This window comes from Aquibacillus rhizosphaerae, assembly GCF_030282825.1.
GTDB lineage: Bacteria > Bacillota > Bacilli > Bacillales > Amphibacillaceae > Aquibacillus_C > Aquibacillus_C rhizosphaerae.
This window is the reverse complement of the sequence record NZ_JASTZU010000037.1, coordinates 115,343-173,013: the sequence shown is the minus strand read 5'-3', so window position 1 is coordinate 173,013 and position 57,671 is coordinate 115,343. Positions and strand designations below refer to the sequence as shown.

The 57,671-nt window shown below is 35.4% G+C and carries 54 protein-coding genes and 1 pseudogene; 39 read left to right on the top strand and 16 right to left on the bottom strand.

The features are described 5' to 3' along the window. Positions 1-496: 496 nt before the first annotated feature. Positions 497-1,546 carry an NAD(P)/FAD-dependent oxidoreductase gene (locus QQS35_RS12265; RefSeq protein ID WP_285932447.1) on the bottom strand — a complete coding sequence of 350 codons (1,050 nt, stop codon included), beginning with the start codon at positions 1,544-1,546 and terminating at the stop codon, positions 497-499. 401 nt (positions 1,547-1,947) lie between these two features. Between QQS35_RS12265 and QQS35_RS12260 the strand changes: the two genes are divergently transcribed. After that, on the top strand, positions 1,948-2,574 hold the full coding sequence (locus QQS35_RS12260; protein ID WP_285932446.1) for a hypothetical protein: 627 nt from the start codon (positions 1,948-1,950) through the stop codon (positions 2,572-2,574). Positions 2,575-2,822: 248 nt separating this feature from the next. On the opposite strand, the gene QQS35_RS12255 is transcribed toward QQS35_RS12260, so the two are convergent. Continuing rightward, positions 2,823-3,458, bottom strand: a complete 636-nt coding sequence (locus QQS35_RS12255; protein WP_285932445.1) for an FMN-dependent NADH-azoreductase — start codon at positions 3,456-3,458, stop codon at positions 2,823-2,825. Between the two features lie 230 nt (positions 3,459-3,688). Here QQS35_RS12255 and arsA point away from each other — a divergent pair, with 230 nt between their 5' ends. From arsA to QQS35_RS12175, 16 genes are all read left to right on the top strand, one after another. After that, positions 3,689-5,455: an arsenical pump-driving ATPase gene (arsA, locus tag QQS35_RS12250; RefSeq protein ID WP_285932444.1), complete on the top strand. Its 1,767-nt coding sequence runs from the start codon at positions 3,689-3,691 to the stop codon at positions 5,453-5,455. 36 nt (positions 5,456-5,491) lie between these two features. After that, a complete protein-coding gene (locus QQS35_RS12245; protein ID WP_285932443.1) occupies positions 5,492-5,839 on the top strand; it encodes an ArsR/SmtB family transcription factor in 348 nt (115 codons plus the stop codon). Between the two features lie 111 nt (positions 5,840-5,950). Further along, entirely contained in the window at positions 5,951-6,370 is a 420-nt protein-coding gene (gene arsC / locus QQS35_RS12240) for an arsenate reductase (thioredoxin) (RefSeq protein WP_285932442.1), read from the top strand. Between the two features lie 35 nt (positions 6,371-6,405). Further along, entirely contained in the window at positions 6,406-6,762 is a 357-nt protein-coding gene (gene arsD, locus QQS35_RS12235) for an arsenite efflux transporter metallochaperone ArsD (protein ID WP_285932441.1), read from the top strand. Positions 6,763-6,921: 159 nt separating this feature from the next. Next, positions 6,922-7,089 (top strand): iron-sulfur cluster assembly accessory protein, encoded by a 168-nt coding sequence (locus tag QQS35_RS12230; RefSeq protein ID WP_285932440.1) that lies wholly within the window; start codon positions 6,922-6,924, stop codon positions 7,087-7,089. 135 nt (positions 7,090-7,224) lie between these two features. Then, complete coding sequence (locus QQS35_RS12225; RefSeq protein ID WP_285932439.1) at positions 7,225-7,950, top strand: GntR family transcriptional regulator; 726 nt, start codon at positions 7,225-7,227, stop codon at positions 7,948-7,950. Positions 7,951-8,274: 324 nt separating this feature from the next. After that, entirely contained in the window at positions 8,275-9,471 is a 1,197-nt protein-coding gene (locus tag QQS35_RS12220; RefSeq protein ID WP_285932438.1) for a NupC/NupG family nucleoside CNT transporter, read from the top strand. Between the two features lie 29 nt (positions 9,472-9,500). After that, positions 9,501-10,805 carry a pyrimidine-nucleoside phosphorylase gene (locus QQS35_RS12215; protein WP_285932437.1) on the top strand — a complete coding sequence of 435 codons (1,305 nt, stop codon included), beginning with the start codon at positions 9,501-9,503 and terminating at the stop codon, positions 10,803-10,805. Positions 10,806-10,918: 113 nt separating this feature from the next. Next, positions 10,919-11,092 (top strand): DUF1427 family protein, encoded by a 174-nt coding sequence (locus QQS35_RS12210; protein WP_285932436.1) that lies wholly within the window; start codon positions 10,919-10,921, stop codon positions 11,090-11,092. Between the two features lie 30 nt (positions 11,093-11,122). Further along, positions 11,123-12,307, top strand: a complete 1,185-nt coding sequence (gene deoB / locus QQS35_RS12205) for a phosphopentomutase (RefSeq protein WP_285932435.1) — start codon at positions 11,123-11,125, stop codon at positions 12,305-12,307. 11 nt (positions 12,308-12,318) lie between these two features. Beyond that, a complete protein-coding gene (locus QQS35_RS12200) occupies positions 12,319-13,137 on the top strand; it encodes a purine-nucleoside phosphorylase (protein WP_285932433.1) in 819 nt (272 codons plus the stop codon). A gap of 40 nt (positions 13,138-13,177) precedes the next feature. Further along, positions 13,178-13,579: a cytidine deaminase gene (locus tag QQS35_RS12195; protein ID WP_285932431.1), complete on the top strand. Its 402-nt coding sequence runs from the start codon at positions 13,178-13,180 to the stop codon at positions 13,577-13,579. A 36-nt stretch (positions 13,580-13,615) separates the two neighbouring features. Continuing rightward, positions 13,616-14,287 (top strand): deoxyribose-phosphate aldolase, encoded by a 672-nt coding sequence (gene deoC, locus QQS35_RS12190; RefSeq protein ID WP_285932429.1) that lies wholly within the window; start codon positions 13,616-13,618, stop codon positions 14,285-14,287. A 325-nt stretch (positions 14,288-14,612) separates the two neighbouring features. Continuing rightward, positions 14,613-15,665: a fatty acid desaturase gene (locus tag QQS35_RS12185; RefSeq protein WP_285932427.1), complete on the top strand. Its 1,053-nt coding sequence runs from the start codon at positions 14,613-14,615 to the stop codon at positions 15,663-15,665. A 731-nt stretch (positions 15,666-16,396) separates the two neighbouring features. Beyond that, a complete protein-coding gene (locus tag QQS35_RS12180; RefSeq protein WP_285932426.1) occupies positions 16,397-17,512 on the top strand; it encodes a sensor histidine kinase in 1,116 nt (371 codons plus the stop codon). A 12-nt stretch (positions 17,513-17,524) separates the two neighbouring features. Continuing rightward, positions 17,525-18,124 carry a response regulator transcription factor gene (locus tag QQS35_RS12175; RefSeq protein ID WP_285932425.1) on the top strand — a complete coding sequence of 200 codons (600 nt, stop codon included), beginning with the start codon at positions 17,525-17,527 and terminating at the stop codon, positions 18,122-18,124. Between the two features lie 71 nt (positions 18,125-18,195). Here QQS35_RS12175 and QQS35_RS12170 read toward each other — a convergent pair whose 3' ends face one another. After that, positions 18,196-19,530, bottom strand: coding sequence for a 6-phospho-beta-glucosidase (locus tag QQS35_RS12170; protein ID WP_285932424.1), 1,335 nt, complete (start codon positions 19,528-19,530; stop codon positions 18,196-18,198). Positions 19,531-19,808: 278 nt separating this feature from the next. Between QQS35_RS12170 and QQS35_RS12165 the strand changes: the two genes are divergently transcribed. Then, positions 19,809-20,549 (top strand): MurR/RpiR family transcriptional regulator, encoded by a 741-nt coding sequence (locus tag QQS35_RS12165; protein ID WP_285932423.1) that lies wholly within the window; start codon positions 19,809-19,811, stop codon positions 20,547-20,549. Between the two features lie 67 nt (positions 20,550-20,616). On the opposite strand, the gene QQS35_RS12160 is transcribed toward QQS35_RS12165, so the two are convergent. Then, complete coding sequence (locus QQS35_RS12160) at positions 20,617-21,678, bottom strand: NAD(P)/FAD-dependent oxidoreductase (RefSeq protein ID WP_285932422.1); 1,062 nt, start codon at positions 21,676-21,678, stop codon at positions 20,617-20,619. A 256-nt stretch (positions 21,679-21,934) separates the two neighbouring features. Here QQS35_RS12160 and QQS35_RS12155 point away from each other — a divergent pair, with 256 nt between their 5' ends. Both QQS35_RS12155 and QQS35_RS12150 read left to right on the top strand, forming a co-directional pair. Further along, the gene (locus QQS35_RS12155) at positions 21,935-22,624 is read left to right on the top strand and encodes an AIM24 family protein (RefSeq protein WP_285932421.1); all 690 of its coding nucleotides are present in this window, start codon (positions 21,935-21,937) and stop codon (positions 22,622-22,624) included. 176 nt (positions 22,625-22,800) lie between these two features. Continuing rightward, complete coding sequence (locus QQS35_RS12150; protein WP_285932420.1) at positions 22,801-24,231, top strand: DHA2 family efflux MFS transporter permease subunit; 1,431 nt, start codon at positions 22,801-22,803, stop codon at positions 24,229-24,231. A gap of 115 nt (positions 24,232-24,346) precedes the next feature. On the opposite strand, the gene QQS35_RS12145 is transcribed toward QQS35_RS12150, so the two are convergent. Beyond that, a complete protein-coding gene (locus QQS35_RS12145) occupies positions 24,347-25,165 on the bottom strand; it encodes an MBL fold metallo-hydrolase (RefSeq protein ID WP_285932419.1) in 819 nt (272 codons plus the stop codon). A gap of 353 nt (positions 25,166-25,518) precedes the next feature. Here QQS35_RS12145 and QQS35_RS12140 point away from each other — a divergent pair, with 353 nt between their 5' ends. After that, entirely contained in the window at positions 25,519-25,980 is a 462-nt protein-coding gene (locus QQS35_RS12140) for a hemerythrin domain-containing protein (protein ID WP_285932418.1), read from the top strand. A gap of 316 nt (positions 25,981-26,296) precedes the next feature. Continuing rightward, positions 26,297-27,733, top strand: coding sequence for a carbon starvation CstA family protein (locus QQS35_RS12135; protein ID WP_285932479.1), 1,437 nt, complete (start codon positions 26,297-26,299; stop codon positions 27,731-27,733). A 63-nt stretch (positions 27,734-27,796) separates the two neighbouring features. Here the strand turns inward: QQS35_RS12135 and QQS35_RS12130 are convergent, their stop codons facing one another. Both QQS35_RS12130 and QQS35_RS12125 read right to left on the bottom strand, forming a co-directional pair. Beyond that, positions 27,797-30,682, bottom strand: a complete 2,886-nt coding sequence (locus QQS35_RS12130; protein ID WP_285932417.1) for a transglycosylase domain-containing protein — start codon at positions 30,680-30,682, stop codon at positions 27,797-27,799. A gap of 213 nt (positions 30,683-30,895) precedes the next feature. Continuing rightward, positions 30,896-31,726 carry a MurR/RpiR family transcriptional regulator gene (locus tag QQS35_RS12125; protein WP_285932416.1) on the bottom strand — a complete coding sequence of 277 codons (831 nt, stop codon included), beginning with the start codon at positions 31,724-31,726 and terminating at the stop codon, positions 30,896-30,898. Between the two features lie 189 nt (positions 31,727-31,915). Here QQS35_RS12125 and QQS35_RS12120 point away from each other — a divergent pair, with 189 nt between their 5' ends. The 10 genes from QQS35_RS12120 to QQS35_RS12075 all read left to right on the top strand — a co-directional run bounded on the left by QQS35_RS12120 (position 31,916) and on the right by QQS35_RS12075 (position 41,273). After that, positions 31,916-32,806 carry a cell division protein FtsQ gene (locus tag QQS35_RS12120; protein WP_285932415.1) on the top strand — a complete coding sequence of 297 codons (891 nt, stop codon included), beginning with the start codon at positions 31,916-31,918 and terminating at the stop codon, positions 32,804-32,806. Next, a complete protein-coding gene (locus QQS35_RS12115) occupies positions 32,803-34,527 on the top strand; it encodes an ABC transporter ATP-binding protein (protein ID WP_285932414.1) in 1,725 nt (574 codons plus the stop codon). Before QQS35_RS12120 ends, QQS35_RS12115 begins: the two co-directional genes overlap by 4 nt. Further along, entirely contained in the window at positions 34,502-35,320 is an 819-nt protein-coding gene (locus QQS35_RS12110; RefSeq protein WP_285932413.1) for an energy-coupling factor transporter transmembrane component T family protein, read from the top strand. The genes QQS35_RS12115 and QQS35_RS12110 overlap by 26 nt, the downstream gene beginning before the upstream one ends. Before the next feature lie 22 nt (positions 35,321-35,342). Beyond that, entirely contained in the window at positions 35,343-36,119 is a 777-nt protein-coding gene (locus QQS35_RS12105) for a PHP domain-containing protein (RefSeq protein ID WP_285932412.1), read from the top strand. 243 nt (positions 36,120-36,362) lie between these two features. Continuing rightward, a complete protein-coding gene (metA, locus tag QQS35_RS12100; RefSeq protein ID WP_285932411.1) occupies positions 36,363-37,271 on the top strand; it encodes a homoserine O-acetyltransferase MetA in 909 nt (302 codons plus the stop codon). A 113-nt stretch (positions 37,272-37,384) separates the two neighbouring features. Continuing rightward, the gene (locus QQS35_RS12095) at positions 37,385-37,594 is read left to right on the top strand and encodes a CDGSH iron-sulfur domain-containing protein (protein ID WP_285932410.1); all 210 of its coding nucleotides are present in this window, start codon (positions 37,385-37,387) and stop codon (positions 37,592-37,594) included. 397 nt (positions 37,595-37,991) lie between these two features. Continuing rightward, positions 37,992-39,251 carry an ammonium transporter gene (locus QQS35_RS12090; RefSeq protein ID WP_285932409.1) on the top strand — a complete coding sequence of 420 codons (1,260 nt, stop codon included), beginning with the start codon at positions 37,992-37,994 and terminating at the stop codon, positions 39,249-39,251. A gap of 39 nt (positions 39,252-39,290) precedes the next feature. Next, positions 39,291-40,262, top strand: coding sequence for a DUF294 nucleotidyltransferase-like domain-containing protein (locus QQS35_RS12085; RefSeq protein WP_285932408.1), 972 nt, complete (start codon positions 39,291-39,293; stop codon positions 40,260-40,262). Further along, on the top strand, positions 40,253-40,987 hold the full coding sequence (locus tag QQS35_RS12080) for an exonuclease domain-containing protein (protein ID WP_285932407.1): 735 nt from the start codon (positions 40,253-40,255) through the stop codon (positions 40,985-40,987). The genes QQS35_RS12085 and QQS35_RS12080 overlap by 10 nt, the downstream gene beginning before the upstream one ends. 34 nt (positions 40,988-41,021) lie before the next feature. Continuing rightward, positions 41,022-41,273, top strand: a complete 252-nt coding sequence (locus QQS35_RS12075; protein WP_285932406.1) for a MerR family transcriptional regulator — start codon at positions 41,022-41,024, stop codon at positions 41,271-41,273. Between the two features lie 346 nt (positions 41,274-41,619). Here the strand turns inward: QQS35_RS12075 and QQS35_RS12070 are convergent, their stop codons facing one another. Beyond that, positions 41,620-42,888, bottom strand: coding sequence for a helix-turn-helix domain-containing protein (locus tag QQS35_RS12070; RefSeq protein ID WP_285932405.1), 1,269 nt, complete (start codon positions 42,886-42,888; stop codon positions 41,620-41,622). Positions 42,889-43,252: 364 nt separating this feature from the next. Further along, on the bottom strand, positions 43,253-43,789 hold the full coding sequence (locus QQS35_RS12065) for an HD domain-containing protein (protein ID WP_285932404.1): 537 nt from the start codon (positions 43,787-43,789) through the stop codon (positions 43,253-43,255). A 642-nt stretch (positions 43,790-44,431) separates the two neighbouring features. On the opposite strand from QQS35_RS12065, the gene QQS35_RS12060 reads away from it, so the two are divergent. Further along, positions 44,432-44,587 (top strand): hypothetical protein, encoded by a 156-nt coding sequence (locus QQS35_RS12060; RefSeq protein WP_285932403.1) that lies wholly within the window; start codon positions 44,432-44,434, stop codon positions 44,585-44,587. A gap of 167 nt (positions 44,588-44,754) precedes the next feature. On the opposite strand, the gene QQS35_RS12055 is transcribed toward QQS35_RS12060, so the two are convergent. The 5 genes from QQS35_RS12055 to pepT all read right to left on the bottom strand — a co-directional run bounded on the left by QQS35_RS12055 (position 44,755) and on the right by pepT (position 49,998). Further along, entirely contained in the window at positions 44,755-46,137 is a 1,383-nt protein-coding gene (locus tag QQS35_RS12055; RefSeq protein ID WP_285932401.1) for a Glu/Leu/Phe/Val family dehydrogenase, read from the bottom strand. Positions 46,138-46,680: 543 nt separating this feature from the next. Beyond that, positions 46,681-47,481: a TIGR00266 family protein gene (locus tag QQS35_RS12050; protein ID WP_285932400.1), complete on the bottom strand. Its 801-nt coding sequence runs from the start codon at positions 47,479-47,481 to the stop codon at positions 46,681-46,683. A 193-nt stretch (positions 47,482-47,674) separates the two neighbouring features. Further along, positions 47,675-48,277 (bottom strand): YczE/YyaS/YitT family protein, encoded by a 603-nt coding sequence (locus tag QQS35_RS12045; RefSeq protein ID WP_285932399.1) that lies wholly within the window; start codon positions 48,275-48,277, stop codon positions 47,675-47,677. A gap of 191 nt (positions 48,278-48,468) precedes the next feature. Beyond that, on the bottom strand, positions 48,469-48,720 hold the full coding sequence (locus QQS35_RS12040) for a class F sortase (protein WP_285932398.1): 252 nt from the start codon (positions 48,718-48,720) through the stop codon (positions 48,469-48,471). 39 nt (positions 48,721-48,759) lie between these two features. Then, positions 48,760-49,998, bottom strand: a complete 1,239-nt coding sequence (gene pepT, locus QQS35_RS12035; RefSeq protein WP_285932397.1) for a peptidase T — start codon at positions 49,996-49,998, stop codon at positions 48,760-48,762. A 121-nt stretch (positions 49,999-50,119) separates the two neighbouring features. Between pepT and QQS35_RS12030 the strand changes: the two genes are divergently transcribed. Continuing rightward, a complete protein-coding gene (locus QQS35_RS12030) occupies positions 50,120-50,329 on the top strand; it encodes a hypothetical protein (RefSeq protein WP_285932396.1) in 210 nt (69 codons plus the stop codon). A 52-nt stretch (positions 50,330-50,381) separates the two neighbouring features. Here QQS35_RS12030 and QQS35_RS12025 read toward each other — a convergent pair whose 3' ends face one another. Beyond that, on the bottom strand, positions 50,382-51,275 hold the full coding sequence (locus QQS35_RS12025; RefSeq protein WP_285932395.1) for a MerR family transcriptional regulator: 894 nt from the start codon (positions 51,273-51,275) through the stop codon (positions 50,382-50,384). Between the two features lie 221 nt (positions 51,276-51,496). On the opposite strand from QQS35_RS12025, the gene QQS35_RS12020 reads away from it, so the two are divergent. From QQS35_RS12020 to QQS35_RS12010, 3 genes are read left to right on the top strand one after another with little or no spacing between them, the layout of a single operon-like run. Next, a complete protein-coding gene (locus QQS35_RS12020) occupies positions 51,497-52,399 on the top strand; it encodes a hypothetical protein (RefSeq protein ID WP_285932394.1) in 903 nt (300 codons plus the stop codon). 1 nt (position 52,400) lies between these two features. Beyond that, the gene (locus QQS35_RS12015; RefSeq protein WP_285932393.1) at positions 52,401-52,973 is read left to right on the top strand and encodes a hypothetical protein; all 573 of its coding nucleotides are present in this window, start codon (positions 52,401-52,403) and stop codon (positions 52,971-52,973) included. Positions 52,974-53,031: 58 nt separating this feature from the next. Next, on the top strand, positions 53,032-54,036 hold the full coding sequence (locus tag QQS35_RS12010) for an NAD(P)/FAD-dependent oxidoreductase (protein ID WP_285932392.1): 1,005 nt from the start codon (positions 53,032-53,034) through the stop codon (positions 54,034-54,036). Positions 54,037-54,117: 81 nt separating this feature from the next. Here the strand turns inward: QQS35_RS12010 and QQS35_RS12005 are convergent, their stop codons facing one another. Further along, positions 54,118-54,684, bottom strand: coding sequence for a M15 family metallopeptidase (locus tag QQS35_RS12005; protein WP_285932391.1), 567 nt, complete (start codon positions 54,682-54,684; stop codon positions 54,118-54,120). Between the two features lie 314 nt (positions 54,685-54,998). Between QQS35_RS12005 and QQS35_RS12000 the strand changes: the two are divergent. Continuing rightward, positions 54,999-55,687: pseudogene (locus QQS35_RS12000) on the top strand (transposase). 197 nt (positions 55,688-55,884) lie between these two features. Continuing rightward, the gene (ilvD, locus tag QQS35_RS11995; RefSeq protein WP_285932390.1) at positions 55,885-57,567 is read left to right on the top strand and encodes a dihydroxy-acid dehydratase; all 1,683 of its coding nucleotides are present in this window, start codon (positions 55,885-55,887) and stop codon (positions 57,565-57,567) included. The last annotated feature ends 104 nt before the right edge of the window (positions 57,568-57,671 follow it).

The following is a 57,671-nucleotide window of genomic DNA, read 5'->3' as shown; positions in this document are numbered from 1 at the left end:
TTTCCATCCATGGTATAAGTCTTTCCTAATAGATTTGTCATATTTATGGTTTAACAAATAAAATAAAAGAAGAAGTTTTAGGTGGTAGCTACATATGACAGATAACTTTTCTTTGTCATGATTTTGGTGTCAACGATGCTTAACATTCCATTCCGCTAAAAAAGCGATGGATTTTTAACGATTTGGTTGCTAAACAAAGGAACATATATGAAAAGAAAAACTACATGTCAAGATAGTCAAACATGTATTCATAATTTGACACACCTTGATAAATAATTTGCATACGTGGAAGGGTGGTTAAGTTGTGCGATAAGTAGGGACGCAACTGTTTTTTGGTCTAGCGTATTATTAAATTCACTAATGTAGCTACATGCAAAAACAGTCCTTCTAACTCCTACCACCTCGAGGGTCTTAAGGAATGTTACATAAAAAGGCACCTTCGAAACAAGTTTTTTTCTTGTTTCGAAGGCGCCCAGCGATTTTCTTATAGGCAGTGCTATTTTACAATCTGTTCGATTACCGATTTATTTCGCTTTTTGAATACATCATTATGAGAGGAAACCATTCCTGTATCACGTGCATCAGGTTGAATGAATGTTTTTGCATTATTCACAGCATTTGCGGCATCTTGAAAAGCGCCTGCAATCAGGTGTAGTTTTCCTTCATGCTTTAGAATGTCCCCTGCAGCATAGAGCCCTTTTATCGAAGACTCACTAGTAGGATTGCCTGCAACAAAGTAGTCATCTATTAATTTTATATCTAGTTGGCTATTCTCTAGTAAAGATGCATCTCGATCATATCCATGATTAATAACAACGTCATCGACAGGTAAATGGCTAACCTTACCAGTATCATTGTTAGTTAACTCTACGCGCCCAATGGACTTCTCCTCTACACCAGCAATTAGCTTAGTAATGGAGGAATTAAATAAGCATTCCACCGAACTATTCATCAAGTGTGATATTTGAGACTCATGCCCTGTTAAGGTTGCTTTTCGATAGGTTAAATACACTTTCTTGGCGATTGGCTCTAATTCATTGGCCCAATCGATTGCAGAATTTCCTCCACCAGAAATGATTACTGTTTTATTTTTAAAATGCTTTAAAGATTTTACTGTGTAATGTAAATTAGCAACCTCAAATCTTTCTGCTCCTTCAATATGTAGTTTTTGAGGTTTTAATATTCCACTTCCTACAGCTATGATTACTGTTTTAGAATAGTGTTCCCTTCCAGAAGCGGCTTTTAGAACAAACAAACCATCTTCATTACGTGTAATGGATTCTATTTTTTCATTCAAGACAACCTCAGGCTGGAAGGTTAGCCCTTGTTCTACTATATTGTCTATTAGTTGCGCTCCTGAGACTGGTGGAAGACCACCAACATCCCAAATTACCTTTTCAGGATATACATGTACTTTCCCACCCAACTGTGGCTGAAATTCTATAATTTTTGTTTTCATTTCTCTTAATCCACTATAAAAAGCTGAGAATAATCCAGCAGGTCCTCCACCAATTATCGTTACATCAAAGCTTTCGTTTTCCTTCAAAATATACCCACTCCCTATATAAAAATTAAAGAAACGTCTATCTAATCAAGTAAAGTTATAATTATAAACAAGTTAACAATATTATAAACGATATTGATAATCATTATCAATAAAAAATAAAAATATCTATAAAGAGAAGAAAAGTAAGGTTATGCTAAAATATTTTAAAAAAATACTTGTAATCTGAATCGCGTTAACTTATATACTAGATATAGAGACCTTATATACGAGAGTGGATAGATGTTTGGAAGAGTCAACTATTCGTGTGGAAAGCAGTCCGGTGGCTATGGAAAGTACGGAAATTATTAGTAACACCAAATCCAATCAGATGGTTGTCTACTAAAAATTAATCTATGTATCTAGACAATGTTTTTACTATATATGAAAAGAGGAACAACGTAATGGTTGATTTTATTCTTCAATATAAATGGGTATTTTTCATTACGGGAGAAATTGTTTTTTGGCTAACGATTATCGGATTCTTAATCGCTAGATATTTGTTCAATATAGAAAAATGGAGCAAATACTTTATCGTTATCTGGTTACTAAGTGATGTAGGCTTGTTGTTTATTGGAATACTTGATTATAGGAACACAGGTAGGTTTGACACTTTCCAAGTAATCATCACTGTTTTTCTTATTTATGCGTTCACTTTTGGTAAGAAGGATTTTAAAAAGTTGGACCGTTTAATTAAAAGAAAGATTATGCAATGGAAAGGTGAGGAACTGGAGCCAGAGGGACAAGATGAGCAATTGTATGGAATGAAATATGCTATACATGAGCTTAAAGGATTTGGTTTACATATTGCTTTTTTTAGTATCATTACTTTGGTATTGGCTTTCTTTTATGATTTACGTGACTTACAAACGTTGTTTTCGAGTGGTGAATTAATTTCTAATTTAATTGAAAAGGGGTTATTTGACGATGAAGTAGTTGGTAGAGTTACAGGAGTCTGGACGTTAGTATTAGTAATTGATGGAATCATTACTTTATCTTATTTTATTTTTCCTCAAAAAAAGAAAAGATAAATCGATTTTGGATCAAGAAATATATCACGTTCTATTCTATAGTAAACTTTAACACTTATATACTCTCTATATAGATCCCCACAATGCTAATTCAAAGGGAGTAATGTGATAGTAATTACATCAATACAAAAAAGCAGTCGTAATCGACTGCTTTTGTTTTAGCATAGGAAATTATAGATTTAGTGTCCTGTGGATAACTGACTATTGCATGTGCAACGTCCAGCAAGGCGCCCTGAGCTTTTGTTCTGCTAAAATGTTTCCGCCAAATCCTTAGCCCGTGCAATCGCGTCTGCTTGGATTTCTTCTTTTTTATCAGGCATTTCATCATGTCCTTCGACAAAAAGACCCTCAAATGAAGGGATACCGAAAAAACCCATTAGTACTTTTAAGTATCGATGTCCCATTTCCTTATCTGCAGACGGACCGTGAGAATAGACACCACCACTTGCTTGGATATGCAACGCCTTCTTATCTGTTAAAAGGCCAATTGTTCCATGTTCCGTATGCTTAAATGTTTTACCAGCAACTGCAACAGAATCAAGGTAGGTTTTCATGACTGGTGGAAATAAAAGATTCCAAAGTGGTGTGACAAAGACATATTTGTCTGCCTCTACAAATTGTTCACTTAATTCATTTAGTCGTCCTACTTTTGCTTTTTCCTCAACAGACAATGCTTCAAAACCTTGTCCAGATTGAAGTTTACCCCATCCTTGGAAAACATCGGCATCAATGTGGGGAATGTTCTCACTATATAAATCGATATGTGTCACTTCATCTTTCGGATGTACTTCCTTATAGCTGTCAATAAATGCCTTTCCCACAGCCATACCATATGACCTTTCTTCATTGAATGGATTTGCTGTAATATATAATAGTTTTGTCATTGTTAATGAACCTACTTTCGTATAATTAATATAGTCTTGAAAGAAGTACTATTCATTGTTGATAATCTAATAATAAACAAATTAAACTCCTATGTATGTGAAAAAAATCACAATGCTTTAAGGTGTTAATGTTCTTTATATAAACAATTGATTATATAATTGATTGCTAATATAATGATGTTAGAATGTAATTAAAATACCAATATGAAATATATATAAGGAGTTTTGCAATGGAACGTTTACGTCCAGAACTAATCTCAAACAATAGAAATTTATTTTTTACTGGCAAAGGTGGAGTTGGGAAGACCTCTACTGCTTGTGCTACTGCTGTTGCTTTAGCGGAATTAGGGAAACAAGTACTGATTGTAAGTACAGATCCTGCTTCTAATTTACAAGATGTATTTGAGATGGAACTAGAAACATATCCTACCCAAATTCCTACTATTCCTAATCTTTACGCTGCAAATTTAGACCCTGAACAAGCAGCATTGGAGTATCGCGAGAAAATTATTGGGCCGTACCGAGGTAAACTTCCTCAGGCTGCCATAACAAATATGGAAGAACAATTATCAGGTGCTTGCACAGTAGAAATTGCTGCATTTGATGAGTTTACAAATTTATTAGCAAATGAAGAAACGACTAAACAGTTTGACCATATTATTTTTGATACGGCACCGACAGGACATACGTTACGATTGTTACAGCTACCAACAGCATGGAATTCGTTTCTAGATGAGAGTACACACGGTGCTTCTTGCTTAGGGCCACTAGCAGGATTGGAAAAGAAAAAAAGTTTATATAAAAAAACGATGCGAGCATTGGCAAACAAAGAGGAAACCTTACTTGTGTTAGTCGCTAGACCAGATCGTTCCTCACTAGATGAGGCAAAAAGAGCTTCTTTAGAACTAAACCAATTAGGGATTACAAATCAGTCGCTAATCATTAACGGGGTATTCAAACGACAATCCAATGACTTAGTAGCCTGTAAATTAGAGGAAAAGCAGCAACAAGAGCTTAAGGGGATTTCGAATTTATTATATGATATGAGAAACTATTTTTTACCCCTTGTGCCGTATAATTTGACAGGAATTAATGCTTTGAAGAATTTATTTATAGATAGTGAAATCGGTAATAAGGGAAAGTACGAATCAAATTTAGACATGCAATTGCCATCTCTGGAAAAGATAGTAGCCCAGCTTAGTAATAATGAGCATGGTGTATTTATGACAATGGGCAAAGGTGGCGTAGGCAAAACTACAATGGCAGCTGCGGTTGCAGTTGGACTAGCTGAAAAAGGACATAAAGTTCATTTAACAACCACAGATCCTGCAGCTCACCTTATGCATGTATTAGATGAGACCCAACTTTCTGATTATCTAACGGTAAGCAGTATCAACCCAAAACATGAGGTAGATCTCTATAAAAAACAAGTATTGGAAAAATTAGATGATTCGCTAACAGAAGATGAAATTGCATTTGTTAAAGAGGATTTGGAATCACCTTGTACAGAAGAGATTGCCGTGTTTCAAGCCTTTGCAAAAGCAGTAGATCTATCGGACGACGCTTTTGTTGTTATTGATACCGCGCCGACAGGACATACGTTACTACTATTAGATGCAGCAGAGTCTTATCACCAGGAAGTGGAGCGAGCAAACGGAAAGATGCCAGCCTATGTGCAGAAATTGATACCGCGGCTTCGTGATCCAAATCAAACCTTTGTAGCTCTAGTTACGTTGCCAGAAGCCACTCCTGTTCATGAAGCGAATCGTTTACAAGAAGATTTACGTCGCGCAAAGATTGAACCGAAATGGTGGATTATAAATCAAAGCTTTCAAGCGACTACCACAGAAGATCCAGTCCTAAAAGGCAGGGCCTATGCGGAGCAAACGTGGATTGAAAGAGTATTTAATGAGTTGGCATCAGAAACAATCATTGTTCCTTGGCAAGCCGATGACATTATTGGTGTTGAGCGATTAAAACAAATAACGAAAGCGTAAGTTTTTATTGTTTGAATTAGGTTAGGAGGAATGCGTATGACGACAATAAATAAGCTAGATGTTGAACATGGTTCAATAGTTATGAAGTTACTAGGTGATAAAACAAGATTAAGTATAGTTTGTTTATTAATGCATGATGAATGTTGCGTTTGTGAACTTGTTGAAATCTTACAGATGAGCCAGCCTTCCATTAGTCAACATGTTAAAAAACTAAAAGCTGCTGAGATTGTAAAAGAACGAAGACAAGGACAATGGATATTTTACCGAATCAACACAGATTCTCAGGTATATCCACTAATCGAAAGTATTACGAGCTTTTTTCCAGAACAACAAGAAAAAATTATAGATTTAGAAAAAAAAGGCTTGAGAGTGTGTTGTGATTAGAAAGTAACTTATTACATTTTTGGATCACTTATTTATATAAATCTATCTATATAGAATTATATAACTCAAACAGTATAGACAAAATCAAATTACAAATAAGGAGTTTTTTAAATGGCGAAACCAATTATTTATTTTCTTTGTACAGGTAATTCTTGCAGAAGCCAAATGGCTGAGGCATGGGGGAAAGAGCATCTGAAAGGAAAATATGATGTGTATTCAGCAGGAATAGAAGCGCATGGTGTCAATCCCAATGCTATCAAAGCAATGAAGGAAGTAGGAATTGATATATCTAATCAAACATCTGATACGATTGACCAGGATTTACTTAAAAAAGCAGATTTGGTAGTTACGCTATGTGGACATGCCAATGATGTTTGTCCAGCGACACCTCCTAACAAGGAACGAGAACACTGGGGGTTTGATGACCCTGCAAAAGCAGAAGGAACCGAAGAAGAAAAGTGGGCTTTCTTTCAACGTGTTCGTGACGAAATTGGTGAACGTATTGAAAGGTTTGCAAACACAGGTAAATAAGTTCTTCAGAAAATTGTTAATTAGGAGGCAAATGAATGGCTAAGATAGAAATTTTTGATCCAGCGTTATGTTGTCCAACAGGGGTATGTGGACCTCATGTAGACCCAGAGCTTACGAGAATAGCAAATGCTGTGTTCTTACTTGAGAAAAAAGGTGTAGATATCAAGCGTTATAACTTAGGAAACGAACCTCAGTTTTTTGTTGATGAAAAAGAAGTTCAAAAGTTATTAGAAGAACAAGGAATTGATGCTTTACCCGTTGTGCTAGTGGATAAGCAAGTACAAAAAATAGGTGGGTATCCTTCTAATCAGGAACTAGCTACATGGACTGGTATTCAGAAGACGGAAATAGTTAAAAAAGAAACAAAAACAAAAGACTTACCATTATTGTAAGTATTCTAGTTATAGTACAATAAGGTAGAAAGAGGTGAATCAACTATGAAGATTAGTGAACAAGCTAAAATATTATTAACTGATATTATGAAACAAGAAGGCAAACAAGCATTACGAATTCACTTTGCAGGCATGGGCTGAGGAAGTCCTAAAATAGGAGTGGCTCTGGATGAGCCACAAGCGGATGATGAAGTGCAAGAAATTAATGGAATCGTGGTTGCGATAGACCCAATTATAAAAGATCAAACAAATAGCTTAATTTTAGATTGTCAGGAACAAGACGGAGAAAAAGGTCTTGTACTTCAGGGCATCGAGGATTGTTGCTAATATTTAAAAGGATTGGCAAATTCGCCAATCCTTTTAAATAGGTAGTAGAGTGAAGCTCTATTTTCCAAAAGATAAAACATAGCTTGTAAGGGCTTTATAATAAATGTAAAATAACTTCATATGGGAGGGTCGAGTATGAATTATAACTATCAAACACCACGTTATCTAATTGTCATTGAACAAATAAAAGGAAAAATTAATGATGGAGAACTAGAACCAGGTGAGCGCTTGCCATCAGAAACTGATTTTGCTAAAGAGCTACGTGTATCAAGGAATACATTAAGAGAAGCGTTACGTATTTTAGAGGAAGAGAATATTATTATCAGAAAGCATGGAGTAGGGACATTTGTAAATAAAAAACCGGTATTTTCTGGTGGAATTGAAGAACTGTTTAGTATTACAGATATGATTGAAAGAGAAGGAAAAACCCCAGGAACGGAACTTATATTTACTGGTTATGTAGAGCCGCATAGTGATGATATAAAAGAATTGCAACTAAATGAAAATGAACAAGTACTCTTGGTTAGACGTGTTCGTACATCAAACGGATCCCCTCTTGTTTATTGTATAGATAAAATTCCAGCGAACCTTCTCGCAAAAGGATACAAACTTAATGAGGAGTCCATGCTAACCTCGCTACAAGAAGAAGCAGGAATCACAATAAGTTATGCCAAAGCCGATATAAAAACAATTGGTTATCATGAAGATATCTCAGAGATTTTAAATTGTGATGCTGACACTCCTCTGCTAATTTTAAAACAAATTCATTATGACTTATCAGATAATCCAGTGTTGTACTCACTTAATTTCTTTAAATCCGACCAAATTAGTTTTAGTGTTTTTAGAAAACGAGTTTTCTAATGTGTTTTTTGAAAAGGTGAAAAATCATATAAATAGATGGGGCTTTCGGTAATGGAGTAATGAAACCAAGCTATTTGCCGGGAGCTTAGTTATACCTTAATTTACATAGAAAAAAGTGGAAACAAATAAATTTTAAAAAAAGATTGACTTGTTGGACGTCTCACCTTTATAGTTATATTGTAGCTACGATGAAAGGGGATACAAAAACACTCAGTTGTTGGACATCCTACTTTAATTTGTTGTTTGTGTAGTGAAAATAATTATTTTTAATACGAAATACAAACGATTACATTTTTAATCAAACTATGAAGGTGAGTGGACAATATGAATTTATTATGGGGTATCTTTGGTATCTTTGTTGTTTTGTCGATAGCATTTCTGTTTTCAAGTAAAAAGAAAGCGATTAAATTAAGGACTATTCTTGGTGGATTGTCAATCCAAATCTTATTTGCTTTTATTGTTTTGAAATGGGAGGCAGGAAGAGCTGCACTGAAGTGGTTTACACTACGTGTACAAAATGTTATTGATTATGCTAATGAAGGAATAGGGTTTCTATTTGGTTCCTTAGCTAATGGTGAGGAATTTGGTACTATTTTTGCTTTTCATGTATTACCAATTATTATATTCTTTTCAGCTTTAATATCGGTTTTATATTATCTTGGAATCATGCAATTATTTATAAAAGTAATTGGTGGTGCTTTATCAAAACTATTAGGCACAAGTAAAACAGAGTCTATGTCTGCTGCTGCAAATATATTTGTCGGTCAAACGGAAGCACCACTTGTAGTTCGTCCGTTCTTAGCAAAAATGACAAATTCAGAGCTGTTCGCTGTCATGACAGGAGGACTTGCCTCTGTAGCGGGTTCTGTTCTTGTTGGTTACTCTTTGTTAGGTGTTCCACTTGAATACTTGTTAGCAGCGAGTTTCATGGCTGCACCAGCTGGATTAATTATGGCGAAAATAATGATGCCAGAAACAGAAAGATCTGCAACATCGGATTCATTGGAATTAGAGAAAGATAAAGATACAGTAAATGTCATTGATGCAGCTGCTAAAGGTGCAACAGATGGACTGAAGCTTGCTTTAAATGTAGGGGCAATGTTATTAGCGTTTATTGCTCTTATAGCGTTAATCAATGGAATTCTAGGAATCTTTGGAGGATTGACACTTGAAGGAATACTTGGCTATATTTTCGCTCCGATTGCTTTTGCAGTTGGTGTGCCATGGTCTGAAGCAGTTATTGCCGGAAGCTTCATTGGTCAAAAACTTGTATTAAACGAATTTGTCGCTTATGCTGCTTTTGCTCCAGAAATGGCTAACTTGTCAGATAAGACGAATCTAGTTGTTAGTTTTGCATTATGTGGTTTTGCTAACTTGAGCTCTATGGCAATTTTACTTGGTGGACTTGGTGAGCTTGCACCAAATCGTCGTGGAGACATTGCTAGACTTGGATTGCGTGCTGTTGCAGCTGGTATGCTGGCTTCATTACTAAGTGCAGCAATTGCTGGTATGTTCTTTTAATTAAACTATCCTAAAGGGTGATGATGACATTGAGAATGGTAGATCTAATTAGTAAAAAAAGAAATGGTGAAGAATTAACAAAACAAGAAATAGATTTTATTATAGAAGGATATACAAATGAAAATATTCCTGATTATCAAATGTCAGCTCTAGCGATGGCTATCTATTTTCAAGATATGACAAATTCTGAAAGAGTTCACTTAACGATGGCAATGGCGGAATCAGGTGATCAGATTGATTTATCAGATATAAAAGGCATTAAAGTTGATAAGCATAGTACTGGTGGTGTCGGTGATACAACGACCCTAATATTAGCCCCACTAGTAGCCTCTGTTGGTGTCCCTGTTGCGAAAATGTCTGGTCGTGGATTGGGTCATACAGGAGGAACGGTTGATAAACTAGAATCTATTAAAGGATTCGAAGTGGAACTAGGTAGTAAGAAATTTAATGAACTAGTTAATACGAATAATATTGCAGTGGTTGGCCAAAGTGGTAATTTAACACCTGCAGATAAGAAACTTTATGGCTTGCGAGATGTAACAGCAACCGTAAATTCTATTCCATTAATTGCTAGTTCGATTATGAGTAAGAAAATTGCTTCGGGTGCTGATGCCATTGTTTTGGATGTGAAAACAGGATCTGGTGCATTTATGAAAGATATCGAAGGTGCAAAAGAATTAGCGCAAGCAATGGTTCAGATTGGTAATGGTGCTGGACGTAATACAATAGCTGTTATTTCTGATATGAACCAACCTTTAGGGTTTGCAATTGGAAATGCACTAGAAGTAAAAGAAGCAATAGATACGTTAAAGGGAGAAGGTCCTGCAGATCTTCATGAACTTTGTTTAACTTTAGGGAGTCAAATGGTTTATTTAGCAGGTGAAGCGGAAACGATTGATCAAGCCAGATCCATGTTAGAACATGCGATTGAAACAGGCCTAGCTCTTGAAAAGTTCAAAACATTTATAGCTTCTCAAGGTGGAGATGAATCTGTTGTAGATCAACCTAGTAAGTTACCAGCAGCGGCATACACGTTTGAAGTGGAAGCAAAAGAAGATGGGTACGTATCTGAAATTACTGCAGATGAAATTGGCATTGCTGCAAGTATTTTAGGTGCAGGAAGAACGACAAAAGATTCTATCATTGATTTAGCTGTAGGTCTTGTCTTAAACAAAAAAGTTGGGGATAAAGTAACTAAAGGTGAATCACTCGTAACTATTCATAGCAATTCTGAATCAGTAACAGAAGCAGTTGAAAAGATTTATGCTTCGTACACCATTACACAAAAGGTTGTCGAACGTCATCCTTTAGTTTATGATATTATTCATGAATAAGTAGTTAGATGAACAAATTAGGGTCCAAACGCTTGGACCCTAATTTTTAAACAACAGAGAGGTTGGACGTCTAACGATAATAGTTTAACCATTCACACAAAAGGAGAATCATCATGAAAGAACTATTTTTAAGTTTATTGGCTGGTTTAGTAATAGGAGTTGTTTTTAAGTTATTAAAATTACCATTACCAGCACCACCTGTTCTGGCCGGGGTATTAGGAATAGTCGGCGTATTTAGCGGAGGCGTGTTAGTAGATTGGATTGCAAAAACATTTTTACAATCCTAAATGAATTTGATTTGTAAGGAGGCATACAACATGGAAACAAGGTTTAAACGGGTTTTTTTAATTGTATTAGATTCTGTAGGAATTGGTGCTTCACCAGATGCCTTTAACTATAACGATATAGGTGCAGATACACTAGGCCATATTGCATCTTATCGAAACGGGTTGAATATGCCACATATGGCAAAGTTAGGGTTAAGTAACATCAGGGAAATAGAAGGGATTTTAAAAGCGGATAAACCAACGGCTCATTATAGTAAAATGCAAGAAGCTTCTGCAGGTAAAGATACGATGACTGGCCATTGGGAAATAATGGGCCTTCATATTGATACTCCTTTCAGAACGTTTCCTAACGGATTTCCTGATGAACTAATTAATCAAATAGAAAAAGAAACAGGAAGAAAAGTGATTGGGAATAAACCAGCATCTGGGACTGGAATATTAGATGATTTAGGTGAAAAACACATGAAATCAGGTGATTTAATCGTATATACATCGGCTGATTCTGTCTTGCAAATTGCTGCCCATGAAGAAATTATTCCCTTAAAAGAATTATATGAAATCTGTGAGTATGTACGTGTTTTAACAAAATCACCTAATTATATGGTGGGGCGTGTTATTGCCAGACCATTTATTGGCGAACCAGGTGCATTCGAACGTACACCAAACCGTCATGATTATGCACTAAAGCCTTTTGAGCGAACAGTAATGAATGAACTAAAGGATGAAAAGTATGAGGTAATTGCTATTGGGAAAATCGCTGATATCTATGATGGAGAAGGCGTAACGGACTCATTAAGGACAGTTTCAAATATGGATGGTGTTAATAAGTTAATTGAGACAATGGATAGAAGCTTCACCGGATTAAGCTTTCTAAACTTGGTTGATTTTGATGCAATCTATGGTCATCGACGAGACCCACAAGGATACGGAGATGCTTTAGAAGCGTTTGACGCAAGATTACCGGAAATATTCGAAAAGTTGAATGAAGATGATTTACTCATTATCACTGCTGATCATGGTAATGACCCTGTTCATCATGGTACAGACCATACAAGGGAATATGTACCGCTTTTAGTCCATCACAAGGGTATCGAAACAGGAGAATCATTAGCAATTCGTGAAAGTTTTGCGGATATTGGGGCAACAATTGCAGATAATTTTTCGATAGTTAAACCCAAATACGGTACTAGCTTTTTAAAGGAAATAAAAGAATAGGGGGATGAACAATGAAAGTTGACGTAATTAAAACAGCTTCGGATTTTATTTCTAAAAAAATTAATAAACAACCTAAGATTGGCCTTATATTAGGCTCAGGTTTAGGAATGCTTGCTGATGAAATAGACAACCCTGTTAAGATTGCCTACGCAGATATTCCAGGTTTTCCGGTCTCTACTGTAGAAGGTCATGCAGGACAATTGGTCATTGGTGAGTTAAAAGGTGAGTTTGTGTTAGCGATGCAAGGTAGATTTCATTTTTATGAAGGGTATCCATTGAGTGAAGTCACTTTTCCTGTCCGTGTTATGAAAGATTTAGGTATTGAGAAAATGATTGTAACCAATGCAGCGGGCGCTGTTAATCCATCATTTGAACCAGGTAACCTAATGTTAATAAAGGATCATATTAATTTAGCGGGTGATAACCCATTAATTGGAGCAAATAACCAAGGACATGGTGTTCGCTTTCCCGATATGTCAACAGCGTACACTCCAGCACTTCAACAACTAGCGCTTCAAACCGCTTCATCATTAGGGATTGACCTCAAACAAGGTGTTTATGTATGGAATAGTGGACCAAGCTATGAAACACCAGCAGAAATTCGTATGCTACAAAAACTCGGAGGAGATGCTGTTGGAATGTCAACAGTTCCAGAGGTTATTGTTGCTCGTCACGCTGGCATGGAAGTGCTTGGAATATCATGTATATCGAATATGGCAGCAGGAATACTAGATCAACCACTCTCACATGAAGAAGTTATGGAAACAACTGAAAAAGTGAGAGGGCAATTTCTGAATTTTGTTAAAGAGATGATTGCTACAATGGCTTAAGTATAGGTGGGTGAACACTTTATACAGAAGGAGTGAGGAAATGGATTACCAACATATGATTAGCGAGGCTTTGAAAGCAAGAAACAAGGCGTATGCACCATACTCAAAGTTCAAGGTAGGTGCAGCTTTACAAACAACAGAAGGAAAAGTTTATCATGGCTGTAATATAGAAAATGCTGCTTATACGATGTGTAACTGTGCAGAAAGAACAGCTTTATTTAGTGCTTATGCAGCAGGAGACAAATCATTTGATTTACTAGTTGTAGTTGCTGATACGGATCGACCTGTTTCTCCTTGTGGAGCATGCCGACAAGTAATCTCTGAATTATGCCCCGCTGATATGAAAGTGATTTTAACAAATTTACAAAATGAAATAGAAGAAACAACAGTTGCTGCGCTATTGCCAGGAGCATTTACTCCAAACGACCTTAGCAAGCACTGATGGTACTAAATATATGTAATGGAAAGGTTGATAGATATGGAACAGAATATAGCAATGACGATTGACCATACAGTACTAAAAGCTGATACAACAAAAGACCAAATCGTCACCATTTGTGAAGAGGCAAAAACACACAGATTTTATTCTGTATGTGTGAACCCAACTTGGGTAGAACAAGTAGCTTTATTACTTAAAGGATCTGATGTAGAGGTTTGTACAGTTATTGGTTTTCCTTTAGGAGCATCGACAACTGCTGTTAAAGCTATGGAAACAACTGATGCGATTGAAAAAGGCGCTACAGAAGTCGATATGGTCATTAATATCGGCAAATTAAAAGATGCTGACTATGATGCTGTTGAAAAAGATATCCAAGCAGTTGTAACAGCTGCAGGAAAAAAAGCACTAGTAAAAGTAATCATCGAAACAAGTTTGCTAACGGAAGAAGAAAAAGTCAAAGCATGTCAGCTTGCTGTTAAAGCTGGAGCAGACTATGTAAAAACATCAACAGGATTTTCAACTGGAGGAGCTACAGTAGCAGATATCAAATTGATGCGTCAAACAGTTGGACCGGGAATTGGCGTAAAAGCCTCAGGTGGTGTACGTGATCGCGAAACAGCTTGTGCACTAATTGACGCAGGCGCAAGCCGTATAGGTGCTAGTGCTAGTGTTGCGATTGTAAAAGGTGAAAAATCAGATAGCGATTATTAGAAGATAAAGTAGCTAACAAGGGAGACTGTTCCAATAGTCTCCCTTGTTAGCTGCTTTTTTGTTTGTTTTTTTAACAGTCTCTTATCTCTACCTATAAGATATACCTTCTAAAGTTCATTCAGTATAAAATTAAAATTTTGGGATATTTATAATAAATGGATTTAAAAAAGGATGAAATCTATTAGATGAAGAAATTAGACAAGCAGATGTGACAAATGTCATATAGTTAGATTGACGTTTATGACTTCTTTAGCTTTATTATTTCTTCTATGATTAGGATAGATTAAAAATCCCAATAAAAGCAGCATAGCTTGAGGAGGATATCATGAGTAGACAAAAACAAGCAGAACTAAGAAAAAACGTAAAGCCATTTGAAACGGCTGATAAAAAATCAAGTATAAAACAATTAATTAATACAATTCCACCATTTTTCATACTGTGGTTTCTTGCATATCAAAGTTTATCCATTTCTGTATGGCTAACTGTTGCACTTTCCATTGTAGCCGCAGGTTTTGTCGTGCGTACCTTTATTATTTTCCATGATTGCACACATCAGTCATATTTCAAAAATAAAAAGGCCAATCGAATCCTTGGAACAATTACGGGCATTATCACCCACTTTGCTTTTGAAAAGTGGAAACGAAGTCATTCGATTCACCATGCGACCAGTGGTAATCTGGATAAGCGTGGTACCGGAGATATGTGGGTAATGACGATAGATGAGTATTTAAATGCTTCTTGGTGGGAAAAATTAACTTACCGGCTCTACCGAAATCCAGTTGTGATGTTTGGGCTTGGTCCTGTTTATCTTTTCCTTGTAGATAACCGCTTTAATCGAAAGGGTGCAAAACGTAAAGAGCGTTTGAATACGTATCTTATTAACGTTTCTCTTATTGCGATTTACACATTGTTAGTACTTACGATTGGTTGGCAAGCATTATTAATTATCCAGCTTCCAATATTATTTGTCTCAGGTACTCTTGGAATATGGTTGTTTTATGTGCAACACCAATTTGAGGATTCTTACTTTGAAAATGAAGCAGAATGGGATTATGTGAAAGCAGCAGTGGATGGAAGTTCTTATTATAAACTTCCAAAAGTTATGCAGTGGATTACAGGTAACATTGGTTTCCACCACGTACACCACTTGAGTCCGAGAGTACCAAATTATAATTTAGAAAAAGCACATGAATCTACACCACCTTTACAAAAAGCTACCACGATTACTTTGGCTTCTAGTTTAGTGTCCATTCGTTTTCGATTATATGATGAAAAAAACAAAACGTTTGTGGGCTTTAAAGAAGTTAAAGCCCTTGCTGAAAAGTCAAAGCTATCTCTACAATTAAAAACGCGTGGGCCAAGCTTTCAAGATGAGTAAATAGAATGTAAAACCCCTTCAAATCTCTGAAGGGGTTTATTTTTAGAAGGTTTTATTCTAAAAGTTTATTGTTAATGTAATTAAAATATAAAGTACGCACTAAGTATTCTTTACATTTGTAAAATTCTTTTCTGTTGGAATGGTGACCCGAGTTGTAATACTTCGTTCCGGCAGAATACTCCGCTTTCCACGGGCACGGCTTCAGCTAACTCAGAAGAAAAGCGCTTCTGAGTGGATCTTCAGCTCGCGCTGTTCCCGTAGGAGTCTACGTATTCTGTCTCCACTAATTGTGATAATAAATTTTACATTAGTGATTTAAATGTTTTTATAGCTTTTCGAGCATTAAACTTCATGAAATGCATTATTGAATTCTATGAACAACACTATCCTAACGTAGTGTATTTCCGAAGTGGTGGATTAAGCACTAATCTAATGAATGATGTAAGAAAGTCACGACAAAGTTAGTGCGTACTTTACATCAACTCTGAAAAAAGTAGCAAAACTTATGATGGAAGAAGCTTTTTAATTTAAAAACAAAAATCAAAAAACACACTGCTTTTGTTATACTGAGAATAAAATGTATTTTCTAATTTTAGCAAAGTTAATCAATTTCATAATACCAATTTTGTCGTCAACTTATATAACCATTTCCAAACTATATATTGCCCTTAGATGACTGAATAAGGTAATTATGAAATTGACTCAAAAGAGGGCAAAAAAGGAGACCTGCTATGCAGAACTGGTATCATATTTTTCCGAGGAATACAGGACTTAGCTCTTATATTTGGATTATTTTTTGTGTCTTGCCCTTTTATTTTATTTTTAGGTCATCATCTACATTTGAAATAATATTAGGTATATGTTTATTATTGCTTTTTTTTACATCTTATCGCCTTTCGTTTATTACGAAAGGCTGGTTTGTATATTTATGGGTTAGTATTGACATGGTTATTAATATTGTTATGACTTTGCTCCTCGGTTATGTTTATTTTTCATTATTCTTGGCTTTCTTTATTGGTAATGTTCAGAAAAAAGCCGGTTTTATTACGTTATATATCATTCATCTAGTTACGACAGCTGCTGCAATAACGCTTGGCTTCATCTTTAAAACAGATATCTTTTTTTCACAATTACCATTTATCGTTATTAGTTTAATTGGTGTAATTCTATTGCCATTTAATATGTATAATCGAATTAAGCGTGAACAACTAGAAGATCAATTAGAAGATGCAAATAAAAGAATATCTAAGTTAATGGTTATTGAGGAACGTCAAAGGATTGCTCGTGATTTACACGACACGCTAGGGCAGAAACTTTCACTAATAGGATTGAAAAGTGACTTAGCCGGGAAATTAGTGATTGCAAATCCTGAATCTGCGAAAAATGAAATAAATGATATTCGCCAAACTGCTAGAACTGCATTAAAAGAAGTCCGTGAGATGGTTTCTGACATGCGTGGGGTCAAATTAAAAGATGAAATAATACACATTAAACAAATATTAGATGCGGCAGAAATAGAATTGCAGGTTGAAGGCAATCCCAATCTATCACATACCCCTCTATTGGTGGAGAATGTGGTGAGTATGTGTTTGAAGGAAGCTATTACAAATGTCGTTAAACATAGCTCTGCTTCTACTTGTCAGGTTTTGATTAAGCAGTCTCCGAACGAATTGTTTATTGAGGTAAAAGATGATGGAATAGGTCTTGTAGAAGGTAACGGGAAAGGGCATGGCCTTCAGGGGATTAGAGAGCGATTGGAGTTTCTAAATGGAAGTTTGGAAATACAAAGTATAGATGGGACAACACTTAAAATAAAAGTTCCAAATGCAATTCAACAACCAAAGTAGGAGGGATTAAATGTGATTCGGATTGTACTTGCTGAGGACCAACGCTTATTGCTTGGGGCTCTTGGATCATTGCTTGATTTAGAGGATGATATGCAGGTTGTCGGTAAGGCGAGAGATGGGGAAGAAGTATTAGCCTTAGTAAAGGAGCAAAAGCCAGATATATGTATTATGGATATTGAAATGCCTCATAAAAGTGGCTTAGATGCGGCAGAGGAACTGAAGGATGATGCATGTAAAGTAATTATATTAACAACATTTGCACGGCCGGGATACTTCGAGCGTGCACGAAATGCTGGTGTTGGTGGTTATTTATTAAAAGATAGCCCTAGTGAGGATTTATCCAACTCTATTCGAGCTATAATGGATGGACGACGTGTATATGCCCCGGAATTAGTTGATATGGCTTATGGTGAAGAGAGTCCGCTTACGGATCGTGAGGAACAAGTTATTAAACTTATGGCTGATGGAAAAAACACGAAAGAAATAGCAAGCCAACTTTTTCTAACTAATGGCACCGTACGGAATTATATATCAGTAATACTTGATAAGTTAGAAGTGACTAATCGGATTGAAGCAATTTCTAGGTTTAAGGAGAAGGGCTGGTTTAAATGAATGGTAATTAAACGATAAATAACCTGAGCTATCCACGCTTGGCTCAGGTTATTTATTAATAAGGTTCTTTTTTAAACTTCTATCGTTTCTGCAAATTTAAATTGTGGTAAGTGTTCCTTATGTGCAACTAGCATCTCATCAACAATTTGTTTTGCAATCGTATCGGAAGGGATTAATGGGTTAATGGCTAAAGCAAGAACTGTTTTATCATAATCGCCAGTCACTGCTGCTTCAGCCGCAATCCGCTCAAATGATTTAATTTGTTGTACTAATCCCCTTACAGCTACAGGGAGATCACCAATTACAATTGGTTTTGGTCCCTCTTTGGTAATTACACAACTAATCTCGATGGCAGATTCATTAGGAATGCTTGCTATCGCTCCATTATTTACTGTATTTACAGGTTGAATATCACGTTTGTCAGTGTGAATGGATGTAATTAAACGAACTGCAGCATCCGAATAATAGGCCCCACCGCGCTCTTCCAATTGAGGTGGTTTTACGGACAAAGTTGGGTCTTTATACAGTTCAAATAACTCTTTTTCTAACCTTTGAACTACTTCCGCACGTGTACCTTCTTCTTCAGCATTCTTAAGATCCTTTTCTACCATGTCATTTGTTTTGTAATAATAATTGTGATAAGGACAAGTCAGGACATTGAGTGCTTTAATAAATGATGGCTCCCAACCTAGTCCCTTTATATTTTTAACAAAACTACTGTTGTTTGAATCAGTTAATAATTCTATTACCTTGTCCTTTACACTTTCTCCATCGACATAAACATTCAATCCATAAACCATATGGTTCAAGCCAGCGAAGTCAATTCTAACTCTTGAGTGATCCACTTCTAATAGTTGTGCGATTCCCATTTCAATTCCAATTGGAACATTACATAGTCCCACTACTTTTTTAATGTTGGAATAACGTAGGATAGCCTCTGTTACCATTCCGGCGGGGTTTGTAAAATTAATTAACCATGCATTAGGACATAACTCCTCGATGTCTTTACAAATATCAAGAATGACAGGAATAGTTCGTAAACCTTTAAACAAACCACCTGGCCCGTTTGTTTCCTGGCCAAGCACTCCATATTTTAAAGGGATTCTTTCATCCTTTGCTCTAGCTTCTAACAAGCCTACCCGAAATTGAGTTGTGACAAAGTCAGCATCTTTTAAAGCTAATTTTCTGTCTAATGTTAAGTGAACTTCAATTGGAAGACCTGCTTTTTCAATCATTCTTTTCGCTAAGTTTCCAACAATTTCTAACTTTTCTTTTCCTTCTTCTATATCTACTAACCATAACTCACTAACCGGTAATTCATCATAATGCTTTATAAAACCTTCCACAAGTTCGGGGGTATAACTAGATCCACCGCCAATTGTTGTAATTTTAATCCTTTTAACCATCTTTACCACTCCTCCGTTTTTTGGTTTTAGTAATAAATGTTTAACAAAGTTGAAGTTTCCTAGATTAATTTTAAATTAAAGAATATTTCTCTTTGCTAGTTGGATTTGAATTGTATAGATTAATAGTAAGCGTAGGGAATTGGTAAGTATAGGGGGCGTGAGCTTCTAGTTTATAGTTTCTAAAAGAGTTAAATGTGTCAGATATGTAACAAGGTGTTTTTTGATGAGATTATGTGGTACGCTTTGGGTATAAGTTATTTTAGGTAAGGGGATAGGTTATGTTTACGAATGAAGAGATTGCTTCATTTAACGAATTAGAGACATCTTTGTACAACTTTATTACTCAAAATATCGAAAAGGTTGTTTATATGAGAATACGTGAGTTAGCAGATGAAACGCATGTTTCAACGGCAACAATTTTACGCTTCTGTAGAAAGGTTAATTGTTCTGGTTTCTCAGAGTTTAAAGTAAGACTTAAATTACAACTGGAAAATGAAAAATCAACTGTTATTAAGAGTGGACAACATTCGATAACGGAATTTTTTGAGCGAACACTAACAGGTAATATTGAGGAAAAAATAAAAAAGGCTGCAAAAGTTGTGACAGATGCAGAGACGGTTATTTTTATTGGGATTGGAAGTTCAGGAATTCTCGCAGAGTATGGAGCAAGATATTTTTCGAGCTTAGGCACATTTTCGATGTATATAAAAGACCCACATTTTCCTATTCATCCACATATTTTAAATGATAGTGTGACGATTGCCTTATCGGTTTCGGGAGAAAGTAATTATACGGTTAGGCACATAAATCAATTAAAGCAAGAAGGAAGTAAGATTGTAAGTATTACAAATAGTAAACATTCTACTGTAGCGAAGATTTCTGATGTCAATATTCCATATTACGTGACAAATGAATGGTATGAAAATTCAAATATAACGACACAAGTACCAGTTATGTATATATTGGAAACGATGGCACGTGAGATATATAAGATAAATGAAAACAAGAATAGGGATTAATAAACTAAATTATCTCGAAAAATAAAAAAAGGTCAATCGAAAAAAGACTGACCTTTCCAAACATATATTAATGTCGCTTATTTAACCAAAGTACTCCTGATTTCGCTAATCGTGGTAATAATCCAGTCATTGGTTGTTTCATCATATTACCGAATCCATCTGATTTTCCTAAAGAACCAAGTGCACCTTTTAGTTTAACTTCTTTAGGGATTTGAGGTTCTTGGCCATTTAGTACAGCTCTTAAAACATCACCAATTTGTTCACCTTGTTTACCAGCCAATTGCGCACTTGGAGAGTGATAAGAAGAAGCGCAATCACCTACAACATAAATATTGGTATGCGTTGGGACTTGGGAATAATCATTCAACTTAATTTTTCCTTGTGTGTCTTTATCAAATGGCAGTTCACTTACTAAATAATTAGGTTTTACTCCAGCAGTCCAAATCGTAACATCACTGATAAAGCAAGCACCATTGTTACAAACAGCGTCTTTTTCTACATACTCTACGTTTGAGTGATGAAGTACTTCTACATCATTTTTAACAAACCATTCTGCAACATATTCTTGTATTTTTGAATCAAATCCATTTAATACAGATGCGCCTCTATCGAGTAGGCGTATATTTAAATCTGGTCTACTTTCTCTTATTTCAGAAGCAACTTCAATTCCACTTAAACCTGCTCCGACAATAGCCACTTTACCATATGCGTGAAGGTCGCCAATTGCTAATCCGGTATGTCGAGCCTTTGAAAGCGTTTGTACACTTTCTGTGAATTCCTTAGCGCCTTCGATACCATGGTAATTGTCTTCACACCCAAGTCCGATAACTAAGTAATCGTAAGCTATTGTTTCATCAGATTGTTTGATTTTAATTTGCTCATTTTCAGTATCAATTTGTTCAATCTCTGCAAATACTAAGTCAACCTGTTCATGGTTAGGAAATTCGGTGCGTACTTCTTTGTCTGCGGATGTCCCAGCAGCTATGGTGTAAAATTCAGTTTTTAAGGAATGATAGGGATTTCGATCAACAAGTGTGATGCGAACATCCTTTGGTATTTCACTATCAATTAATTTGTGTAGAATTTTAACTCCGCCATAGCCGCCACCCAATATGACTAATCTTTTCATAAATAAACTCCTTACCTTTTCCAAAGTAATAACGATTGAATAGTTAATAAATTCGATTACACTTCCATCTTACAGATTAACAAAAAACTATGCGAAAAACTAGAAAAACCTCACTTATCCTCTTGTTAATCATTTGATTATAAAAGTTTAAATACTAGAGTTAGCTTAAGCATTTTAAGTTTTACAAATAATACTGAAACAATTGGAACCTTTCATTCGTAAATAAGTTACTATGCAGAGGAAAGGACGTGTTGGAATGGGAAATTACTCCATTACTGAATTTATAAATAAAACGAAGCAAGATGATACTGAAAACGAATATTTTGAATTGGAAACTCCTCGTATTTTGGAGGTTAATTTAAGTAGTCAGGTTTGGGCAAAGGCTGGATCGATGATTTCATACAATGGAAATATTAAGTTTGAACGTGAAAAAATGCTAGAGCACGGTGTAGGTCGAATGGTAAAAAAGGCCTTCACTGGAGAAGGTAGTTCTCTAATGAAGGCACATGGAAACGGAAGGTTGTATTTAGCAGACCAAGGCAAAAAAATTACTATTTTTGATCTTAATGATGAATCGATTACGGTTAATGGTAATGATTTGCTTGCCTTTGAACCCGGTATAAAATGGGATATTAAATTAATGAAAAAAATCGCAGGGATGATGTCAGGTGGATTATTTAACATCACCTTGAGTGGTAGTGGTAAGGTTGCGATAACATCACACTATGAACCATTGACCTTACTCGTTCACCCTGGTATGCCAGTTATAACCGATCCAAGCGCAACAGTTGCTTGGTCTGGACATTTACAACCAGAGTTTCGAACAGACATTAGCTACCGAACATTGCTAGGTCGTGGTAGTGGAGAGACATTTCAAATGGAGTTCTCTGGTGAAGGATTTGTTATTGTGCAACCGTTTGAAGAAAGTGGAAGTACCTCTTCGTAAGTAAAAAGTTCCTATGTCTTCGTGTTAATAGCCCAGGATTTACCTGGGCTATTTTTTGTGGAAATAATTTTTCTGAGTTATGTGGATAGATAATAGTTTGAAAATCGTGTACTCTGTAAAAGTATGTGAAAATATATATGTCTTTGATTAACTTTTTAGGAACGAGGGATAAAGGGATGGAAACATCTAGTTATAAACGGTCTACAATTGTTACACTCTTACTTGCAGGTTCATTTATCGCTATTTTAAATCAGACACTTATGATAACTGCGATTCCACCAATTATGGAAGAAATGAATATTACTGCTAACTCTGCACAGTGGCTTACTACCGTATTCATGCTTGTAAATGGAATCATGATTCCTATAAGTGCTTTTTTACTAGAAAGATTCACTACTAGACAACTTTTTATTACTGCAATGAGTATTTTTGCCTTGGGTACTCTTGTGGCGGGTCTTGCACCAAATTTTGAAATATTGTTATTAGGAAGAGTGATACAGTCTAGTGGTGCGGGTGTGATGTTGCCACTTATGCAAACTGTTTTCTTAATGATCTTCCCTGTTCATAAACGTGGTGCAGCGATGGGGTTAATTGGACTCGTAATTTCGTTTGCTCCGGCTATTGGTCCTGCTTTATCAGGATGGGTGACAGAGCATTATTCATGGCGCGTTTTATTTTTCATCATCTTGCCCATTGCACTTATTGATATTATTGTTGCGATTTTTGCATTAAAGAATGTAACAGAGTTAAAAAATCCGAAAGTTGATGTTATCTCGATTATTTTGTCATCCTTTGGATTTGGTGGATTACTTTATGGGTTTACTTCGGCAGGGAATAATGGTTGGGGAAGTTCATTGACTTTATTAGCATTAGCTGTAGGTGTTCTTGCGCTTGTCTTATTTATAACTAGGCAATTGCGTTTAAAACACCCTATGCTTGAATTTCGGGTATTTACCTATTCCATTTTCCCTCTAGCTGTGGCTGTTGGTATGATTGTGTTTATGGGATTGATCGGGGTCGAGACAATTATCCCTTTGTATATGCAAGATATGAGAGATTTTACAGCATTTGAAGCGGGAATAGCTCTTCTTCCTGGAGCTGTTATTACAGGTATTATGGCACCTATCACTGGTAGGATTTTCGATAAAGTTGGTGCAAGATGGCTGGCAATTGTTGGTATGTCTATCATTATGGTATCCTCCTTTGCTTTTACAAGATTGGATACAGAGACATCATTCACTTTTATTACGGTAATGTATGGAGTGCGTATGTTTGGTTTATCAATGGTAATGATGCCGATTGCAACTGCAGGATTGAATCAACTACCAAAACGATTAATTGCCCATGGAGCGGCCATGGATAATACAATGAGACAAATTGCTGCATCCATTGGTACTGCAATTTTAGTTACGGTAATGACGAACACGGCAGCAACCGCAGAACAGCGTCCAGAAATTTCGTACCCAGAAATACATGGAGCAAATGTTGCTTTTATCGTTGTTTCTCTACTATCATTAGTCGGTTTAGTAATTTCATTTTTTATTAAAAATAGCAGGCCATCAGAAGAAGAGTTGGAAGCAAAAGACCGCATACGACAACAAGGATAAAAAGGAAAAGGGTGTTTCTTATTCATTTAGACTAAGGAACACCTTTTTTTATTGTATAGGGATTATAGATTTCATGTCTTCTGCAATGTAAGACATATTCTGCGAGCATTTATATCTAATGTTTCTTATTCTTAGGAATAGCCAACTCTAAAAAATTATTGGCTAGTTCGTTAAGTTGTTCACGTAAGCTTTCTCCTTCCATTGGTAAACCGTGTCCTGGTATGACTAGTTCTGGTTCAAGAGCTGCTAATTTTTTAACGGATTCTTCCGCGAGGTCCCAATCTCCTGTAAAATAGGCAGGAGGACCATAGACCTTTTGTAAAGGAAAAAAGACAGCCATTGTTGATTCGGGGTTTTCTGTTACAAAAGCATCACCAGATATCAATGTCCGATCACGTTCTCTAAATAGACAAATATGACCAGGTGTATGTCCTGGCGTGTACACATAGCGCCACTCCTTTAGAAAAGGCAATTCGCCATTTTCGGGAAGGGGCTTTACTAAGCTTTTTAAATTCACCGGGTCTTGAGGAAAAATCGGTGAGAGTAATGAGAACATACCACCACCAACTGTTGGGTCTGCTGGAGGATATACTTCTTTTCCAGTTACATAGCCAAGTTCGTTTTGGTGAACATAGATTGGTACATCCCAATACTTTGCTAATTCCTTAGCTGAACCGACATGGTCGAAATGACCATGTGTTAATATAATTGCTTCTGGAGGTTTATTTCCATATCTTTTTTCTGCTGCAGCTATGATTCGTTTGGTATATCGCATTACACCGGTGTCTATAAGAACCCAAGTGTCATTTGGTTTTCCAATCATACAAACATTGACCAATAGAGCCCGGTAAAAGGCTATATCTTCAAGAACCTCTTCAGATACAGCATGATCCATATCTAAATCTTCATTGTCTTTTCTAATATCTTTATCCATTAGATTCACCGCCTCCTTGTAAACTTAGTTTGTATAGGATTCAGTCCTCTTATACTATAAACAAATTCAATATAGACAAGTTATCCCCTACAAATGTTACTCTTCCACAATATTCACCCCTTTTTAGTGGATAAGTGTGCTTTTTCTCACTTATCCACAACTTATATAGTAATTAAATACATGAAATACACCTTATCCACAACCATTAGATTTCTATAAGAGGTTTAGGAAAGAATCCGATGAGGAAAGTCACACATAGTAATTATTATTTAAGATATAATGAACCCATAAAACATAAGCTGTAAAACATATGGAGAAAGATAGCTAATAACAAATTCAAGAGGAGGTTAACAATGGTAGGAAAACAGAAAGGGTTATTGAGGCATAAGTCATTATATCCGTTATCACACCATCACCATCATGCACTTTTCTTAGCTTTAAATCTAAGGAAAATAGGAACTGAAAAAAGCAAATATAAAGGGATAGAGTTAAAAGAAGAATTGCGATTGTTTTGGGAGACAGGTGGTCAGCAACATTTTCGAGATGAAGAGGAAGTACTGTTACCAATTTATGCACTGTACGGGTCCATTGAACAGCATGAGATAACTGAAATGCTATTGGAACATGTGAAAATCCGATCGATTATTTTTCAAATCTTTGAAAAAAATGAAGAACTAGAACCACTAATGAATGAGCTAGGTAAGCTTCTAGAAAAGCATGTAAGAAAGGAAGAAAGAGTTATTTTTCCAATGATAGAAGATGCACTTCCTGACGATGTCCTAGAAGGTTTAGCGCCCTATTTACACAGAGATTAAATATCTAAAATTAGAGTGAGATGCCAGGTCCCAATGGGGATTCTGGCATCTTATTTTAATCATGCCATAAAAAAATATAGTCATGTTGCTCCAGACTTATATGAATACATTGCAGGAATGCGTCTCTGTTTAATGATAAAAGGATTTTCCATTATTCTAATTTGGACCCTATAGTGAAACGAGATAAGTCTTAACTATAAACAATAATGTAATTACTAAAAAGATTATTTTTTCTGAAAAATCTATTTACTTTTCGGGTGAAAGTGATAATATGTTTAATATTCTACCAATTTTCGCAACAGGAGAGGAACTACAGATGTTTACATTTTTTGGAGCACTATTCATACTTTTATTGGGTTACCTATTTTATTCGAAATTTGTTGAAAAGGTTTTTGTTGTTAATGATAATACACCTACTCCAGCTTACGCTAAAAGAGATAATTTGGATTTTGTACCAATGAGCTGGTGGAAAGGTAATTTAATACAACTATTAAATATAGCAGGACTTGGTCCGATATATGGGGCTGTAGCAGGAGCGCTATATGGCCCAGTTGCCTTTATATGGATTGTAGTTGGCAGTATTTTTGCTGGAGCAGTTCACGATTATTTTTCAGGAATGATGTCTTTAAGGCATAATGGGGCCCAGTTTCCATCACTAGTTGGTAAATACTTGGGGAAACATGTTAAAACTTTTATCAATTTACTTTCATTAGTTTTAATGATATTAGTAGCAGCTGCATTTACTGCAGGTCCTGCTCAATTAATTGCACAAATTACCCCACTGAGTTTTACTTTGGCTTTATTGATTATTTTTGGTTACTTCATTTTAGCAACGATTTTACCAATAAACCGTGTCATTGGTAAAATTTATCCGATTCTTGGCGCTATATTACTAATCATGGCAATTTCCGTAGCTGTTGCGTTAATAATCTCTGGTAAATCGATGCCGAACCTCACAATTGCAAATCTTCATCCAGGTGATTTACCGGTTTGGCCATTACTGATGGTTACGATTTCTTGTGGGGCAATATCAGGATTCCACTGTACACAGAGTCCGATAATTGCCAGGACAATGAAAAAGGAAACGGATGGACGTAAAATATTTTATGGCGCGATGATTATTGAAGGCGTGATTGCATTAATTTGGGCTGCGGCAGGTATGACTTTCTTTAATGGAACAGATGGACTTCAAGCGGCGCTCGTGGCAGGAGGACCTTCTGGTGTAGTAAATGAAATATCAACTTCATTACTTGGTATTACTGGTGGAATTTTAGCGGTCTTTGGGGTTATTATTCTTCCCATTACTACAGGTGATACAGCACTGCGTTCATCAAGAATGATTTTGTCAGATATTCTTGCTAAGTTTTTCAATATGGATAGTAAAGTAAAAATACTACTAGTAACAATTCCAGTCTCTATTCCTGCACTCTTTCTTGCAACGATTGACTATACCTTTTTGTGGAGGTATGTTGGTTGGACTAACCAAGTAGTTGCATCCATAATGTTATGGACTGGAGCGATGTATTTATTAAAAAGTCATAAATTTCACTGGATTTGTGGAGTTCCGGCTTTATTTATGTCAGCAGTAGTATGTACGTATATATTTTACGCACCTGAAGGATTAGGACTTAGTTACCAACTATCTATTGCAATAGGATTTTCATTAACTGTAATTGTTGCCTTTTGGTATGTATATCAAATTAAAAAGTTCAGAAGTGAAAAACACATTAAGTACAAAGATAAAGTAGCCTGAAAATAGAAGCCTAGCAAGCATGTATGTTTGCTAGGCTTCTTTATTCATCATCTATTTAATGGCCTAATTTCCATCATCTTGATTGGAATCATCGTCTTGATTGGAAGAATCATCGCTAGTCTGGTCATCATTGTCTTGATTGGAAGAATCATTGCTAGTCTGGTTATCATCTTGATTGGAAGAGTCATCACTAGTCTGGTCATCATCACCTTGATTGGAAGAGTCATCACTAGTCTGGTCATCATCACCTTGATTGGAAGAGTCATCACTAGTCTGGTCATCATCACCTTGATTGGAAGAATCATCACTAGTCTGATTATCATCATCTTGATTGGAAGAGTCATCACTAGTCTGATTATCATTATCTTGATTAGAAGAGTCATCACTAGTCTGATTATCATCATCTTGATTGGAAGAATCACCGCTAGTCTGATTATCATCATCTTGATTAGAAGAGTCATCACTAGTCTGATTATCATCATCTTGATTGGAAGAGTCACCACTAGTCTGATTATCATCATCTTGATTGGAAGAGTCATCACTAGTCTGATTATCATCATCTTGTTTATCATCGGAGTTTTCTAAAATGAAATCTACAGATGCTTTACTACTTTCATCGCCTGTAGTACTAGCTTGTACATAAAAAGTATAATCCTTTCCCTGTTCAATATTATTAATAGTCAATTCTTCACTTTCTGTGGAACCGATGAAACGCTCATTCCCATCTACACTAGTAGTAATATCAAAAGTAACTGAACGATCATCCTGTTCATCTTGATAATAATCCCATCTAAGAGTGATGCTTGAATCATTACTATGATAATTAGTTGTTAAGTTTGAAGGAACTGGCAAGCTAGGTACGAATTGGTTAGATTCATCAGATGGCTTGTCATTCTCAAAAAAGAGTTCTTTTGTAACACTTCCATCTGGTGTAAAGTCACTAGCTAGTTTGGCTGGCTCCGTTCCTTCTTCGATATCCAACTCAACAATATCGTTTGGTTTATTGAAATCTGTATTATCTTCTTCATTGGTTACTTTCTCCATCAAGTTACTAAATATTTTTTGGGAAATGCGCGTCTCATTATTTGTTAACGGATGTTTTCGATCTTTGTAACCTGTCCAAATGGCAGCAGTATATTCAGTTGTATAACCAGCAAACCATGAGTCAGGAGTACCTCCTTCTGCTATATCGTTTGCTTTCATATACTCATCTGTATAGTTAGTCGTTCCTGTTTTTCCAGCTACTTCTACTCCAGGTACTGCTGCAGTTGTACCTGTTGCTTGAGGATTTTTAACTACTTCCTTTAACATATCCGTAACCATAAAAGCGGTTGAATTATCCATTGCAGTGTTCTTTTTAGTTGAGTATTCCTTTGATGAGCCATCTCTAAATTCTATCTTTTTGATTACATAGGGTTCATTATAGCCCCCTTCATTTCCTAAAGCGGCATAGGCACCAGCTATTTCCATTGAACTTGTACCAGTTGTCATTCCTCCAATTGCCGCACTTTCATAAAGTGTCTCACCATTGAAATTCATTCCAAGTCCTTTTGCAAATTCGGTAGCATAATCATGTCCAGTTTCATTAAATACTTTTATTGCTGGAATGTTTCGTGAATCCCACAGTGCTTCACGAATGGTAATATCTCCTTTAAATTCGCCATCCCAATTTGCTGGTTCGCCTCCATCCTCATACTCAATTGGTTCGTCATCAATAATATGTGCCGTAGACCATTTGTTTTTTTCAATTGCGGGTGCGTAGACAAGTATAGGCTTAATAACGGACCCAGGCTGTCTTTGATTGTCTATAGCAAAGTTGAACCCTCGTTTTACTTCACTTCCATAATTTCTACCACCACCGATGGCTCGGATAGCCCCGGTTTGTGTATCCAGTAAAGTAATCCCAGCCTGAAACGGTTTATCATTTGGATAGTTGATTACTTCTTCTGTATCTAAAATTTTCTCCACGTGTGCTTGTGCTTTAGGATCTAAAGTAGTATGAATGCGAAGTCCTTCTTCGTAAATATTATAATCTCCTTGTTCATCCAGTTGATCTATAACGTGATCAATAAAAGCATCAAAGCCTTTATCTTTAGTTAAATGTGTTCGCTCTTCACTGCTACGGTCAACGATACCTTTTGTTACAGAAACTTGTTGTGCTTTTTCCATCTGTTCATGAGATATCTTATTATGTTGATGCATTAAGGAAAGCACTATATTTCGTCTTTCTTCCGCTTTTTCAGGAGAGTCATATGGATTATAATTATTTGGGCTTTGTGGTATACCTGCTAAAAGTGCTACTTGCGCAAGAGATAATTCATCTAAACTTTTATTATAATAATAGTGAGCGGCCGTTTCGATTCCATAAATGTTATCTGAATAATAGGTTTTGTTTAGATAAAATTCAAGAATTTCTTTTTTACTGTAATTTTGTTCGAATTTAATGGCTAGCCAGGCTTCTTTGGCTTTTCTCTCTAACGTCTTTTCTGAAGTAAGGAAGGACCGCTTTATCACTTGTTGGGTGATTGTGCTCGCGCCTTCAGAACCATAACCCTCCGTTATATTTGCTAATACTGCTTTCCCCAATCGAATGGGGTCAATCCCATAGTGATCATAAAAACGTTCATCTTCAGTAGCTAGAACAGCTTGTTCTACCTGACTAGGGAGATCTTCATATTCGATTAACTCTCGATGCTTAGTTCCAAGTCTTGCAACGACATTACCATTCTTATCAAGAATTTCTGATGGAATAGGATCAATTAAAGCTTCCTCATTTATTTCTGGAGCCTGGCTAGCGTAATAAGCAAATATACTACCACTGCCAACTAAACAGACAAGACATAGTCCCCCAATCAACCAGAGTGTTTTTATAAATAATGAACTTTTAGATCTCTTCTTATTTAGGTGTTTTTGTTTTTTCTTTTGCTTAGGTGATTTACTGTTTTCCAAGCATTATACCCCACTTTCAACAACTACTAATTGCAAACCAAACCTTTATTCGGTAGTAGGAAAACTACCATCAATAATTCGCTAGTTTATGATAATAGTTTAGCCCGTTTATTTCGTATACCCAAAATAAGCGAGGGTTGAACATGGTATATAGAAGTAACTATGGTTACTTGTTTGTAATAAGCGGCACAGAAGTCTTGGGTGCTATACTTATTACCTTGGTAATATATCAGAATATTGATGGCGTAAATTGCTGAGTAGTTCTAACCTCTCTAAGTTTTCTTGTTTATTTTTCATACCAACTGCAATAATTAGGTTTTCGACCATGAAGGTTGGTGCAATCATAGAATGGAACTCCCACATATCCCCTCTACTAGCAAATAGGATGCTGTCCGTTTGTGTTGAAAAGTCAGAAACTAGCTTATCTGTGATAATGATTGTCTGATACCCTACTTGGTTAGCTTGATCTAAAATCACTTTTGCTTCTGGTAATAATCTGACAAACCCGAAAATTATAACCACATCGTTTTTATTGATATGGAGAAGGTCCTCAAACAGTTCACTACCATTATTATGAATGATGCGAATATGCAATCCGAATCGAGATAAGCGGTAATATAATAAGTGTCCTAATCCAATAGAGGGTCCAGGGCAATAGATGTAAATATTATGAGCGCGTGATAGTGTGTCTACCGCTTGGTCAAAGTCATTGGATGAAAAATGCTCCATCGTTTTTTGTAAATGATCTACTGACATTGTTAGCTTATGATACTGTAGTTCATGTCCTTCAGCTTTACGCATTATATTTTTCATCTTTCCTGCTGGAGAAACTTCAAGTTGTGTGCGCATTTGAGTTTTAAAATCTTTAAAGTTTTTATAACCTACTGATCTCCAAAATCGGGAAACAGAGGCAATACTTATTTTAAGGGAGTTGGAAATTTCCTGCTCCGTAGACAATAAAACATGTTGGGTGTTTTTTTGAATATAATCAGCTATTTTAAATTGACTTGGTGACATTGTTTCTGTGTTCCAATTAAATTCCATTACGAATACCTCCTTATAAATTTCGTTGTTATCGTAGCATATTTAGAATATAGAAAATAGAGTAATGTAAGTTAATTTACAAAATGTTAAAAAATGATGATTAATTTACACTGTTTTTACTATAGAAACATACTGCTTTAATACTCATGTTCTACAATAAATGTAATAGAAATTAAGGAGGTATGAAGAGTGAGCCAATTGAAAGAAAGGTACGTTCTAACACAATCACAAAAGATGATGGTATTTATTTTATCTATGTCCCTTTATGGTTTATCCAACATGATTACGGAACTAGTTCCATCAGTGAATTTTGGACCAATTGAATTATCGGTGGAATACTTCGCTTTTATTCCATTAACATTATGTATTTTATTTCATCCGCTTTATGCTGCAATAGGTGCTTCACTAGGAGAAATTATTTTTGGTGAAATAATGTTAGGGCAATTTGGCGGATTCGGAGAAATTGAAAAGTTTATTGCTTTCTCTTTGGCAATGTTTATCGCAGGGTCATTAGTGAACGATCCGAAGAATAAAAAACAAGTAGGAATTGCAGCGATTACAGGCGTTGCTATCCACCAGATGATCAGTATGATGGTTGATATAGGCAAGGTTTGGATAGGTGTAGAAGAATTAGAAGCTGTACCTGGTTTAGCAGAGAGTGTCGTTATAATTGAAGGCTTTGCGTTTCTTAATGATGTGTTGTTCTCGGGTATTCTATTTGCCTTGATTCCAACGCTATACTTAGTTCCTCGATTATATGGGAAAATTGAGCCATTATTAGGCTTAAAGCCAAGAGATAACACAGTAAAATTCTCTATTGGAGAAGTACTCGCTCCTAGATTTATAATTATAGCGGTTATTCTGGCATTTAGTGCCTTTTTATTTGAATTTTTAGCTGAATCTGGTATCAACATTTTAGAATGGGATGCGGATTTTGTTGACAGGTATGGAGAATGGTTTATCTGGGTGAGTTTAGGTATTGCAGGTGTTATAGCATTAATTACGATACTTTTAATGTTAAGAAATAAGAAGAATAATAGATTAATGGACAATCAAAGTGAAAAGAAGGTTCTTTCATGACCGAACAGATACTAATTGAAAATGTAACATTTAAGTATCCGGGAGGGGAGTTACCGGTATTAAGGGATGTTTCTTTAACCGTAAATAAAGGTGATTTCATCGCTGTTATGGGAAGCAATGGTTGTGGGAAATCTACGCTCGGAAAGTTGTTGAATGGACTTATCCCGCATTACTATGTTGGTGATTTTACTGGCAAAGTCACTGTAAATGGCCTACTGACAACGGATCATAAAGTAGCAGAATTATCACATCAGGTTGGTTATATTTATCAAGATTTTGAAAACCAGCTTGTAAGCCCTAGGGTCCTAGATGATGCTAGCTTTGCCCCACTTAATTTTGGTTACCATGATTATAAGGATAGGGGAAGGCAATCTTTAGCAACAGTGGGGTTAACTGGTTTAGATAATGAGTTTATTTGGCAGTTGAGTGGTGGCCAAAAACATTTGCTGGCCCTTGCTGGGGTACTTTCTCTTGATCCGGATATTTTAATAATAGATGAGCCTGTTGCCCAACTTGATCCTTATCATGCGGAAGAGACATATAACATATTAAAAAAGTTAAATGAAGACTTTGGTAAAACAATTATAGTTATCGAGCACCATACCGAATTTATTGCAGATTACTGTAACCAAGTCGTGCTAATGGAAGCGGGACAAGTTTTGTGGAAAAAGAATACACAACAAGCATTAAGAGAGGTCAATCAACTTCTAGATAGTCAAATCTATCCACCCCAAGTTACTCAAGCAGCTCATAAGATTGGTTTCCTTGAAATGAGTGACTACCCGATAACGCTTGCAGAAGCGGTATCATCTTTTCCGTGTTATCTAAAAAATACAAGCAATAAATCTGTTCCTGATAGTAAAAACAGTGATCAATTGGAAAGTTTGATCAAAATAGAAGATATAAGTTTTTCATATAAAACGATAAATCGGTCACGAAAAAAAGTATTGAAAGATATTTCTCTAACGATAAATCGGGGTGAGCGTATTGCTCTAGTGGGAAATAATGGTGCTGGTAAATCCTCACTTTTAAGGTTAATCACGGGACTTGTTAAACCGGAGCAAGGGAATGTGATTGTACATGGTAGAAACACAAGAAAGTATTCTCCAGAAAAAATGGCAGACCTTGTGACATACATTTATCAAAATCCGGAAGAAATGTTTATTGAGGACTCAGTCCGTAAAGATGTTGAATTTTTCTTGAAAGCTAGAAAAGTTCCCGACTATAAGTTAATTGTAGAAAGAATACTAAGACAATTTGAACTGACGGATTTACAGGATCGAGATAGTAGGCTAATGAGTGGTGGTCAACAACGGCGTGCTTCACTAGCCATTGGTGTCGCAATGAATCCATCAGTTATTTTACTTGATGAACCAACTGCAAACCTCGATATTGCGACTAGAAAGCATATTACTGAATTGATTTCTTCTTTAGGTGATCAAGTTGGTGCTGCGGTTGTAGCTACCCACGACATGCAGCTTGTAGCAGAATGGGCAAATAGAATTATAGTTTTAAATGAAGGGGAAATCATCCACGACGGTACACGTGATTCAGTGTTTAATAATTTACAGTTACTTGAGGTAGCTGGCCTCAAACCCCCTCAGATTTTGGAGCTAAGTAGAAGATTAAACATGTCACAACTAATGTACACAGTAGACGACTTTGTTCACTCGGTTAAAAGAGAGGGGACTTCATATGGAATATACACGAAAACTGTCTGAAAAATTATCCGTTGAACAAGTTAAAATAGAACTATTGAATACAGCTTATGGAAATAGCAATACTTTCTTAGCGAAATTGGACCCGCGTACGTTATTTGTATGGTATCTGTTTTTTGGTATTGTACCATGGTTTATTCATAATCAGGTAATCTTGTTAGGGATGTTCTTTTTTATGATAGCAACGACTAGCATGTCAAAAGTGAGTCCTTTAATCATTCTTATCCTTTCACTTGGATTATTAGGACAAGGTGGTTACTTACTTATTGCTTCATGGTTTTTTGGAGGGGATATTACTGTTATTTTACCCCTTTTAATTCTTACTTTAAAGCTATCTATCATTTCCTTAGCTAGCATAACTGTTTTTTGTTCCATGGATCCAGAGAAGTTGAGTGATGGGTTACTTAAAATAGGATTGCCAGGTCAAGTATCTTTTAGTATTGCTTATGGTTATCGTATGTTACCGAGTTTACTAGAAGAATATCATCATATTTTTCTATCATTTCGACTTCGTGGAAAGGCACCTGAAAAAAATGGACTACTCTATTGGCGATCTATTATCTATTTCTCTAAGATCGCAGTGCTTTCTTTTTACCCTTTATTGTTAAGTACGACCAAACGAGCTAGAACAACAGTGGAGGCATTAGAAACAAAGGGAAGCTTTTATGGATTTAACCATCCAGAGGTGAAAAAGATTAAATTAGCTCACTTATCTCTTCGAACACGTGATTATACGTTTCTAATTTTTTCAATTATATATATACTTTGTGTATTTTCAGTAGGGAATAATATATAAAAAGTAATTTAGGAGGGGTCTTATGAATATAGACTTTCATAGTCATGTAAAAATCTCTAAAAAATCAAAATTTATGCCGGAATATTTCATAGAGATGATGAAAGAAGCAAAGAAATCTGATTTAGATGCACTAGCAATGACAGAGCATTTTAATACAACTCGATTTCAGGATATATATGATTTTCTCGAAGCTCATTATACCTATCAAAACGGATATTATAATATAGACGGTTTAAAGTTATTTCCCGGAATTGAGGTTGATATAAAAGAGGTTGGTCACATATTGTTAATTGGTAGTCGAGAAGATGTACTGACTATTAGAAACGAATTATCAAGTAATTTAAAAGAAGAAAATTTCATTTCCTTTAATGGTTTACTAGATATAGCGGAAGAATTTAACATACTCAAAATTGGTGCTCATCCATTTAGGGAAAGTACACCACTATTCCATTTAGAGACAGACCAACTTCAACGACTAGATGCACTTGACCTAAATGGAAAAGATTTGTATGCACAAGGGTATGAATCCTATAGTGCAAAACTAACTGAATTTGCGCAGAAGGTGGGTTTACCGATTGTTGGAGGAAGTGACACACATCAATATTTACAATATGGTAGTGTGATCAATAAACTAGAAAAAGAGTGTGAAACAGTAGATGATTTGAAAATTTGTATTCATAATAGTGCCTATCAAGTGGAAGTATCACCTAGTCTAAATATTAAAGTGAAATCAGCAACTTTGGTGAAGAAGTTGCTAAAGAAGCTATTGATTGAAAATAAACAAAGTGAAATGGTTTAAAATTAATGTATAATGTGGTCTTGTGATTGTGGAGGAAAATTCCATAAAAACACAGGACCATTTTTGTCTAGAAACGGATATAATAAGGTTCTGCAATATTTTTCTACATAAATTAGAAAAAAGTTGATTTATCTGAATTCCCTAAGTTTTATAATAAGAGTTCATCAGTTATAATAGTTATACTTAGTGATTAGAGAAGATTTATTAATAATGTATCTCGTAGATTAAAGGAGAAGTTGCGTAATGCCGATCAAAATTCCAGATCACCTTCCTGCAAAAGAAAAATTGAAACAAGAAAATATATTTGTTATGGATGAGAGTCGAGCATATCAGCAGGATATTCGTCCACTAAAAATTCTTATATTGAATTTGATGCCTTTAAAGGAGAAAACGGAAACGCAATTTTTGCGTTTACTAAGTAATAGTCCGTTGCAGGTAGATGTCTCTCTTCTACATACCAATACTTACACGTCGCAAAATACCCCATATGATCATCTTAAAACATTTTATAAAACGTTTGAGGATGTGAAAGATAAAAGGTTTGATGGGTTAATTATTACTGGTGCACCAATTGAAAAACTAGAATTTGAGTCCGTTACTTATTGGGAAGAGTTAAAGCAAATTCTGAATTGGAGTGTAACAAACGTCACTTCTACATTGCATATGTGCTGGGGTGCGCTAGCAGGACTTTATTTTCACTATGGTGTAAATAAATATATTTTACCTGAAAAAATATTTGGGATCTTTCCACATACAATCAAGAATAACCAAATGAAATTGTTAAGTGGATTCGATGAAGAATTCTTTGTTCCGCACTCAAGGTATGCGGATCTTAACAGGGAAGAAATAATAGCAATTCCGGACTTGGAAATCTTAAGCGAGTCAGAAGAAGCAGGTATTTATATTGTTGCATCAAAAAGTGGTAACCAAATATTTGTTACAGGTCATCCGGAATATGACGCATGTACGCTTCAAGAAGAATATATACGCGACCTTGAAAAAGGATTACACACGAAGTTACCAGAAAATTATTTTCCGAATAATGATGATAAGCAACAGCCATTGTTACGTTGGCGTTCTCATTCAAACATGTTACTTTCTAATTGGCTTAATTATTATGTTTATCAAGAAACCCCATACGAGCTAGAGTAAGAGAAAGTTATGTTGCCTTTACTGTATTGGATGTGTACTCTAGAACGAATAGCTTTATTGGTTCTAGACACATGTTCCGTTACCACGTACAATTATATAAGGGGTGACAAGACATGAGTGAAGAAAATAAGGCTGTTATCCAAATAAGAGATAATGGTTCGATATTTGTTAAAGGCAATGTGGAATTATTAGATACTGATGGAAATGTGTATGAAACAAAGCGTGTTTTTTCGTTATGTCGCTGTGGTGCTTCAAACAACAAGCCATTTTGTGATGGCACCCATAAGTCAATAGGATTTGAAGATAAGTCGAGAGTAAAATAAAGAACCTAAGAATAAGGGGGATGATACGTGGACCGGTGTCCACATATCATCCCTCTTATTTTTGTGTCAACTTTTCGATAAATCATGCGCAGGGTGTCTGTTTAGCGGGGAAGAATATTATGGTTTCGAACGGATCGGTAACGCTTTTATCATACACTGGTTTGTACTTTTATTTGTATTTATATTTTAATTTTAAAATAAATTCAAAATAAATTTAAAAGAATAAAATGCTAATAAACCGTTGATCTATTGCCTGTTGAAAGAATAAACACTATTGATCAAAGAAATTACTTTGTTAGATTTTCTTACAAGTTTATTGTGCGAAAATTTTGACACTGGTAGATTAGTAGTTAACAAGTGATGTTAACAGATGTTACGCAAAAGGGGAGAAGATAATATGGAAATAGTATTGATGGATAATCTTTGGGTTATCATAGGGACTTTTTTAGTTTTACTTATGTTAGGTGGATTTATTTTACTTGAAGCAGGTTCGACTAGAATGAAAAACGCTGGTCACATTGCTGGTAAAACAATTTTCACAGCTGGAATAGGTTCATTAGTTTTCTGGGCTGTTGGTTATGGATTTATTTATGGAGATGGTAACTGGTTTATTGGAATGTCTAACTTCTTTTATGGAGATTCATCTTTCAGTGGAGAAGGATTATCTCCTGCAGTTGACTTTATGTTCCAAATGATGTTTGCTTTAATATCTTTAACAATTGCGTTTGGTGGATTTGCTGAACGTGCGAAATTATCTGCTTATGTTATATTCGCTCTATTATTCTCAGCAGTAATCTATCCAGTTGTAGCACATTGGATCTGGGGTGGTGGTTGGTTAGCTGATCACGGAAAACAAGACTTTGCTGGTTCTACAGTTGTGCACTTAACAGGTGCGATGGCAGCTTTGGCTGCAACCATTATATTGAAGCCTCGTATTGGAAAATACAATAAAGATGGTTCTTCTAATGAGATTGCTGGTCACAACCAAGTATTTACTGCACTAGGTGTATTACTGTTATGGGTAGGTTGGTTTGGTTTTAATGGTGCTAGTACATTTGAAGTAGCTGATGCATTCTTTGGTTTTGCCATCCTTAACACACAACTAGCTGCTGCTGCAGGTGCTGTGGCTGCGATGTTTGTAGCTTGGGCACTTACTGGTAAAGCGGATGTTCCTACAACATTGAATGGTGCTTTAGCTGGTCTAGTAGCAATTACAGCTCCTGCAGGTTTCGTAGACCCTTGGGCTGCGGTAGTAATCGGTATTATTGGTGGTATAATTGTAGTGTTTAGTATGAAGATGTTTGATAAAGCTAAAATTGATGATCCTATTTTCGCATTATCTGTTCACGGTGTTGTAGGTGTTTGGGGTACTCTAGCCAACGGATTATTTACAGTGCCAGAATATGCATTCGTCGGTCAGGCAGGTCTATTCTACGGCGGTGGTTTTACACAACTAGGTGTTCAAGCGATGGGTGTTGTTACTAGTGGTCTATATGCATTTGTCGTAGCCTTCGTCATCTTAAAGATTATGGATAAAGTCATGGGTGGTATTCGTGTAACAGAAGAAGAAGAGATTATCGGTCTTGATTTAAGTGAACACGGTGGTTATGGTTATCCAGAAAACATTCCTCACCCTAGTGATAAATCAGGTGCATAAAAACCGTTTACTTTAGTAAAACGAGGGATTGATGCGAGTGTGAATAGTTATGACGAAATACAACAATTTCGACATCAACAAATGACCAAAGTTTCAAACAATCACGAAAGGTTAAATCATTTTCATGATCAAATAATAGATAATACCGTTAAGATTGCAATGGACAAAGTAGAAGGTGAGTGGGGGATCCCCCCTGCTCCCTTTGCTTTCTTTTTAATGGGAAGTGCGGGGAGATTCGAACAATCCGTTTGGAGTGATCAGGACCATGGAATTATTTTTGATGGTAGTGACGACTGTCAAGCTTACTTCTTAAGGTTAGGGTCTGAGATAACCAATGGCTTAACAAAAGTGGGCTATGAGCTATGTGATGGAAATGTGATGGCATCTAATTCAATATGGTGCCAATCAATTGAACGATGGGAAATACAAGTGGAAAGATGGTTGCTAGAAGCAAAGTGGGATTCATTACGTCACTTTTTAACTTTTTTTGATTCTCGTGTATTAATTGGGGAAACAACTTTTTTGGATCAATTAAAAAATACCGCTTTTTCTATTTTACAAGAAAAACCACACCTATATATTAGATTAGTAGAAAATGTGAGTTTTGTTAAAAAGGGAATCGGTGCATTTGGTCAACTACTCCCTGAGTTGAAAGGGGAACATTCAGGAAGTATTCAGCTGAAACAAACGACATTTTTTCCTTATGTTAATGCATTGCGATTGCTTGCTTTAAAAGATAAGATAGTTAAACCTTCTACGTTGTCTAGATTTGGTGAACTTAGTGACAATTATCCTTTTATAAAAAGGTATGAAGAAGATTTCAAACGCCTACTCGATTTCCGCCTTTATTTTCGAAGAGATGCGAAAAGTTATGAAGAGGTACACCACATACCGGTGAGTGCCTTAACAAAAGGAGAAAAACAGGAGCTGAAAGAATTCATGAAAAAAGGATATAAGCTTTTTTCTGAAACGAAGACGATAGTTGAAAAAGAGTGTTCCACATGGTTATGAACCATATGATTCAATTTGTTAAACAGATGTCAGGAAAACTAAATTCTAGTGTATACACGTCTTTGCCAAATCAGGCTGATCCAAATAAAATAGCTTATCTTAGAAGCCTTCAAAGAGAGCTGAAAAATAAAGATGTATTACAGATCCCTTTTGATGATTTGAAAGTAGTGGTATTCGATATTGAAACCACAGGATTCTATCCTTATAAGGGTGATACAATATTATCTATTGGTGCAATTAAGATGCAGGGTGATAAACTACTTCAAGATGAAGTGTTTTATGCTCCTGTTTATAGTGAGGAAGAACCCTCTGAAGAAATAGAAAGATTGACGGGAATAACAAAAACGGAACTATTGAATGCAGATTCGATGAACAAGGTATTAAGAGATTTTTTTCAATTTACTAAGAGTGATACACTTGTGGCACATCATTCAAGTCATGAAAAACAATTTATGCAACATGCTACCTGGTCAGTGTTAAAAACGAATTTTGCACACCGGATTATTGACACATCCTTTTTAACTAAGATTATTGAACCTGAATCGAAGTTAGTAACACTTGATGATTGCTGCGCTCATTATGGTATTACGATCAACCAAAGACACCATGCACTACATGATGCAATTGCTACAGCGAAGCTTTGGGCTGAAAGTGTCCGTACCGTACAAGAGTTAGGTTTTTCCGATTTAAAGGATGTGTATTCACATATTGCTAATTTAAAATAGGCTATGAAATTGGAAAAAGAGGGGGGAAGGGGGAATGAGTAACGAAATTCCTGATGATGTGCCGACTTTCCCAATGAGTGTAGTAAAAGATTTAACAAAGTTAACAGGTCGACAAATAAGATATTACGAAGAACAAGGCCTTATTAAACCAGTTAGAAATGATGGAAATAGACGAGTATATTCCATTAATGATATTCATCTATTAAGAGAAATAAAGGGATTAATCGATCAAGGAATTAATATTGCAGGGATAAAAGCAATGTTGAAAAATGATGATAATAAGTAATGCTTGGGGTGTGTGATTCTTAGTAAGGGTCACATGCCCTTATTTGTGCTTGTCTAGACAATTATACAATTTGCTATATGTGGTTAACAATCATAAACAACCACTTCTAGTGCCTGCGCTTTTGTTCAGAAGTAAAGAACTATACAAACGAGAAATCCCATCCCTTTAAGTGTCGAGGTATAACTTAAATAAAACACAAATGACAAGGAACGACGGTGAAAAATAATTCATGGGCTATATCGGTCTGCTAAAATGGTGATAATTTGGCTGTGTCTTAATTTAATTCAAACCATAGGTTAACAAAAAATGCATGATAAATCATGCATTTTTCAATAAGTTATTACCATTATAAGTATTCGTTTTTAAGTGTTTTGTTAGCGAGATTATAATATATAGAAGCTAGTTTATACTTTCTGGTTTCAAAATAATAGTTTGCAAGAATCGTTATATACTCAAATTTTTCATTCAAGAGTTGCTTTTCTTCTAGAAACGGAAGTACTTTATTTAAGAGTAATTTGTCAAATGATTCTCCATATCCATTAATTAGGTGGTTGTACACTTCGATTTCATATACTAGTGAAGTCTCAGATGGGGTTAAATCTTTTACTAGAATTAAGCCTTTTTCCAGCCATTTTTTAGCGTTTTTAATATTGCCGATTTTATAGTTTTCGGTCATTAAGCTGGATATAGGAATAAGCACATCACTTTTAGAATTTTCATCTCTCAATTTTAAACTCATAAGATAGTAATTAATAGCTCTTTCGGAATCATCCAATGAAGAATATAGTGTCCCTAGATTGTGATGGCAGGTAGCTAATAGCGGGTCATCCCCCATAGTATTGGCTAGTTTATAAGCTAATTTGTAATTTTCTATCGCTTTATCAAATTCCTTTGCGCGATAATAAGATAGACCTAACAGAATATGGCACTGAGCAGTTCGCTTTTTGAATTGTTGCTTCTGGTAATATTCTAATGCTTTACCAGCGTACACCAGAGTGAAAAATGTTTGGTGAATATTACTGGCAGTTATTGAAAGTAAGTAATACAAATCGTTCTCTTCTGCTTGAGTGGAATATAAATTACGGTCGAAAATTTTTTCTGCTTGTCTGTAAAATGTAAAAGCTTTATGATAGCTTACTCTTGAAAAATAGTAGTTCCCACAAAACTTTAGCCAATAATAGTGCTCAATAGTGTTAAAAGAAGAAGACTCATCTTTTAAACAGACAAATTGCTTATCAGCAAAGTCACGATTGTTTGTTAAGATGTAGTAATGTAACATGTGAATTTCAACTAGCTTAATTAGACCGGCATCTAAAATCATTTCAACAGAGTTCTCAATTTCTTTATAAAGTTGATTTGCTTTATCTACGTTAGCTTCAAGAATTGTTGCAAACCAAGTAGTACATAAGTTAAGTGTGTGATCTTCCTGTGTCTTGTTTGGATCTAAATTTAGTCTTTTGCAAATTTTTGCTATAATCTCGGATGAAGGTCTAGCGTTATCAGACTCAATTTTTGATAGATAAGAAACAGAAATAATACCCTGAGCGAGTTTTTCTTGTGTCATTTTTGCTTTTATTCTAAAGTATCTAATTTTTCTCCCAACAGCTACACTCATTTGTGTTCCTCCTACCAACAATCATGAATAATTACTTTCCAATATATCCCTTTAATATACCATTTTTTTGAAATTAATACTAAACAAATTATTTAATTCAAAATAATGAGCAAAGATAGATATCTAAAAGTATGATAGTAAATGCGCAAAGGAATAATATGATGTTTTTCTTATGAAAAAACAGTGTTCCTTAAAACACTGTGATAAGAAAGATGGAGTTTTAATAGGTGAGTTTAAGTCCAACGAGGATTTCTTTTAATACATAAAACATTACTACTTAACGATGAATAAATTGTAATCCGGAAAAATATTAAGATGACTGAAGATGGACTGCCTGTGGTAATTCAGAATTAAACCACAGGTTTCAACTCGTATGTTCGAGGTTTTTCGATTCATTAAGGTTATCAATTTTGATATCCAATCTTTTAATTCGTTCGAGTGCAGGTTGGTAGTCTATGATCCGGTAATGATGTGCTCCCCCGGGCTCTTCATCTGCTTCATCTGCTCTGGCAACAATTTGTTGTAATGGACTTAATTCTAATTTACCCTCAGGCAAATAAGAGTCAGTATGGAGGAGTATGGCTAATGCAATTGCTTTTGCATCTTGCAAATCCTCACCACATCGAACTAATAATTTATGTGCGCGCGCAGCACCTTTGATTGCATGAATGTCATTTTCTTTATAAAGTTCAAAATTCCATTCGCCGTTTTCATACCATTTATAGTGGCCGATATCATGTAAAAATCCAGCTTTTGCAGCCAAATCAGGATTTTCATCCGTGTCTTTAGCAATATAAAATGCTTTTTCAGCAACTGAAATCGCATGTGCAATACCAGATCTACCTACATATTTTTGAACTATTGGATGAACAAATAATTTTTCGAGTGTTACATTTCTCATGTGTGAATCCTCCTTTTCGTACTTGATAGAAAAATGTATTGCTCAATATCATACCATAAAATAAATTATTTTTCAACTGTTCAGAAAATTCGGATATTCATTATTTTTATTAGTTGCTTATATTCTAATTGTATGAAAATAAGTTCAAACAGTTAACTAATTCTTATAAAGGAACCTAATCTTAAGCTTTGTTTTTTGTTAATTTTTGCCGTTGATCAAAAATCAAATTTAGTAGATTTATTTTTTTGAAATGATGTTTAAATGCTATGAAACCGTATGTTAGAAATAAGCTGGTTTCCATTGGCATACAGTCTCTATGATATTCCGAAGCCGCATTATATGGGTTTTATCGATGATGATTTTTATAAACAAGTGAGTATTCTATACAAGTATAATTAACCTTTTGCAGTGTTTATTAAACAAAGGCTAAAAGGTCGTGTCGTAGTAAATTCAGACAAAAAGATGCACGATATCATAATTAAATGCATAAGGTGATTTTAGAGAATATGACAATAATAAGAAGTAATCAAAAGAATTTAAAAGAATTTATAAATATATATTTACTTCTCGTTATTATTTGGTATTATATAAGAGAATTCAATAATATTTAAAGAAATTTAGCGGTGAAAGGGGATAGCGAAAATGCTTTTATCTCTGGTTAGTTTATCCATTACTATTCTATTTACTTTTATGGTTTTATCATTTGTTGAAAAGATATCAACAATGCGTAAGAAGAGAAAGTCTAACATTGGTCTAGAACAACAGGTCCAGCCAACAATGATAGCAATTAACGAATAAACCGTACAGGCTTTTTGTTAAAGTCTTTCATTACGCCTTAAGCTAAAAGCTAATAAGGCGTTTTTATTTGTGAAAAATATTATTAATTAGTCGATTTCTTAGACAATTGGGTTCGGAAATATAAAAAAGTGCTTTATCGAGGTTACCCGATAAAGCACTTGATAGATTCAGTATAATTTTCCTTGACGGTATAGAATAGTGGATAATTTCATAACAGAATGTATATAACAATTCTGCCTAAGGGCAAAGGAGTCGCTGAAGAATTGTGGAAGAACTGCATCGAATGTATTCTTCATTTTATGGAAGAGGAGATCAAATACTTCTTCTTCCTTATAAAATTGAGTCTCCCTGCCTTGCATCCACTCTAGGTAAGAAACGATTACCCCACCAGCGTTGGCGAGAATATCGGGGATAATTAACACGCCGTTCTTACTTAAATATGTATCAGCTTCTTGTGTGATAGGAGCATTAGCACCTTCAACTATTATACTTGCTTTTATACTCTGGCAATTGGCAGTATGAATCTGATCTTCTAGAGCTGCCAAAAATAATACGTCTACATCTAATTCGAGTAAATCGTCTCTGTCCATAATGATTGCTTTTATTGAGTGCTGTTTTAATTCAATTTCTTCAGTCGGTAGATCACCCTCATGTTCCTTACCATATTGGATTAATGCAGGTATATCTAATCCATCAGAATTATATAAAGTAACATTATGATCGCTAACTGCAACTACTTTGTTCTGTAGATGAACGCATTGATAGGCATCTAAGGCGGCGACGGAACCAACGTTACCAAACCCCTGTACAGCAATTGATAGTGATTGATCTTGATGATTGAGTGTTGTCTGGACAAAGCGATTATCACTGTTATTCTCTAGAAGGTTTTTATTGTCTTCTACAAAGTCATGAAGTAAGTATCGATAGGAATAATAAACGCCTTTACCTGTGGCTTCTCTTCGTCCTAAAGAACCACCATTCATAACGCTTTTTCCAGTGAAGCTGCCCCGATATGTTTCACCAGGATGTATAGATTTAAATTCTGCCATCATCCAATCCATTTCTCGTTCGCCTGTTCCTATATCTGGTGCAGGGATGTCTTTCTCTGTACCTAATGAGTCACTAAAGTAATGGACATACTTTTTACATATTAAATTCAATTCTTTTTCGCTATATTCCCTAGGATTGATAATGACACCACCCTTACCACCACCAAAGGGAACATCGTGCAGCGCATTTTTTAATGTCATTAGTTTAGCTAAGTTAACAACTTCGTCCTCATTTACAGATTCATGAAATCTTATCCCACCTTTATAAGGACCAAGTGTATTGTTATGTTGAACTCTATATGCTGGGATTCTAACTACTCTTCCACTTTCTAAAGGTATGCGAAGAAAGGATTTGTTTACGCGATTTGGAGTAGACAGAATCGAAACAAGGGATTGGTAGGCACGTTGTCTAGTTTCGCCATTTAATTTTGGTAAAAAAGCTTCATCTTCTATTAAGGCACTCAATGATTGCTGAATTACTGTTGCCATTTTGTTTTTCATTTTACAAAACCTCCAATTATAGTAGTTTCTTCAAGCTAAAATTGTATTTTCTCTTCTCTATGCTATTCGGTTTTCTTGTTAGCGCAAGTGTACCTAACTTAAGCCTTACTTAAAAGTATTAAGTATTAGAACTTATTTTAAAAAACAATAGATGAAAGTGTTTCAGAAATAAAAAGTGTCTAATTATATGAAGAGCGTCATTTTAAACATGAACGACAGTTAATCATTAAGCAAGAGATTAGTTCGATCTATTTACCAGGCTAGAAAAGGTGGAAGAGAAGGTCTATCACCTTTATTGACCAACAAAGGTGATCTTGTTTAGTTATTGTGCAGTTTATCAGAATTCATATACGCAAAATCATTTTAATATTTACTAGAGTCAGGTTGGAATAACAATTAAAGTTCTAATATGCTCATGCAAAAGTGGACGGTGTGGTCACTCAAATCTAGACAAGGGGAAGTTTGAGAATGTAAAAAAAAACCAACACGCTCTGGGGCAGCTGTTGGTTAGTTATTAGTGAAGCCACTGAAATTTTTTATTATTTATCTTCGATCTCCACCCAATATATCGAATAACCCTCCTGCAATGCTACCTTCCCCTTTACTTTTATTTCCGCCTTGAGGGGCTGCAGCAAATACACGACTTGCTAGACGACTGAATGGCAGTGACTGAATCCAAACTGTGCCAGGACCTTTTAATGTAGCAAAGAATAGACCTTCTCCACCAAACATCGCTGTTTTAATTCCGCCAACAAACTCGACGTTATAATCTATATCACCTGTCATGGCAACAAGGCAACCAGTGTCTACTCGCAATGTTTCGCCAGGTTCAAGCACTCTTTTATGCATGGTTCCTCCAGCATGTATAAAAGCCATGCCATCTCCCTCGAGTTTTTGCATAATAAAGCCTTCTCCACCAAAAAAACCAGCCCCGACTTTTTTCTGGAATTCAATTCCAATAGCAACACCTTTAGCTGCAGCGAGGAAAGCATCCTTTTGACATACTAATTTGCCATCAAGTTCACTTAAATCCATTGGTATTATTTTACCAGGATAAGGTGATGCGAAAGAAGCGTGTTTTTTTCCTTGACCAGTGTTAGTAAATGTTGTCATAAAGAGACTTTCACCAGTAATAACTCGTTTACCTGCACCTAGCAACTTACCCATGAAGCCGCCACCCTTATCTTCGGAACCGTCACCGAAAACCGTTTCCATTGAAATACCATCATCCATCATCATTAGGCCGCCAGCCTCCGCAATTACGGTTTCGTTTGGATCGAGCTCAACCTCAACAAATTGCATGTCATCTCCGTATAACTTGTAATCAATTTCGTGGTTATTCATTATATTAGCTCCTTTCCTATTGTTTAATAATACGAATCTGTTTATAAAAAGATACAGATTATTTTTATAACCATCACAATTAAAGCATTAAACAGTAGGAAAGGACACTATACCTAGGTATATATATTTAATTTAAGTTGTTTATCTATAAAAATCTTATAGAAATGAAAACTATCTTTGGATTTATTTTCACTTATCGAAATCGAGCCATCACTTTTTCAATTCTTGGGTGAAATAAATGGATAATTGGCCCAATTAATACAGTTACCAAAATTGTTCCAATTCCAATTGGTCCGTTAAATATAAATGCAAATACGAGTGCTATTATTTCTCCAATTGTTTTAGCTATCCCCATACGAACCCCGAACCTTGAGTGAATGGCAATCATAAGATTATCAATAGGAACCGGGGCGAATTTTGCTTGTAGATAAATAGAAATTCCTAACGATAGAAAAATTAATCCAAATGAAAATACTGTAAATTTAAAAAACAATGCTTGGGGATCAAATCTTGTCAATAATATTAACCATGTATCAATACCAAATCCTACAATGAACACGGTTATTAGAGCATAAAAATCGGGTCTTTTTTTTAATAAAATCGCATTTATTATAATTAAAATGATGCCTACTATAATTACCCATGTTCCAACTGTAAACATAATCTTAGATAGACCAACATTTAATGCATCCCATGCACCTGTACCCATTTTGGATTTTATAGTTAGTGTAACGCCAAAGGACAATATGATTAAGCCAATAATGTAAGCTAAAAATCGTGATCGATCAATTCGCATATAGGTTATTCCTCCATGTTACTATTATGACAAAAATAAGTATGGTTATGTACAAGATATTATTAACATAAAAACCCGGACTGCAAATTTAGCAAGTCCGGACTTAGATTTAGTGTTAAAAAGCCAAAATCACATTAATCTTTAACGAGTTCCGTATAGATAAATAACCGATCAATATGTCCGCCTTGTAATCAATCAAAAGGACCTGTACAGGTAATCAAGTTAAGCATTTGGCGAGAAGTATAACCAGCTATTTCAGAAAATGGTGCATCATCCATAGGAAATACTTGTTTGTCTACCTTGAAAATAAGCTTTTCATCACTATCGTTTGTAATAATAATTTCATCATCTTGTTTAAGGTCTTTAAGATGAAAGAAAACTGCAGGAGCAGTTTTATCGTCGACATGACAAGCAATTACTGCGCTTCCACGATCACCTGGCATTGTTCCGGGTTTTTAAACCAACCTGTTCGGTTAAAGTCCTCAGGTACACCCATTTCCTTCAAATAAACGGATGATCTCCACAATTGTTTCAACAGATTTTTCCATATGATCTACAGAAATATACTCATACTTACCATGGAAATTTTCACCGCCAGTAAAGATGTTCGGTGTTGGTAACCCCATAAAAGAAAGCTGGGAACCATCTGTCCCACCTCTAATTGGTTTTACAAGAGGTTTAATATGCATATTTTCCATTGCTTGATAGGCTATATCAACAATCTCTTTTACAGGTTCAATCTTTTCTGCCATATTGAAATACTGGTCTTTCATTTCTAATAAGACATTTTCTTCACCATATGCTGTTTGATACTGTTTAACCAACTGCTCTATGTATGCCTTCTTAGCGTTAAATTTATCGCGATTATGGTCTCTTATGATGTAATATACTTTTGTCTGCTCTACATCACCTTCAATAGAAATTAAATGGTAAAAACCTTCGTGTTCTTCTGTGTACTCAGGCGCTTCATTATCTGGAATCTCGCTATGGAATTTCATTGCAATCTTACTCGAGTTAATCATTTTATTTTTTGCGGTACCAGGATGAACATTGTTACCTTTGAATATAATTCTTGCTGCAGCGGCATTGAAACTTTCATATTGTAGCTCACCGATTGGCCCACCATCGACGGTGTAAGCATATGCAGCGCCAAATGCATCGACGTCAAACTTGTGGGGCCCACGTCCAATTTCTTCATCAGGTGTAAAAGCAATTCGTACTTTACCATGTTTAATTTCAGGATGATTTATTAAATGCACCATAGCCGTTATTATCTCGGTAATACCTGCTTTATTGTCGGCACCTAAAAGCGTCGTACCATCAGTTGTAATTAATGTGTGGTTTTTATAATTGGCAAGCTCAGGATATTCTTTTGGTGATAAGACTATTTGAAGTGCCTCATTTAAAATAATATCTTTACCATCATAGTTTTCGGTGATTTTTGGTTGGACATTGTTACCCGTAAAGTCTGTAGCCGTATCCAGGTGTGCTAAAAAGCCAATGGTAGGCACTTCTTTTTCTGAATTCCCAGGAAGTGTGGCCATTACATAACAATTCTCATCAATCGTTACCTCTTCCATACCGATTTGTTTCAATTCTTCAACAAGTATATGAGCCAATGTCCATTGACCAGGTGTCGAAGGGCAATTTTCACTGTTGTCATTTGATTGCGTATCAATCTTCACATAATTTGTAAACCGATTGATTATTTCTTGTTTCATTATGCTTCATCTCCATGTTTTGTAATACATTAATTTTAGCATATTATTATTTAATTCAATAATAATTAATGAATCGGATAAAAAGCTGTTGATAGTCAAAGATAAACTTGAGGTGATAAAAATGAAAAAAGAGCGAATGAGTACGTTTAATGCTAAGACCAAAGAAAATGAAAATGAGGGAATTAGTGTAGAAACTGATTTAGATCCTAAACATATGTTTGATACTACGGATCGTTATGCAGGGGATTCGGTAAATGAGCATAAACAAATGGAAAAGGCGAATGCTTATATTGCAGAAGAAGAACTTGAACAGATAAATAATAATTCTTAGATGAAAAGGCTGTCGTAATAATTGTTTACAAAGACAGCCTTCATTTGCATTATCATATTATTTTACTATTTATTAACCATTTTTCCCACTGATTGATGTCTCCGTTTAACACAAATCTTTTATATTCTTCAGGCAAAGCATTAGTAGCGCTGCCTCCAATTACATAATCAACATCTATTTTATACGTTTCAATATACTTTATAAATGATTTAAGGTGATCAACATGATCTTGTATCGTCACGGAAAAGCAGATTAAACGAACATTATTTACTTGAATGAGTGGAAGGATGTTTTCCTTTGGTGTATTTTCACCAATAAAAATGACATCGATTCCTCTACGCTTAAGAAATAGTGAAAATAAAATTAAACCAATGTTATGTAATTCAGATGGAGGGCAAATAGCTAGAGCTTTTGGTTTTGAACTGTCACCCGTTATATCCTGAAAAAAAGAAAATAACCTTCTTTGTAAGAAATGACTAATAAAATGCTCTTGTGCTACGCTTATTTTTCCCTCTTGCCATTGAATTCCGACTTTATGTAGGATTGGGGTAAAAACGTCGTGAAAAACTTTCTCATAGTCGTTTAAAGAAAAAGCTAGGTTTATAAAATGGGTAGCGAGCGATGTATCATAATTTGCTAAAGCGTCAAAAATCTCTTCAATAAACTGTTCGGTATTTGCTGGGGAAGTTTCTTGCCTTGTTAGTTCCGCAGGTTCTATTTGATTATCTTTCATATTTTTTAATAATGTCATTGCTTGTTTGATAGATATCCCTTTTGCTTCTCTTTGCTCGATTACCCATTTTATATCATCAATATTTTCTTGAGAGTAAAGACGTGTGCCGCCATCAGTTCGCATTGGTTTAATCACATCATATCTGTTCTCCCAAGCTCTTAAAGTAATAGCCGGAATTCCTGTAATTTCAGCAACCTTTTTTATTCCAAACAATTTATCCACTCACCTTTTTTAATCCTACAAACATTATAATAGTTTAATCTAGTAAACATCAACAAAATCTATACATTACTTATACTGTGCATGCTTATTAGTTTATCAAAAGATATACATTTTAACATAGCTATAATTAGAAATTCATTCGTTATAGTAACAAAGGAACTTCCTAAAACATGATAAAATAAGTGGGAATCCATTTTCTTGGGGGAATGTTTATGAAAGAAAGGTACTTATGGATAGGTGTCATAGTGATTTTGCTTAGTTGGGGTGGTAATTATTTTTATTTTCAAACGCAACAATTAGAGAACCCTATATTTTTAAACCATTATTATCAAATGTATCATAACGAAGAAGCAAACGAGATTCCATTAACTTTTTATTATTTAACAGACAAGAAAGAACCTCTTGATGTAAACTATGTTGAGATGAATGGGATTCAAGCTTATCCAACATATAATCATGATGGTTTTACAATGTTCAATGACAGTCAGCCGCAAATTCAGTATGAGCAGGAATTCAATCATCAATATTTAATGTCTACTACGATAAGCATTCGGACAGATACAGAATCAATATTTAATACCGACAATTCTTGGTCATTCAGTAATATGGAAGTTTTTTTTACGAATGGTGAACATGTTACAGCAAATATAGGTGAAGTTGTTGTTCAACCCTATCATGGACAATCTTTACTAGAAACTAGAGCGAGTGGTTCAAGTAATCAACATCGTAGTGTAACATCAATGGTTGCTACAGAACAATTAAGTATAAACGAAATATCTCTCCCCTTTAAAGAATTGGAAGGAGATGTTTCTGTAAAGGTTGGTCTTGATGAAGGTCCAGGCGTTAACCGAGGATTGGAAGTTCCTTGGGAGGATTTACAAGCAGAAAGTCTTCAAAAAACTATGTTTCCGTTTGATTTAACCAAAAATAATCAATTGCGTTTGTATACTTATTTTAATCCTGAAAGTATGGATTATTATCAATTTGAGATAGAAATAAAGGGGACGACAGAAGATGGTGAATCATTTACTAGCGGAACAATGATAAACAACCAACCACATCTGGAAGAAGCAGATATTAACAAGATTATTGAGTTAAAGCAGGGGAGGGAGTAGCATGGAATTTGCTTTTAAACGATTATTTTGGGGATTTATATTTATATTAATAGAAATTCATATCTTTGTAATTGATATTCTCCCAGAACCAATTGGTTATTATTTTATAGCTTCAGGGCTGGCATGGTTGCTAAAAGAATATCCGATTGCTAAGAAAGCTAGTAATTTAGCATATGTCCTTATTGTAGTTTCGATTCCAACGGTTTTTATTAATCAAAACGCTATGAACAATGTTATTGTGTCATTAAGTGGCTGGTCCCTATACATAATCGCACTAAACATTGCAAAGTTGATTATTGTTTTTTATGTTTTTAAAATCATGTTGTTGATTGCTAAAGCATGTACACATGAGTTTCTGTACACAAACACAACACGGATATTCACAGCCTATATGGTCATTATGCTGCTTGGTGAATTAGCCCGCTCATTTGGAATGAATATGTCAGGCATAATCGGCTTTATAGTAGTGGTAAGTATCATTATGCTAGTATTAGAAATAGTATTCTTAATGTTACTGCGTAAGTATAGTAAGCTAACAGATCATGTCGAAGCTAAATTTGATGAAATAACATAATTGTACGAACGATAATAAAAAATCTAGCATTTGAACTATTAACAAAGGGGTTATTTTAATGGAGGAAACTAAAGATATTTTCGATGTCACTATTATTGGAGGAGGTACAACAGGTATGTTTGTATCTTTTTATAGCGGAATGCGTGATATGAAGACAAAGCTCATTGAATCCAACCAACAATTAGGAGGCAAGGTTGCCCAATTTTTCCCAGAGAAATTAATATATGATGTTGGTGGTATTCCTGAAATTTCAGGTGATCACTTAGTGGACCAAATGCAAGAGCAATCAACGAAACATCATCCAACTGTACTAACTGGAACTTTAATTGAAGAGATTGTAAAAGATGAAGATAATTTATTTATATTAACTTCTAGTCAAGGAAAAAAGCATTATTCAAAATCAGTCATCGTTACTACAGGAATGGGTTCGTTTGATGTTATAGGTCCGGTGGTGGAGAATGCTGATTTATATGAACAAACAAGTTGGCATTATTCCTTACGAAGATCCGAAAAATTTAAAGGAAAAAAAGTAATGATTACTTCGAATAATCGTGTTGGTGTTGATTGGGCTCTAACCTTAGAATCGGTTGCTGATACTGTTTATCTCATAAATGATGGTGCTAAATTTCAACATGCTTCCGAAAATGAATTAGCAAGACTAGCTAGTTCTTCTATTCAAACAAAAACTACTTCTGAAATCATACAGGTTAATGGAAAGAATGGATATATTAATGAAGTAACAATTCGAAACAAAGGTGGATTAAACGAAAGCATTGTGGTTGATGATATGCTTGTTTACAACGGAATTAAATTAAATCAAACGCCATTTGAAAAATGGGGGTTGAAAACGGAAAAAGGTAGAGTTGTAGTAACTAGTACGATGGAAACGGATGTTGAAGGCTTGTTTGTAGCAGGTGATGCAACGATTTATCCGGGCAAAACAATGTTGATCGCCTCAGGTTATACAGAGGGAATAGCTGCTGTAAATAGTGCGAAGACATACATTGATCCTAAAGCGAGTGCTACGGTATATAGTAGTATAATTTACCGTAAAGAAAAATAGGCAGAAACAGTGGGGCTGTTTCTGCCTAACTTTTTATAATTAATCTTTTAACTATTTGTATGAATCAATTTCATATTTACCTTATTCTTCTTCTTCTGATGTTTCGGGTCTTTTCCCTCTTTGTAACTCCCGGATACTTAATCCGAAATTCATTTGTAAATGAGGATAATCTTGAAATCTAGCCCAGTCGCCACCCCATTCAAAACCGAGGTCCTTTGCAATCTCAACAACTTCCATCCAATCAGCTTCTCCATTTTCATTTCCATCATAAGCTAAATCCCATATAACATCACCATTACCTAATTGCAGTGCAAAATCAATTGCTAATCCGTAATTATGAAAGGACTCTCCACCTTCTGCATTGGTCACAATAGTACCATCCGTTGTTCTTCCTCTTGCATAGATAGCATTTTGTTCTTCTATTGTTCTAAATCCATCGGTGATGACAATGCTAATGTTTTTGTTAGCAGCTTTAGTAATCAAGGTATTCTTTTTTTCGTTAACAATAGGATGTAACTCGGTAGGCATCGGAGCGTCCTCGATTGGCTGGGGCAATAAAGATTGCCAACGTACAAAATCGTCTAACAGAATAAATAACCCGAATAATAGCAATACAATACCAATTACTTTTTTGCTGTTAACTTTCATATTTATATTCACCTTTTTACTTTCTTCTAAAATCACAACTTTGACTAAACACAAATGAAGTCGTAGGTTTTTTAAGCATATCAAATGTAAGGAAAAGAAAAAAGTTAATCAACATTATTAAATAAAAAGTTATATAGGTGAATGAATTTCATAAATCTAATCCTTTGCGGCTCAGGCGTTTTCAGACATAAAAAGGAAGTACCTCCCCAAGTCTTGTATAATGGTAAGTAACGACACAAACCAAAAGACTGGAGGGACTCCCTATGTCTATTATATGACAAGAGAGCTTATTTGGTATCCAAGAATTATACGAGATGGAACCTACCCATCGTTATGAAGAGATTATTTCGGCTATTGATCTGGATGCCATTTACCATGATGTAACCAAAAAAACCCGTCTTGGTGCACCTGAAGAACTGAATTATGCAGCGTTGCTTATTTCGGTTTTCATCAGATATGTTGAACGAATTCCAACCATAAAACATTTAATTGAACGCTTGGATGTCGATCTGAATTTTAAGTTAAATTGCGGCTTTCTCGTTTCAGATAAAACCCCATCTCAAGAGAAAAATCAAGGGGAGCCTATTGGCTTTGATAAACACTTTGCCCCAACTTGTTTTCGAGAGTATTCCTCTCGATATGACGGTTTTGATGCCAAATACGAAACATTGAAATACACAAGTCCAAAAGAATGTGCAGAATGCCTCTAGCAAAGGAAGGCATATGCCAAAAAGTTTACAAGGTAAAAATCACCACAGATCTTCGGCTTCGGAGATACACAGCACCAGCTCGAGGTTCAAAAGCTTGGAAAAAACTATTTAAACGTCGGACCTCCATGGAACGAGTAAATGGTTATCTCAAAGAGTTCTTTCAACTCAACAACGTTCGCTATCGAACGGGAAAGCGCGCAAAGGTTCATTTTGACCTTGTAACGCTTATTTATAATGCCAAAATAGCTGCAGATCGTATCAATGTAGTGTTAAACCAACAACAAGTTGCTTAAATAATTTTTTTTAAATTGAATTATTGATATTCTGTAGGTCTTTGAATTTATAATACAAGCAATTATGAAATTGATTCAGGTATGTTCAAAAAACTTTCTTTTTTTAGGAAAATAACTTTCAGAATTTATAAAATATATTGAACTATATTAAATAACCTATTATAGTTATTAGAAAGAGAGAGTAGGAGGAATGGGAAATGGGAAAAGATCTACGTATTAAAAGTAATGTTTTTGATGATCCAAAAAGAGCTCCAAACAGAGCGATGTTGCGTGCTGTTGGTGTAACAGATGAAGATTTTAAGAAACCAATGATTGGTGTTGCTAGTACATGGAGTGAAGTAACTCCTTGTAATATTCATATTGACGATTTAGCGCGAAGTGCTAAAGAGGGTGCCAGAGAAGCAGGGGCAGTACCTATGATTTTTAATACCATTACTGTGTCAGATGGTATCTCTATGGGTACTTCAGGAATGCGTTATTCTTTGCCTAGTAGAGATGTTATTTCCGACTCTATAGAAACAGTAGTAGGTGCTGAGAATCTTGATGGTCTTGTAGCGATTGGTGGTTGTGATAAAAATATTCCTGGTTGTTTAATTGCGATTGGGCAAGTAGAAGTACCTTCCGTTTTTGTTTATGGTGGTACGATTGCTCCTGGTTACCATAATGGAGAAAAGCTAGATATTGTTTCTGTGTTTGAAGGTGTTGGTAAACACAACAATAACGATATTAATGATGAAGCACTCCACGGAATTGAGTGTCATGCTTGCCCGGGTGCAGGTTCTTGTGGTGGTATGTACACTGCAAATACAATGGCATCGGCTGCAGAAGCCTTAGGTATGAGTTTGCCGGGTAGTTCTTCCAACCCTGCAGAATCTAATCTGAAAGCAGAAGATTGTAATAAAGCAGGAAAAGCTGTCTATAACTTACTAGAAAAGGGTATCTATCCTAAAGATATCATGACAAAAGAAGCCTTTGAAAATGCAATTACTGTTGTTATGGTACTAGGTGGCTCAACAAATGCTATACTCCACTTGTTAGCTATTGCTAACTCGATTAATGTTGATTTGACAATCGATGATTTTGATCGTATTCAAAAGAAAGTGCCGCACCTAGCAGACTTAAAACCAAGCGGAAAATACGTAATGGAAGATTTGCATAAGGTCGGTGGTGTACAAGCAGTAATGAAGTTATTGTTAGAAGCTGGTTACCTGCATGGTGATTGTTTAACAGTCACAGGCAAGACTGTTGCTGAGAACTTAAATGATGCCCCATCTTTACAAGAAGGTCAAGATGTTATATTGCCATTTGACAATCCAAAACGTAAAGATGGACCACTCGTTATCCTAAAAGGAAACCTTGCTCCTAGAGGAGCGGTAGCTAAAGTATCTGGTGTAAAAGTTAAACGCCATACAGGTCCTGCTAGAGTATTTAATACAGAAGATGAAGCAACTAATGCTGTAATTAATAATGAAATTAATGAAGGTGACGTTTTAGTTATTCGTCATGTTGGACCTAAAGGTGGACCTGGAATGCCAGAAATGCTTTCTATCTCAGCTATTTTAGTTGGTAAAGGGTTAGGTGAAAAAGTAGCACTATTAACGGACGGACGTTTTTCTGGTGGTACACACGGTTTAGTAGTAGGTCATATTGCTCCTGAAGCACAAGTTGGTGGCCCAATTGCGTTTCTACAAGAAGGTGATGAGGTAACAATTGATTCGGATACACAAGAAATTACGATGAATGTTGCTGAAGCAGAATTAGAAAAGCGACGCAAGAATTGGACAGCACCTCCGCTTTATTCTAAGGGAGTACTAGGTAAATACGCACATAACGTATCCTGTTCATCGATGGGTGCTGTAACAGATTACTTTAATAAATAAGTTGAAAATACCCCCTTTTAGTTGATGACTAAAAGGGGGTATTTTATATGAACAATTGGAAAAATAAGGTTGAAGCAGTAAGTTGTAGGGTGTAAAATTACATT

Coding starts and splice junctions, on each gene's coding strand:
- QQS35_RS12260 (WP_285932446.1), top strand. CDS start 1,948: ATGGTTGATTTTATTCTTCAATATAAATGGGTATTTTTCATTACGGGA.
- QQS35_RS12255 (WP_285932445.1), bottom strand. CDS start 3,458: ATGACAAAACTATTATATATTACAGCAAATCCATTCAATGAAGAAAGG.
- arsA (WP_285932444.1), top strand. CDS start 3,689: ATGGAACGTTTACGTCCAGAACTAATCTCAAACAATAGAAATTTATTT.
- QQS35_RS12245 (WP_285932443.1), top strand. CDS start 5,492: ATGACGACAATAAATAAGCTAGATGTTGAACATGGTTCAATAGTTATG.
- arsC (WP_285932442.1), top strand. CDS start 5,951: ATGGCGAAACCAATTATTTATTTTCTTTGTACAGGTAATTCTTGCAGA.
- arsD (WP_285932441.1), top strand. CDS start 6,406: ATGGCTAAGATAGAAATTTTTGATCCAGCGTTATGTTGTCCAACAGGG.
- QQS35_RS12225 (WP_285932439.1), top strand. CDS start 7,225: ATGAATTATAACTATCAAACACCACGTTATCTAATTGTCATTGAACAA.
- QQS35_RS12220 (WP_285932438.1), top strand. CDS start 8,275: ATGAATTTATTATGGGGTATCTTTGGTATCTTTGTTGTTTTGTCGATA.
- QQS35_RS12210 (WP_285932436.1), top strand. CDS start 10,919: ATGAAAGAACTATTTTTAAGTTTATTGGCTGGTTTAGTAATAGGAGTT.
- deoB (WP_285932435.1), top strand. CDS start 11,123: ATGGAAACAAGGTTTAAACGGGTTTTTTTAATTGTATTAGATTCTGTA.
- QQS35_RS12200 (WP_285932433.1), top strand. CDS start 12,319: ATGAAAGTTGACGTAATTAAAACAGCTTCGGATTTTATTTCTAAAAAA.
- QQS35_RS12195 (WP_285932431.1), top strand. CDS start 13,178: ATGGATTACCAACATATGATTAGCGAGGCTTTGAAAGCAAGAAACAAG.
- deoC (WP_285932429.1), top strand. CDS start 13,616: ATGGAACAGAATATAGCAATGACGATTGACCATACAGTACTAAAAGCT.
- QQS35_RS12185 (WP_285932427.1), top strand. CDS start 14,613: ATGAGTAGACAAAAACAAGCAGAACTAAGAAAAAACGTAAAGCCATTT.
- QQS35_RS12180 (WP_285932426.1), top strand. CDS start 16,397: ATGCAGAACTGGTATCATATTTTTCCGAGGAATACAGGACTTAGCTCT.
- QQS35_RS12170 (WP_285932424.1), bottom strand. CDS start 19,530: ATGGTTAAAAGGATTAAAATTACAACAATTGGCGGTGGATCTAGTTAT.
- QQS35_RS12165 (WP_285932423.1), top strand. CDS start 19,809: ATGTTTACGAATGAAGAGATTGCTTCATTTAACGAATTAGAGACATCT.
- QQS35_RS12160 (WP_285932422.1), bottom strand. CDS start 21,678: ATGAAAAGATTAGTCATATTGGGTGGCGGCTATGGCGGAGTTAAAATT.
- QQS35_RS12155 (WP_285932421.1), top strand. CDS start 21,935: ATGGGAAATTACTCCATTACTGAATTTATAAATAAAACGAAGCAAGAT.
- QQS35_RS12150 (WP_285932420.1), top strand. CDS start 22,801: ATGGAAACATCTAGTTATAAACGGTCTACAATTGTTACACTCTTACTT.
- QQS35_RS12145 (WP_285932419.1), bottom strand. CDS start 25,165: ATGGATAAAGATATTAGAAAAGACAATGAAGATTTAGATATGGATCAT.
- QQS35_RS12140 (WP_285932418.1), top strand. CDS start 25,519: ATGGTAGGAAAACAGAAAGGGTTATTGAGGCATAAGTCATTATATCCG.
- QQS35_RS12135 (WP_285932479.1), top strand. CDS start 26,297: ATGTTTACATTTTTTGGAGCACTATTCATACTTTTATTGGGTTACCTA.
- QQS35_RS12125 (WP_285932416.1), bottom strand. CDS start 31,726: ATGGAATTTAATTGGAACACAGAAACAATGTCACCAAGTCAATTTAAA.
- QQS35_RS12115 (WP_285932414.1), top strand. CDS start 32,803: ATGACCGAACAGATACTAATTGAAAATGTAACATTTAAGTATCCGGGA.
- QQS35_RS12110 (WP_285932413.1), top strand. CDS start 34,502: ATGGAATATACACGAAAACTGTCTGAAAAATTATCCGTTGAACAAGTT.
- QQS35_RS12105 (WP_285932412.1), top strand. CDS start 35,343: ATGAATATAGACTTTCATAGTCATGTAAAAATCTCTAAAAAATCAAAA.
- metA (WP_285932411.1), top strand. CDS start 36,363: ATGCCGATCAAAATTCCAGATCACCTTCCTGCAAAAGAAAAATTGAAA.
- QQS35_RS12095 (WP_285932410.1), top strand. CDS start 37,385: ATGAGTGAAGAAAATAAGGCTGTTATCCAAATAAGAGATAATGGTTCG.
- QQS35_RS12090 (WP_285932409.1), top strand. CDS start 37,992: ATGGAAATAGTATTGATGGATAATCTTTGGGTTATCATAGGGACTTTT.
- QQS35_RS12080 (WP_285932407.1), top strand. CDS start 40,253: ATGGTTATGAACCATATGATTCAATTTGTTAAACAGATGTCAGGAAAA.
- QQS35_RS12075 (WP_285932406.1), top strand. CDS start 41,022: ATGAGTAACGAAATTCCTGATGATGTGCCGACTTTCCCAATGAGTGTA.
- QQS35_RS12070 (WP_285932405.1), bottom strand. CDS start 42,888: ATGAGTGTAGCTGTTGGGAGAAAAATTAGATACTTTAGAATAAAAGCA.
- QQS35_RS12065 (WP_285932404.1), bottom strand. CDS start 43,789: ATGAGAAATGTAACACTCGAAAAATTATTTGTTCATCCAATAGTTCAA.
- QQS35_RS12060 (WP_285932403.1), top strand. CDS start 44,432: ATGCTTTTATCTCTGGTTAGTTTATCCATTACTATTCTATTTACTTTT.
- QQS35_RS12055 (WP_285932401.1), bottom strand. CDS start 46,137: ATGAAAAACAAAATGGCAACAGTAATTCAGCAATCATTGAGTGCCTTA.
- QQS35_RS12050 (WP_285932400.1), bottom strand. CDS start 47,481: ATGAATAACCACGAAATTGATTACAAGTTATACGGAGATGACATGCAA.
- QQS35_RS12045 (WP_285932399.1), bottom strand. CDS start 48,277: ATGCGAATTGATCGATCACGATTTTTAGCTTACATTATTGGCTTAATC.
- QQS35_RS12040 (WP_285932398.1), bottom strand. CDS start 48,720: ATGCCAGGTGATCGTGGAAGCGCAGTAATTGCTTGTCATGTCGACGAT.
- pepT (WP_285932397.1), bottom strand. CDS start 49,998: ATGAAACAAGAAATAATCAATCGGTTTACAAATTATGTGAAGATTGAT.
- QQS35_RS12030 (WP_285932396.1), top strand. CDS start 50,120: ATGAAAAAAGAGCGAATGAGTACGTTTAATGCTAAGACCAAAGAAAAT.
- QQS35_RS12020 (WP_285932394.1), top strand. CDS start 51,497: ATGAAAGAAAGGTACTTATGGATAGGTGTCATAGTGATTTTGCTTAGT.
- QQS35_RS12015 (WP_285932393.1), top strand. CDS start 52,401: ATGGAATTTGCTTTTAAACGATTATTTTGGGGATTTATATTTATATTA.
- QQS35_RS12010 (WP_285932392.1), top strand. CDS start 53,032: ATGGAGGAAACTAAAGATATTTTCGATGTCACTATTATTGGAGGAGGT.
- QQS35_RS12005 (WP_285932391.1), bottom strand. CDS start 54,684: ATGAAAGTTAACAGCAAAAAAGTAATTGGTATTGTATTGCTATTATTC.
- ilvD (WP_285932390.1), top strand. CDS start 55,885: ATGGGAAAAGATCTACGTATTAAAAGTAATGTTTTTGATGATCCAAAA.